Below are 56,037 nucleotides of genomic sequence, written 5' to 3' on the forward strand. Positions count from 1 at the left end.
GCCAGACCTGGACCCGCATCTGCGCGCGCAAGCGCGGCTTTCCGCAGGTGATCCATTCAGCCAAGCGTTTTGCCGGCCCGACCGGGCTCGAGGAATATGTCGGCTTCGGCGTCTCGATGGCGCTCCGCATCGCGGTCGAAGGCCAGGCACTGACCTTCCGCAGCGCCGGCTATGGGTTGCAGCTCGGCCGGCTCTGGATTCCGCTGCCGCAATGGCTCACGCCGGGCGACCTCACTGTGACGCATAGCGATCTCGGCGAGGGCGCCTTCCGCTTCACCCTCGATGTCATTCATCCGCGTTACGGCGCGCTGATCCACCAGTCCGCCGTGTTCAGGGAGGCCGTATCATGACGCCGCTGTTGTGGACGCTCATCGCTATCCAGATCGTGATGGGCGTGTTCGACACCTTCTATCACCACGAATTCACCGAGCGCCTGGCCTGGCGTCCGTCGCAGCGTTTCGAGCTGAAGCTGCACGGCATTCGCAACATGCTCTATGCGCTCCTGTTCCTGCTGCTCGGCTGGTTAGAGGTCTACGGCGTGCTGGCGCTTTTGATCGTCGCGGTGCTGGTTGCCGAGATCGTCATCACGCTGATGGATTTCGTCGAGGAGGATCTAAGCCGGAAGCTGCCGCCGAGCGAGCGGATCAATCACACCCTGTTGGCGATCAATTACGGTGCCGTCCTGGTGTTACTGCTGCCGGTGCTGATCGATTGGGCGACGCAGCCGTTCGGCGTGACCGTGGTGTATCAGGGCCTGCTCAGCATCGCCGCGACCGCCTGCGCAGTCGGCGCGTCGCTCTGCGGCATCAGGGATTTTGCGGCAATGCGCCGGCTCGGCCGCATGAAGAGTGTTCCCGCGAAAGGGCTCGTCGAGAAGATCTCCGGCCGCAAGACCGTGCTGATCACCGGCGCCACCGGCTTCATCGGCAGTCGCCTCGCAGCAAGTCTAAGCGGGGCAGGGCATCACGTCATCGCGCTGATCCGCAACCCCGCCAAGGCCGAGATGCTGCCGCTGCCCGTGACGCTGATCACCAGCCTCGATCAACTCGCCTCGGACACCCATATTGACGCCATCGTCAATCTCGCCGGCGAGCCGATCGGCAACGGCCTTTGGACCGAGGCGAAGCGCGCGAAGATCATTGGCTCGCGCATCGACATGACCGGTGAGGTCGTGAAGCTGATCTCACGGCTCGAGCGCAAGCCGGAGGTGCTCGTCAGCGGCTCCGCGATCGGCTGGTACGGCTTGTGGGCCGACCAGGTGCTGACGGAGTCGGCGAAGTCGCATGCCTGCTTCAGCCACGAGTTGTGCGCGGCCTGGGAGCAGGCGGCGCGACCGGCGGAGGAGTTTGGCGTCCGCGTGGTCTGTTTGCGCATCGGCCTCGTGCTCGGCACGGAAGGCGGCTTCATCACGCGCATGTTGACGCCGTTCGAGTTCGGCCTCGGGGGGCCCCTCGGCACGGGCCGGCAGTGGATGTCCTGGATCGAGCGCGACGACCTCATCCGGCTGATCGCCTATGTGATGGCGACGCCCGATCTTGCGGGCCCCGTCAACGCCACCGCGCCGATCCCGGTCACCAACGCAAAATTCACAGAAGAACTCGGCCGCCGCCTGCATCGGCCGGCGGTGTTCCGCATTCCCGGCGGCTTCTTGCGCCGGATCGGCGGTGGCTTTGCCGACGAGCTTCTGCTCGGCGGCCAGCGCGTGCTGCCCAACAAGGCACTGAGCCGCGGCTTTGTGTTTCGGCACGAGACGCTGCGCAGCGCGTTCGAGGCGATCCTGTGATCGCGGGCGGCGTCAGGTCGCCGCCACGCTCCGGAACGTCGCCGCAACCGCGCGCAGCGCCGCCAGCTTTGCGGGATCGCTGACCTTCGAATGCAGCATCACCTTCGAGCTGCCGAGTTTCGGCAGCTTGTGCGCTGGGCCAATGTCGACCAATCCGGGAGGTGCGATCCGCCGCGCCAGCGGTGCGATCGCAAGCCCGGCCAGCGCGGCAGCGACCACCGCCGTGACGCCGCCACCGACAAAGCGCTCGCGCCAGGCGATGCCGGCCTTGTCGAGCACGCGGACGGCGACAGCGCGGACGCCGCAGGGTGGGGCGAGTGTTGCGAGCGGCAGCGGCTCTCCCTTCGGCAGGGCGAAGCGTCGCGATGCGAACCAACCGAACTCGTCCTCGGCCAGCCTCTCGCCGCCGCGGCGGCTGCCCTCCTGGCGGACGATCACGGCGTCGAGCCCGCCCGCGTCATAGGCATCCTGCATCTCGCGCGAGAAGCCGATGGTGACGGCGAGGGTGAGATTCGCTGACATCGCGTGCAGCCGCTCGAGCAGCGGCACCAGTTCGGGGCCCGCGGCGTGGTCGGAGATGCCGAGGGAGAGCGACTGCACGACGGATGCCTCGCCCGACAGCGCGCGGTCGTGTGCCGCGATCAGCGCGCGGGCGCGGTCGAGGAATGCGGCGCCGTCGGACGTGAGCCGCACCGCGCGCGGCGAGCGTTCGACGAGGCGCTTGCCGAGCAGCGTCTCCAGCCGCTGAAGCTTGAGACTGACTGCCGCCTGCGTCGTGCCGAGTGCCTCGGCAGCACGCGGAAAACTCTGGAGGTCGGCGACCAGCAGGAAGGCCTGGACGGTGGCGATGTCGAGCGTTGCTGTCATTATGAATGATTATCACTGGTATCAGTAGAGATAAGATACCAAAATGAGGAGGGAAGGTCTAGCTTCTCACCAACGCCGCGCGAAGTGCGCGACATCTGAGGAGAACGACCATGCCCCTGATCACCGTGTCCTATACCAGCTCCCGCCAGTCGCCGTCGCTGAAGGCCGACATCGCCAGCGCCGTGTCCGAGCTGACCGCAAAGATCCTGCACAAGGACCCCAAGGTCACCGCCATCATCGTGAGATCGGTCGAGGCGGGTGACTGGTTCGCCGGCGGCAGGTCGCTCGCCGAGCAGAAGCTTGCCAGCTACTGGATCGACATCCACGTCAGCGAGGGCACCAACACCAAGGACGAGAAGGCCGCCTATCTCGCCGCCATGTTCAAGCGCATGGCCGAGATTTTGGGTCCGCTGCATCCGGAGACTTATCTGCACGTCGACGAGGTCAAGGGCGACGCCTACGGTTTCGGCGGCCTGACCCAGGAGCGTCGCTACATCGCCGGCAAGCTCGAGGTTTCGCCCGAGAAGGCGTGATGCCTTGAGGCCGCGGGTGAGCGATCACCCGCGGCCTGGACGGTTAAGGCAGGAATCGTCAGCTTGCCGCCCGGAATTGAACTTCTGAATTGTTCAGGAAGCACGTCTTGTCGAACAGCTTCAGGTCAAGCGGGTTCGGCAGACGGACATCGTTGAGGTCGGGGCAGGGTTTGACTGAGGGATCATAGGACCGATCGATCTGCGAGATGAAGACGACGATCAGCCCCTTGTCGCGTGCGAACGATTTCAGCGCGCGCACCTGAACGGCGAGGTCAGGGTTTTCCCGCCTCTGGTCGAGCAGTTGCAGATAGTCGATCACCACGACTGCGCCGCGGGGAGCGGTGGCCATTTGCTTGACGACGTAATCGGCGCTGATGGCGTCGGAGCAATCGACCTCGAAGATGTCGGCGAATTGCGCGGGATCGACGCCGATTGCCCGCAAGCGGTCCAGAACGTCCTTCTCGGTGTATTCGAGCGAGAAGAACGCCGCGCGACGTCCCGACCGCATCGCCTCCACGGCAAGCTCGAGACTCATCAGCGTCTTGCCCTGACCGGGGCGCGCCCCGACCAGCACCAGGTCACCCGGCCGGAATTGCGGAAACAGTCGATTGGCCGGCGTCAGCGCGGCGGCCTTTGCTGCGAGCATGCTCCAGGCGGAAAAGCCTTCCGTCGTGGCGATGCGGTCAAGCGCGTCGTGGAGCGGAATGCCTTCCTCGCGGGACAGGCGCTTCGCCCTGCGCTTCAGATGATAGACAGGCGCAGACAATTTCATCGTGAGAACCTCCCATTGCGAGCAAAAGCGCAATCCCTCCTTATGCCTGACGCTCGAACAGTCGGTCCGATGATCTCATCGCCCGGCATGATCTGTACTTTCCCGGCGGAGGGGGGGAGGCGTGGGCGGCACCGGAATCGAGCATAGCTGATTCCGCGCGTGCGCAGAACGCAGAAGCGTTACGTGGCGACTTCCGGCAGCAGCGCGCAGGTCGGGCCGAACAGTTCTTCAAATGCCTGCCGCAGCGCGACGTCGACATCGGCCATGGTCGCGAGCTGGCCGAGGTCGACCAGCGAGGTGACGCCGTAGCGCGGGTCGGCGACACCGCAGGGCACGATGCCGGCGAAATGCGACAGCTCCGGCTCGACATTGATGGCGATGCCGTGGAACGAGACCCAGCGTTTCAGCCGCACGCCGATCGCGGCGATCTTGTCCTCGTGCTCGGGCCCCTTGTCGGGCCGCCTCACCCAGACGCCGACCCGGTCCTCGCGCCGCTCGCCCCGGACGTTGAAGGCGGCGAGCGTGTGCAGGATCAGCTCCTCCAGGCTCGCGACATAGGCCCGAACGTCAGGTCGGCGGCGCTTGAGGTCGAGCATGATGTAGGCCACGCGTTGGCCGGGCCCGTGATAGGTGAGCTGCCCGCCGCGCCCCGTGGCAAAGGTCGGGAAGCGGGAATCGAGCAGGTCGGAGTCCTTGCCCGAGGTGCCGGAGGTGTAGAGCGGGGGGTGTTCGAGCAGCCAGACCAGTTCGGGGGCCTCGCCCGCCGCGATCGCGGCGACTCGTGCCTCCATCGCGGCCACGGCCTCCGGATAGGGTACCGGCGCGTCCGAGATTCGCCACTCGACGGGCACGCCGCCCGAGGCGGAAAACGACGTCAAATCGAGGTCCTGGCGGGGGTTTTGGGGTGAATTAACCATTGGCTAACCATAACGTGGTGATGATCGCAGGCGCAAATGCCAAGTCCTTTGGCAAGTCCCAGGTTGCGGCGGTCCTGACAGTGCCCACTCTCGATAAAGTCACCGTGGATCTCATGGTCGTCCTCGGGACGACCACGATGCCGATCCATCAGGTATTACGTCTTTCCCGCGGCGCCATCATCGAGCTGGACGCAACCGAGGCCGACGAGGTCAAGGTTCTGGCCAACAATCTTCCGGTCGCTTCCGGCGTCGTGCTGGTCGACCGCAACCGGATCGCGGTCGAGGTCAAGCAGATGCTGCCGCGGAGCCCGGGCACGCGGTAGCGGCCTGGAGACGCGGTAGCGATCGGGGTCTGGGCGCCCCGATAGGGCCGATCCGGGGTGAGTGGGATTTCTGCCAAGCCTGTGGAATTCGGGGCCTTTGCAGGCTTGTATCCCCCTGATGGATTTGTTAGATCGGCGCCGCTGATCCGGCCAGCCTCAAGACCTCAGGCCGGCATCTCCTAGCGCTCGTGGCGGAACTGGTAGACGCGCTGCCTTGAGGTGGCAGTGGGTAACACCGTGGGGGTTCGAGTCCCTCCGAGCGCACCAAGCCCATATTTGGCATTGAAATCGCTAGGATTTTAGCGAACTTTGCTGCGCAATGCATGTTCTCGTCTGACGCTCGGGGCGTTCATCGGGCAGCGGCATGAACTCGTGCGCAGACTCGCTCTGATCGAGCACCACGATCTTTCCATGCCGTTCGGACGCCGCGCTCGCTTCACGCGGCCCGCGTATCGATCTTCTACGACTCGTCGCGCAACTGCCGGCGCAAGATCTTGCCGATATTGGTCTTCGGCAGCTCGGTCCTGAACTCCACCAGCCGTGGGACCTTGTAAGGCGTGAGCTGCTTCTGGCAGTGGGCAATCAGGTCCGCTTCGGTGAGGTTTGGATCTTTCTTGACGACGAACAGCTTCACCATCTCGCCGGAGCGCGGATCGGGGATGCCGACTACCCCGCATTCGTGCACTCCGGGGTGGCTCGACACCACCGCCTCGACCTCACTCGGATAGACCTTGAATCCGGACACGGTGATCATGTCCTTCTTGCGATCAACGATCCGGGCCCGGCCGGTCTCGTCCATAATGCCGATATCGCCGGTCAGGAAGAAGCCGTCGGGTGTCATGACGTTGGCCGTCTCATCCGGACGTCTCCAGTAACTCGGCATGACCTGCGGGCCGCGCGCACAGATCTCGCCCGCCTCCCCAAGAGGCACCTCGTTGTTGCCGTCGTCGCGAATCGAGATGTCAGTTGACGGCAACGGCAGTCCGATGGTGCCGTCCCAGTCGGGGTCGTTCGGCGAATTGCAAGTCAGGACCGGCGACGTCTCCGACAGGCCATAACCTTCCCACAGCGGCGAGCCCGTCGCCCTGAACCAACGGTCCGCCACCGATTTCTGCACCGCCATGCCGCCGCCGACGGCGCACTTGAGCATGCTCCAGTCGATCTTGCTGAAATCCGGATGATTGAGCAGCGCGTTGTAAAGCGTGTTCACCGCCGGGAAATGGTTCACCTTGTACTTGGCAAGCTCCTTAATGAGGCCGGGAATATCACGCGGGTTGGGGATGAGAATGCTTTGGCCGCCGGTACGGACGCCGAGCAGGAAACATGCTGTCAACGCGAAGATGTGATAGAGCGGCAGCGCCGCCATGACGGTCAGACGATCGACTTTCGGCTCCTTCTCCAGCACCGGCTTCAGCCACTCGTCGACCTGCAGCATGTTGGCGACCACGTTGCGATGCAACAGCATCGCGCCTTTGGCAATGCCCGTGGTCCCGCCAGTGTATTGCAGGAATGCGAGATCGTCGGATCCAAGCTGCGGCCTGGTCAAGGTCATGCTCCTGCCGGCCGCGAGCGCCGCATTGAACGGCGTTGCGCCCGGCAGCGAGTAGGCCGGCACCATCTTCTTCACCCGCCGTACCACCAGATTGACGATCGTGCCCTTGATTATGCCCAGAAGGTCGCCCATGGAGGCAACGACGACGTGCTTAATGCGGGTCTTGCCGATCGCCCGCTGCAGGACATGTGCGAAGTTCTCAAGCACGATGATGGCTTCCGCGCCAGCATCCTCGAGCTGAGTCTCGAGCTCGTACGTCGTGTACAAGGGGTTGGTGTTCACCACCGTGAAGCCGGCACGCAGGATGGCGCAGGTCGCCACCGGATACTGCAGCACGTTGGGCATCATGATGGCGACGCGCGCACCCTTCGCCAGGCCTCTGCTCTGCAGCCAAGCCCCGAAAGCGCGTGACATCTCGTCGGTCTCGCCGTAGGTCAGCCCCTTATCCATGCAGATGAAGGCGGTGCGCTCGCGATATTTGGCAAAACTTTCCTCGAGCATTGCAACGAGCGATGGGTATCGCGACGGGTCGATCTCCGCCGAAACCCCCGGCGGGTAGTGCTTGAGCCAGATGCGCTCCATGGCACTTCTCCTGACGGCTGGCGGGTACCGCGAGCTGTCGGACGTCTGCAAAAGAGTCGGCTTTCCGTTGGCTGCTGGCAAGCGGCCAGTGCCTCACTTTCGAAGTTCGTGAATGTGACAAGGAACTTCTGAGGCGAAGCTGGGAAGCAAGGGGGCAGCATACGATTCTAGAGCCTCTAGCGACGTTCTTGATTTGAAATTCCTGAACGAGCTTGCCCCAAATGCTGCAGGCAACTTCAAACCGGCGGCGCTGGCCTGCAATCAGCAGTCCTTGCCGCCGAACTGACCGTGGCGCCTTCTATTGGCCATTCTAGCTCACCGCACCGTGGCTTGCAACGTGAGGTCGAGTATGCACCCCAGGGAGCAAACGTCGAGGGAACTCTGGACCGCGCGAGTTTGCAGCCCGGTTCGATAGAACCCAGATCGCGGACGATGCTCGCGAGCGCACACTCGCTGACTTGTTTATATTGAGTTGGTCCAGGCTGAACGGCACGTTGGAGAATGATCATGGCGGTTTGGTCCCGTGCTGCCGAGCTTGCTGACCGGACGCCTCCGTCCCGAAACCGCTACGTCGACTTCCTACGAGCTATATCGATGCTGGTGGTGACTGTCGGGCACTGGCTGGCCGCCGCGCCCTATTTCGACGCAACTGACACGTTGACGACATCCCACATCCTGACGGTCGTTCCTTGGACCGCTTGGCTCACATGGATCGTGCAGGTCATGCCGATCTTCTTCATGGTCGGCGGATACGCGAACGGCATCAGCTGGCGTGCCGCGCGGCGGGACGGCAGATCATATGCAGCCTGGCTTGAAGGCCGGTTGCGCCGTCTCGTATGGCCAATCCTCCCGCTGCTCGTGGTTTGGGTGACGATTGTTGCAGTTGAATACGCCCGCGGCGTGCGGCCGGAGCTGATCAGCTATGGCTCGCAGGCGGCCTTCATACCAGTCTGGTTCCTCGCGGTGTACATCGGGATTGTTCTGCTCGTGCCAGCCACGGAGGCTGCGTGGACCCGATTTGGTATGAGATCGTTCTGGGCTTTGACAGCTGCCGCGGTCGTTGTCGATGTCATGTACTTTGCCGTTGGCTTGCGCTGGCTTGGTTTCGCCAACTATCTGTTCGTCTGGGGTGCAATCTCCGTGCTCGGGTATGCGTGGCTCGACGAGCGGTTTTCCGAGCGCAGGACGCTGCTTGTCGGCGCCGCTCTGGGCTTTGCCGCGCTGCTTTTGCTGGTACACATCGGGCCTTATCCTGTCGCAATGATCGGGGTCCCCGGCGATCCGATCAGCACCACGACACCGCCGAAGGTCACGCTGATCGCGCTCGCAACGATGCAGGGCGGGTTGCTGCTCGCTGCGCAAGCACCCGCGCGCCGCTGGCTGGCTGGCCGCGTAGCGTGGACGGCAGCCGTGGCGATGAATGGCAACATCATGACGCTGTTCATCTGGCACCTAACTGCCACCACCCTTGTGGTCCTTGCAGCCTATCTCGCCGGAGGCTTCGGTCTGCGGCTTGAGCCGGGAAGCTCTGAGTGGTGGTGGTCGCGGTTCCCCTGGATCGCAGCCAATGCAATAGCACTCATTCCTCTTGTTGTGGCTTTCGGACGCTTCGAGCGGCCGCGCGCGACCGGAGGCGCACCGGCGCCCGCGTGGCGCTACGTGCTCGGCGCACTCATGACCGGCATTGGCCTTGCGCTGCTTGCGGCGCAGGGAGTTGGTGGATATGGGAGTTTTGGGTTGAACGTGTGGGGTCTCGCGCTCGCTCTCATGGGCATCGGCGTAGTCGCCAGCAGGATCGGTGCGTCGCGCGGTGTGATCTAGCTTTACGATCATCAGCCCTGATGGGTCCCCGTGTTGATGGGGCCGATGTTCGAACGGAGAGAACACCACATCAGGTTTTGAGATTCTGCGCCGGTTGCCTCCACGCAGCGAAGCTAGCCCGGGGAGAAGGAGCGTGTGGATGGTGCGGGGGTGAAAAGCACCTATCGGCCGGAATTCACCCAAACTCGTTACCCATCTCCGCAAGTTATTGAAATCGCGCCAAATGCGACCGCCCTCCGAGCGCACCAATGGCGTAAGTCGTTTGATGCAAACAGCGATTTCGCGAGCTGTTATTCCCACATTGTTACCCACACTGAACGTTGGTACTTCGTTCCGCTGGGTGCTCCTTGCTCGAGTTTCGCGTGCTGATTCGGCACCTCTCCTTTCGTTCGACGCAACTTGATTTGAACCCACCGCATGCGGTGCAAAACCACTATTTGGTCGCGAGAGGGCACTGGCGTAGCTCAGCGCAGAAATCGGCGAGTTCGCGTTTTCGGCAGGCATCACCCAATTAGACTGCGCGAAAGGACAACGCCGTCGTCGCAATCATCGAGAAGGGGGCGAGAGCGCCTCCATTAGCGTTGATTATTCTGTCTCATTGCCCGTTATAGGCCGCCAACTCGTTAGGCGTCCCCCATGGGAAAGGCTTCCTTCAAATAGTCGAGGAAGGCCGATACGCGAGCGCAGAGTAGCCGCCGCGACGGATAAGCATCCACAGCGCGATGTCTGGTCCGTCTACGTCACCCCAGTGTACAAACGTGCCTGCAGCCAAGTCGTGTTGATCACATGGTGAAAGCAATTCTGCGCATCGTTCTGATTCTTCCACCATGCGAGCGCGCGGCAGGGCACAGCGCCCTTGTGGACCCCTTGCCCGATGGATGTGGTGTCCGCGATAGGTCAAACTGCGACCTAACTAGGACGCCGGGTAAATGGAAATCATAGTCCCCACGGGGTTGGGCGGCTGGTTTCCGTTCGACGAGACAGCGAAGCTGGTGCCCGCTGCGAGCCCTGGAAGGGCGATAGCGGCGACCTGTGTGCCGTTGTCCAGCACCGCGAGAACACCTGCGTTGAAGCCGACTTTCGCGGTGTTCGGGTCGAGGTCGGTGAAATTGAAAACGTCACCGGCATGAAAATCCGTGACTGTGATCGCCGCCAGCTGGGTCTTCGTGCCCTGAATCTCGTTTTTGCCCGGCCCCGCAGTGATGATGTCCGCGCCGCCTCCCGGAATGATGAGATTGTTAAAGATACTGCCCTGGATAATCTCACCGAGAGGCGAGCCGTAGATCAGATACTGCCCCTTCGGGTCAAGCCTGTAGATGGTGATGCTGGCAGGGTTCGATGCCAGCCAATAGGCATCCGTGTGTATGCCAATGACGCTGTCGCCCGACACCGGGCCCTCGGCAGCATTGTCGTAGACCAGCATCTTCAGACCGAACGGTATCGGCGGTATGGGTGGTATGGGCGGTAGCAGGATGGTCGTCGTATGGCCCACCACGGGCCCGGACGACCCATACTTCTGGTTCTGCCACTCCAAGCGGACGATGTCGCCCGCCAGGAGTTCGACGCCCCAATCTGCATAGGGCGTCTTGCCGTCGCCGCGATAGGCGATGCGCCAGAAGCCCCCGTCGACATTGTTGCGCGGCGTGTACAGGGTGTTGGGTAACGGCATGGGCACGCCGGCGGCGGCTGCGACGCAGTCGGCGATCCAGTTGCACAGGTTCGTGTTGGGAACACCTGGGTAGGTGGCATTCATGGCCTGGGCGGCGAGAACGACGTCTCCGGGCTGTGGTGTGCCTGGCGTGCCCTGCACCACCGACGGATCGGCGGCCCAGATGCTGTAGGTCACCGTCGCTGCGGCCGGGCTGCCGGGGGGCGTGATCTGCGCCATGAACTGGGCCGGAAACAGGATGTTGTTTCCCGTGCGAAGCGAATAGGCGCTGATGTCGCTGACATCGATCGTCTTCTTCGTGATTGCCATGCCGTCGATGTCGAGCCAGACGGGGGCTACATTCGGGGAACACCAGTATTTCTGGTCGGTCGGCGTGTTAGGCGGCATTGTCCGCGTCTGAAGAGTGATGCTGTAGAAGCCCGGCTCCTGTGTGCCGAAGGCATTCTGGAAGATCGTCGACAGTGGCACCGGCGTGCCTGCCGGGGCAACGAGCGCTATCGGCAGGGATTGTTGCAGCGACAGCGTTCCCTGCGGCACGTAGGTCACGATGGTGCCGGAGCCAGGGGTGTTTATCACCGCGAAATCATCGGCAGTCCAACCCGGATTCTGCATCGCAGTGAGTTCTTGTTCGTCCAGGAGATTCACGTGGAGCGTGGTGGCTCCGCCGGTTCCAAAAATAGTCATGACAAAAACCGTTTCGGAGCCGGCCTGGGGCGTCAGCGTGATGGATTGGGCTGAAAGGCCCGGCAGGGAGATGAGGCCGCCCACAACGTCGGTAACGGCCGCAAATCCGATTGTCCCCTGGAAGGCGGCGGGATTGTTGAGCGTGATGCAGCCCGTGCCATCGGCGAAGGCGATCTGTTGTCCCTGCTGGACAATCCCCGAAATGGCGAGCTGTCCGCCATTCTCAATCGCGAGGAGGCCGTTTCCTTGCACCGTGACGTCACTGGCGATGGAGACGGCGCCGGCGATCTCGAAGAGGCCGGCGGTGTTAAAGCAACCGGCGGCCAGATCGAGAGTGCTTCCCGGAGCGACAAGCACGAAGGCCTCCTCGGCAAAGGTGAAGGCGGTGTCGGGGGCCGCGGTCATCGTGACGGTACTGCCGGGTGCGGTGATCCTGATCTGGCCGGAGAAGGTGCAAACCTGCTGGATCGACAGGGTCACATCCAGCGCCGAAGTGCCGCCTTTCCCGCAGATCATCATCGGCGTGGCGCCGAATGCCGCCGCGACATTCAATGTGACAGATCCGCTTTCGGCCTTGCCCAGTATCATGGCGCAACTGACGCCCAACGCGGAAATAGTGGGAGCTCTCGATGTTCCCGGCGGTATCAGCGCGGTATCAGAGCTCTGCGGGACTGTGGGTGGCGACCAATTGGCGGCAGTGGTCCAGTCGTTGCTGGTCGCGCCTGCCCACGTAATGATCGCCATGCTGGCCTCCTGATTATCGGATTTGGAGACGGAATTGGTGCACGCCGATTGTCCCAATTCTTCCTTTCAATGCAAGATATTAAATAATCTAAAATTGCAATAAATCGACATACTACTTCCGATTTTCCGCGCGGAGCAGAACAGGATCACCTGGCACTTCGCACGATCCCGCTAACTGCGCCACGCGCGAGCGGTGGCGGCGATGATAGCCAGCGTCGCCTTTGCGCCATCTGCCTCGCCCTTCTCGAAATCTCCCTCCGTCTGCGCCATGGAGTTGGTCACATGCGCGAAGCAAACGATGGAACGTCCGCTAGTCGCGCTGAACGCATACAGGGCCGCAGCTTCCATCTCGACGGCGAGCAGGCCCATCTGGCGCGCCAGCGAGATCGCCGACTCGGTTTCGCGATAGGGCGCGTCCGTCGTCCATGTCGCGCCCCGATGCAGTGCGATGCCGGCGAGGGCGCGCCCCGCCTGTTCGACGCGAGCGAGCAGTTTCGCATCAGGGGCCTCGGCGAACGTCGAGCCCGGCAGATAGTGATAGCTCGTCCCCTCATCGCGCAGCGCGCGATCGATGAGGACGAAGTACGGGGGTGGTCCAATCGGAGTGATCTGTCCGGCGGACGTCACGCTGACCAGCAGACGACAACCAGATGCGAAAAGCTGTTCGGCGACCAACACCGCGAACGGAGCGCCGACGGCGCAGCCGACAATGCCGACCTTGCCGACACCGTCGAGATCGAAGGCGAGAAGCTCGGTGTGATAGCATGCCCACCCCTCATGGATGCGGCCTGTGCCGATCCGTTTGAGGTGGCGGACGACATCGCCGTCCGGATCGAGCACGCAGATTTCCGGGACAGCGACAAGCGGCAACTCCCTCTGCCTGCGCGCCTCCCTCAAAAGGGCTTCCGGTCGGAACACTGAGGACGACTTATGGTCCTTCCCGTCAACGATCGGCCAGGCGCTGTCCGCGCTGTCAATTTTCTTGTCCATGATGCACAGGATCCGTTTGTCTCAGGCGACGGACTCGACCGGCAAGCCGGCGGCCTTCCACTCGGGGAAGCCGTCTTCAAGACGGCGGACGCGATAGCCGCGGACTCTGAGCTCTGCCACGGCTTCGAACGAAAGGACGCAATAGGGGCCACGGCAGTATGCGACCACCTCGCGGCCCTTCGGAAGTTCACCCAAGCGTCGTTCCAGTTCGGCGAGAGGAATGTTGAGAGCGCCCGGAAGATGGCCCAGCGCGAACTCGTCTTCGGGCCTCACATCGAGCACTGTGACCAGATCGTCGCGCAACCTTGCGACGAGATCGTCACGGGATACTGGTTCGAGTGCGTCGCGCGCCTGAAAGTAGTCGGTCACGACACGGCCGATCTCGGCGACATTCCGTTCGCCGACGCGACCAAGCGCCTTGAGCAGGGCGACCACTTCGGATTCGCCCGCCAGGCGATAGAGAACGTTCTTGCCACGCCGCTCCGTCTCGACGAGGCGCGCCCGCCTGAGGATCTGCAGGTGGCGCGAGGTATTGGCGAACGTCAAATGCGCCCGGACAGATAGTTCTTCGACGGTCCGTACGCCCTGGGCGAGGTGCTCCAAGAGCTCAAGCCGGTGAGCGTGACCCAGCGCCTGCGCTACTTCGGCGAGGTTCTCGTAGATCGCCTGTTTCGGTCCGGTGCTTGACACGGTTGTGCCTAAATATATCATTCAGCAGATCGATTGAATGTTGTTTAGCTGCTCTCTGAGAGGAGTGCAAGCCCATGATCCTGCGTCAGTTCTTGCATCATGATCCGGTCGGCATCTCCTACCTCTTCGGCTGCGGTGGCAAGGCGACGGGGGCGGTGGTCGATCCCGTTGGCGATATCCAACCCTACCTTCAAGCCGCAGAAAATGCCGGCATGAAGATCAACCTCGTGATCGACACGCACGTTCACGCCGACCACGTCTCCGCCGGGCGGGCACTCGCGGAGGCGACCGGCGCGCCGTATGTGCTCTCGGCCGAGGCGCGCGTCGCGTTTCCGTTCAAGGGCGTACGGGACGGCGAGGTGCTTCCACTCGGCAACGTCACAGCCAAAGTGCTGCACACGCCCGGTCATACGCCCGAGCACGTTTGCATTCTCGTGACCGATCACACCCGCGGTGAGGAGCCCTGGTTCGTCCTCAGCGGCCACACGCTGATGGTCGGCGATCTCGGGCGTACCGAGCTGGCCACGAGCGCCGAAGAAGGCGCGAAGCAATTGTTTCACAGCGCACGCCGCTTGAAGGAGCTTCCAGACGACGTCGAGGTGTTGGCCGGCGCCTATGCCGGTTCAGTCTGCGGCCGGCGGCTCAGTGGCAAGCCCTGGTCGACCATCGGCTTCGAGAAGCGGCATAATCAGGCGTTCATGATCGCGGATGAAGCCGAGTTCATTCGCTTCATGGTGTCGGAGATTCCCCCGGCGCCGCCGGAGGCTGCGAAGATCAGGGCCGTCAATTCGGGCGGCGCAGCTGCCGCCGCGTGATCGAATGAGCGAAGCGGTATCCAGTCCCCAAGCTACCCAATCAGTCAGGCTCGGCCTGAAGGAGAACTGGCCGCAATTCGCCCTGCTTGTCCTGATCAATGCCTTCGTCGGTGGCATGGTCGGGATCGAGCGCACCGTTGTGCCGCTGATCGGCGCCGAGGAGTTTCGGATCAGTTCGACCACGCTGGTCGTCTCTTTCATCGTGAGCTTTGGCGTGGTCAAGGCGTGTGCCAACCTCGTCTCCGGCCAGCTCGCCGACGCCTGGGGACGCAAGCGCGTGCTGATTCTGGGCTGGCTGGCCGGGCTACCAGTGCCGTTCATGATCATCTGGGCACCAAGCTGGAAGTGGGTCATCGCGGCCAACGCGCTGCTCGGCATCAACCAGGGCTTTGCTTGGTCGATGACGGTCATCATGAAGATCGATCTGGTCGGCCCGAAATCGCGTGGCCTTGCCGTTGGCCTGAACGAGTTCGCCGGCTATCTCGCGGTCGGCGTGACCGCTTTTCTCACCGGCTATATTGCATCGGAATACGGACTGAGGCCGGCGCCGATCTATCTCGGTGTTGCCTATGCGATCCTGGGCTTCGCACTTTCGATCCTTTTGGTGCGTGACACACGCGATCACGTGCGGCTCGAGACCGCGGTCCATGCTCGGCAGGCGGCTCCGATCAGTTTTCGGGAGATATTCCTCCTGACCTCTTTTAGGGATCGCAACCTGTTCGCCGCTTCGCAGGCCGGACTCGTCAACAACCTCAATGATGGCATGAGCTGGGGAATCTTCCCGCTGTTCTTCGTGTCGTTCGGCCTGTCGGTCGAACGCATCGGTATCCTGAAGGCGGTCTATCCGGCGGTCTGGGGCATCCTGCAGATCGCAACCGGTCCGTTGTCGGATCGCTGGGGCCGCAAGGGCTTGATCGCCGCCGGGATGTGGGTGCAGGCCGCCGGCCTGTTCCTGACCGCGGCCACCAATCACTTTGAATGGTGGCTCGTCGCGAGCGTCCTGCTCGGTGTCGGCACGGCGATGGTTTACCCAAGCCTGATCGCGGCGGTCTCCGATGCGTCGCATCCTAGCTGGCGCGCCCGTTCGCTGAGCGTCTATCGGTTCTGGCGCGATCTCGGCTACGCGATCGGCGCGCTGTCGGCTGGCGTGATCGCCGACTTGTATGGAATGGCTTGGTCGATCAGCCTGATCGGTGCGCTCACCTTTATTTCGGGGGTGGTCGTCGCCGTCGCCATGGAGGCCAAGCCCGGAGCGCGACAATGAACGAAACGATGCGGCCGATCTATCTCGACTACAACGCGAGCACACCCATCGATCCGGCGGTGGCGGCAGCCATGCGGCCGTTCCTGGACGAAGCGTTCGGCAATCCGTCCAGCGGCCACTGGGCCAGCATCCCGGCGAAAGTCGCTCTGGAGCAGGCCCGCGGTCAGGTCGCCGCTCTGCTCGGCGCCGCGCCTGACGAGATCGTTTTCACCAGCGGCGGCAGCGAAGCAAACAACCTGGCGATCAAGGGCACATTCTTCGCGCTGGACCGCGAGGGGGCGCACATTGTCACCTCGGCGGTCGAGCATCCCGCCGTTCTCGCTCCCTGTCGGTTTCTCGAACGGCTCGGCGCTGTGGTCACTTATCTTCCAGTCGATCGCACCGGCCGCGTCGATCCCGAGGACGTGCGCCGCGCCATTACCCCGCAGACAGTCCTGATCAGCATCATGCACGCCAACAACGAGGTCGGCACGATCCAGCCGATAGAGGAAATAAGCGCGCTCGCACGCAAGCACGGGATTCGCCTTCACACGGACGCGGCGCAATCGGTCGGAAAGATGACGACCAAGGTCGACGCGCTCGGTGTCGATCTGCTGTCGATTGCCGGCCACAAGCTCTACGCCCCGAAAGGCGTGGGCGCGCTTTACGTCCGCGGCGGTCTTGAGCTCGAGCCCTTGATCCACGGTGCCGGCCATGAGCGCGGCCGGCGCGCCGGCACCGAGAGCGCGCTGCTTGCGGTCGGGCTCGGGGCGGCCTGCGAAATCGCCGCAGACCTCGCGCCGATGGCGCGCATCGAGGTTCTGCGGGATCGTTTCTGGGCAGCGCTTCAAGATCGCTTCGGCGATCACGTCGCGCTCAATGGCCACGCCACGGAGCGGTTGCCCAACACGCTCAACGTGTCGTTCGTCGGCAGGATCGGCACGGACATACTGGAGCAACTGAACGGCGTTGCGGCGTCCACAGGGTCGGCGTGCCATTCGGGTCGGATCGAGCTCTCGCCGGTTCTCGCCGCGATGGGCGTCCCCGAAAGAATCGGAATGGGTGCGCTTCGCTTCAGCCTGGGACGAGGCACCACAGCGGACGAGATCGATCAGGTGATCGCGCGTCTGACCGCGATCGTCTCGGCCTGATCGGTTGATTGTGGTCCTTCTGCCGTTTGAGCTCGTCGCTTTTCCGCGATGAGCAGGACGGGTTCGTTCGAGCGATCGCTGGCCGCATGGACGTCCAGACCGGCTTGCTCGAGAGCTTCCGTCACTTCGGCGAGTTCCGGAAAGCGGTAGATTTCGGCCGGAAATGATGCGATGGCTGCCGGATCGGCCTTGGTTCGGAACAACAATCCCGATCGGCCGCCGGGCTTCAACACGCGGGCGACTTCGCGCAGGGATGCGTCGAGATCCTTCCAGAAGTAGAGCACGTGGACACAGAGCACCTTGTCGAAGGACTCATCGGCAAAGGGCAGCGACTCCACGGTCGCAAGGACGACCTTGACGCGCGCCGCATCAATGAGCGGCCGATTGCGCTGCGACGCGATTTCGACCATCAGGTCGGATGGGTCTGCGCCAACGACATGCCCCATCGAGGCGCGGGTGGCTAGTTCGGACAGGCTCCGCCCGTGCCCACAGCCGACGTCGATAATGTGGTCGCTGCGACCGATACGGAGCGCATCCATCACCCGCAGATTCTGGCTCCAGGTTTCGTGAGCCATGATGAAGGCAATGACCCGGCCCAAGAGGCCTTGAGCATTCCGGGCGTGCTTGGCGATGAAGTTGGGGCGGCGCATATCTGACAATGACCCAAGGCGGGGGAGGTTGGCTTGCCGAAAACGGAACGGGGCTAGCCGAATCTTGCAACGACTTGGCATTTTCGAGAATGTGTGGGCGGATTGGGCGCTCGGAGTGGCGTCACTGCGTCGCCGCTAATACGTCTCTGGGCTGCGACCGTTGAAGACGAGAGCGCCCACTGAACAGCGCCGCGCCCCCAACTTGGAACAGCTTGGGCATTCCGCCCGAAAGGCATCTATGGGCTGGAAATGCGCCTGGTAAGGCGACCGAGGCCGATATCTGGCCATGCTTCAGATCTGCGGAATTGCGGTGGTCGAGAGCGCGTCGCTCACCTACGCGGCAGCGCCGCTCTGGCAAACTCCTTAGCCTTGGCCTGTTCGCTCGTGAGCTGCTCGGGCCGCTGCCGGAGGCTCGGCACGTCCTCGTAATAGAAGAACTTGCTCTCCCGTTAGTAGCGCCGCTCGCGCGGTTCGGAGGTCTTGTGGCCGGAAGTGGTGGACGCGGTCGCACCAATTCCAGTGCTGGCTGCCGGCGGCGTCACAAAGGGCGAGGCGTTCGTGCGTTCCCGAAAGACCGTTTCCCGGTGTCTGTTGCATCACATCTCGCAGTCGTCGTCAGAACGAAAGGAATGCTGATGTCGCGGACAGTGGCACAGATGATTGTCGAGGTGTTGGAACAGGTCGGCGTAAAGCAGATTTTTGGGTTGATCGGAGATTCACTCAATCCGTTGGGGGATGCGGTTCGGCGCAGCAACATCGAATGGATCGGGGTCCGGCATGAGGAAGGCGCGGCGCTTGCGGCGGCCGGCCAAGCACAGCTGACCGGCCGGCTCGCGGTTTGCGCCGGCACCACGGGTCCGGGCAGCAATCACCTTGTTGCAGGACTCTATGAAGCAAACCGCAGTCATGCACCGGTGCTGGCGCTTTCCGGCGACATGTCGCGACGGCTGAAAGGAATCGAGTTTGTTCAGAATACCGAGCCTGATCTGCTGTTCCGCGATGTGTCGCTTTACACCCAGACCGTTTCGTCAGCTGCGCAGGCGGCCAGCGTGGTACAGCAGGCAATCGCGACGGCCTATGCAGGGCCCGGTGTCGCGCACTTGACCCTTCCGCAGGATGTCTTGTCGGAGGCTGCGCATGGCGAGCCGACGAGCCTTGCGACTTTGCGGCCGCGAAATGAAGTGTCGCCTTTAGAAGCCGAGGCTGATGAGTTGGCCCGCCGTATCAACGAGGCACGCAGCGTCGTTGCAATGTGTGGCTTCGGCTGCCACGGTGCCGCTGACCTGGTGCGACAATTGTCGGATCGGCTGAAAGCTCCGCTGGTCCATACGATGCGTGGCAAAGATATTCTGCCCTACGACGATCCGCGATGGATGGGTGGGCTTGGCATGATCGGCACCCGACCAGTCTACAGCGCTGTGCAGCACGCCGATCTGCTTCTGATGCTGGGTACGGATTATCCCTTTTCAAACTTCCTGCCCGCTCACGGTAATGTTGTCCAGGTCGATGAGCGGGCGGCTGCGTTAGGTCGAAGAACACGAACCTCGTATGCAATTGTCGGCTCCGTCAGGCCTACGCTCGAACTGCTGCTGACGAAGCTGAAACCGAAGAATGATGCGACGTTCTTCGATCGAGTGAAGAACGAGCGGGCCAAGTGGGATGGCATGCTGGACCAGCAGGCCAATCTGAGTAGGAGCCAGCACAAAATTCATCCTCAGGCTGTAGCAAGAACCGTCAGCGATCTCGCAAAGCAAGATGCGGTGTTTGTCCTGGACGTGGGACTGAACACGCTTTGGTCCGGCAATTGGATCCGGCAGAGTGGCGGCCAACGAATTGTGGGCTCGTTCAACAATGCGGCCTGCGGCACTGCACTCGGCCAAGCCAATGGAATTCAGGCGCTTGATCGTGGCCGACAGGTCATAGTGCTCACCGGTGATGGTGGCTTCAACATGCTGATGGGCGAATTTATGACGGCGGTTCACCACAAGCTGCCTGTCAAGGTCGTGATCTTCAACAATGCAGCACTCGGCCTTATCACGCTGGAAGCGGAAAGCGTTGGGATCGTTCCCTTCAGGGAGGCGATCGAGTTTCCCAATCCTGATTTTGTCGCGCTCGCGCGAGCCTGCGGAGCGAAAGGCTTTTCAGCCAAAACGCCCGAGAACCTGCTTCCGGCGATCGCCGAGGCACTGAGCTGCGAGGGCCCGGCGATCGTGGATTGTCAGGTTGCATCGGACGAGATGCCCAATATTCCGCATCTCGAACTCGAACAGGTCAGAGGCTATGCGATGGCCAAAATAAGGGAAGCCATCGCCGCCGTGGTGGGCGGATGATCATGTCCCGCGTCGTGGATGAAAACCACTGGCGCGGGCAGTGACGCAGCTCGGAGTAGAAATCGACTATAGCTCACACTCTCATCAATGAGCGCCAACGGAGGGACAAGACCGAGTTACATTTGCGGTGTTGCTGATGGCAACGAACTGAACATCACGCAGGTTGCTCATCGCTGCGACAAGGATACGAGCAGCCAGGCGCCCGCGGCCACACATGCAACGCCGGCGCCGCGCGCGATCCATCGTCCGACCGGCGTAAGTTTCTCCAAAAGGACAAGCAGCGCCAAAAGCGCAATCCAAAGCACATTCATCGCCCCGCCTACGAACAAGAGCGCCATCAAAACCCAGCAGCAGCCGACGCAATAGCCTCCGTGCCGAAGCCCCAGCGACAGGCAGCCTCGCACGTCGTGGCGAAAGCCGCCGTGACGTATCAGGAATAGAAGCGGCGACTGGCATTGGGCGAGACAGACGTCCTTGAGCGGTGTCCATTGATAAACGCCCGCCGCAATCAGGACGATTGCGCCGAGCAGGTTGCTGGCGATCGCCATCCGGGAATCCATCAGGGCTGCCCGCTCGATCAGCCATTGGAGAAGAGTGGCTGCCAGCGAAAAGCCGCTCCAGGCGAGGAGGTAACCAGCCGCAAACCAGCCGGTCGCGGCGAACGGCTTGCCCTGCGCTTTCTGCTGTCGACCCACGCGGGCGTACATAAGGATCATGGGCGCTGCGGAGGGGGCCATCATTCCGACCATCATCACCGCCCACATCAAGAACACATATGCGAACTCGATCGCTCGCCATGGCTCGTTGGCCGGCAGCATGATTCCGATCCCGGCCGGGATCATGCGGAACCCGGTCATGTCCATGCCGCCCATGTCCATGTCGTTGGCGAGCCAGAGCACATAGCTCCATGCCAGCGCGGCAATGATGCCGATCGCGCCGCCGATGATCCAGCGATCGCGCCGCAGCGCGGTTTCCAGGGGACTGTCGGTCATTTGCGGTTGACGTTGCCGGCCTTGTCGCAGGCCGGCATCAGGAGTTGCATCACGCCTGGTTCGACCAGCGGATCGGCGCATAGAGGCCGTTCTTGCCGGAATTATCCCAGAGCATGCCATGATCGCTAAACGTATTGCCGGGGGCGCCGACTGCCATCACCATGTTGTCGGGGCTCACCGGATGGCCGATGTTCGCCCACATTTCGCCGCTCGGATGCATGGTCGGCAACGGATCGACGGACATGTGCAGAATACCCGGGATTTCCGCGGACCGCGTCTTGCCGTCGATTCGGAACGTGATCGGGACCTTGCGCACTCCCAGATTCTTGCTGATCAGCGGTGTGAACGCGGCCATCGGACCTCCGGCTGCGCCGGTGAAGATCGCAGCTAGGGCCTCGGTTTGCTGATCGTCGGCGCGCTGATCGATATAGGCGGCTACCGACCAATCTCCGTCTGCCATGACCCCAGGCGCGTGGAGGACAACCAGAACGTTGAGCCCATCGAGCACGATGTCGCCATAGCAGCCACTTTCGACGTGGAAGATCAGCGGGACGTTACAAAAGCCCTCGGTCGGTCGCGAGGTCAGCGGGGCGGCCGCTGACACGAGGCACGGACACACGATGCTGCAACTGCAATTCTCGAAGTAGTCACCGGAAAGGTGCCATTGGATGTCCGCCATCGCTCTCTCCCGCTAGGCCGAACCCGATAGATTGTCTTCGAATGAGCTACATGTGGTTGAAAGTTACGCTGCGCGGCGAAGTCCCGCAAGCCATTGCTGATGACCCTGAAGCGGAAGTCGCGCCACGTTAAAGGCTTCTCATTCCCCATCCAAGCCGAAATCAAAGGTTTGCGCTGCTGCCCCTTTACGCACGGTGGCAAATTGATCGAGCGACAGTGTCAACGCAACCGATGAAGAATTTAGATCGGTGAGTTCGAGCTTCAACGACTTGCCGGATTCCAATTCCGCTATCAGGCTCGGCTTCACGGCGTCAGCCGCGATGCAGATGTTGGTGAGGCACCAATTGAAGGGGATTTGGGTTGGTTGCCCCTGATCTATCGATACCTGTACCCCACTCTGTAAGTTTACTCCTTGGGGCACGAACAGTTGCAAGCGAGCCGGACCATCAGCACGCTGAATCAGATCGACCCGCGTCACTACTTGCCCGATATCATCAGTTCCGGTGGATGTCGTCCGGCAGATGGTCGTCTTATCGGACGAGTTGAAGCAAAGCTTGCGCCAATCCGAATAGTGAATCTTCGGAGGAAGACTTACCCGCGGGGGCTTAAGTTGAAGTTCCTCAGGAGGGCTCTTGCCCACAAGCTGCTCGGCGTTGCTGGTGGTTGAATGCTTCCCAAGAAACTCGCTCACCAGCGGAGCCCAGAGCGGCACTGCGTCGGGAGAATCGATCATGAAATGGCCGTCGCTTCCGAATGACGGCAACATGCGATACTCCGCATTCCCACCTGCCGCCACGAAAGTGTCGTGCATCCGCTTGGTCAGTGCCGGCCCAAAGTAGGTGTCGTTCTCCGCGTATATCCACAGCATCGGTATTCGCGCAGTCCGTCCAAACTCGCCAGTAGCGGCGACGAGCTTGTCGGGAGCACAATTGTTGTTTGGCTTGCCGTCAACCCTGCCGCCGCGTCCCGCTGCGAAAGTGACGACAGCCTGAACTGATGATGGGTTGAGGCTCGCAAGGGCAATCGATCCCCATCCACCGCCCGACTGCCCCACGATGACGACCCTGCCGGGCCGGACGATCTTCCTCTCGCTCATGTAGTCGATAACCCACTCATTCATATTGGCGATGGCAAGGCCGGGTCCCCGAAAGTTCGGGTTGTCGCAACTGCCGACATGAGCGAATACCGATCCGTAGAGCCCTCGATCCTTGTCATCAAGGCTGCTAGCTCCATACCTCATGGGGGAGACGACGACATAGCCCCGGTTCGCGAACCACTGCGCTGCGGCCCGGTATTCGATTGCCGGAAACATTGACCGCTCTTGGGCTCCCAGCGCAATTCCATGGTTCATGATCACGAGGGGAAATGGTCCATTCCCCACCGGCCTTACTACGAAGGCAAGCATCGGCAACGGAAAGGGCAGCGCCCAGATTTCCTCTAGTATCTTTGGCGACGCGGCAACGTCTTCAGCAGCAGCCGGGGAAGGGACGGCCGGTAGACACGCCAGCAGGATCAGGGGAATTAGAAGGCGCTTTAGCATATTCCTGCTCCGTTATCGGAGAGATTGCCCAAGCTGGCATGGCAAGCCTAATGGTCATTTGGGAGGCTAAGGGCCTGCCCCCTGCTAGCCCTTTGACCTAGATCAAGCCTGAAGATCACCAATGGGACGACGCACACAGCCCGTTGATGGCCACTTGTGGCCCTTCGCGTCAGCTTGCCGTTCGCGTAGTCGCGTCTGGAACTGGAAGTAAACCGGCCTCGTCGAGACCGGCTCAAAACCGACGGGAATGACGCGCCGCGGACCTCGTTGATCTAGATCAACGTCCAGGACACGGCACATTCGCAACTATTAGCCAATATGAAACCCAGTGCGTGCGCTTGGTCGTGGATCCCTGTTCGGCGGAGATGTGCTGGGCCTGCTCGGTCGCAGAGGCTGCCGAGGAAATGCCCAAGGACACACGCTCCTAGGGAATCGCGACGAGACCGACCGGCAGCATCCTTGCCATGGAGGGCGCGCGGCGGATGTTGACATTTCGCACTTCAATCACCGTAGCGGTAATGGCGTTTGTCGTCGCTCTAGCCGCGCTACTGATCGCTATTCAGGACCGCGCTCTTCGCTGGGCCACGCACGTCGCCGCGTCAGCCTACATGGACGCGACCAGCACGAAGGCCTTCGGGCGGCTTCAGACGGAGCTGACCGCTTTGACTTCGTTGGTGCATGTGCTGGCGACCAGCTCGAGTTTTGCTGATTCAAACGAGAGGACCGAGACAGGTCCTGCGATCCCACTGTTCAAGGCCGTACTGCAAGAGCTGCCTCAACTGGACAGCGTCTATGCCGGTTTCGAAAATGGCGCTTGGTTGCAGGTGCGGCGCATCAGCGAACTCAACGATGAACAGCACGAGAGGTTACGTACGGCCGCCGCCGCCAGCACCGCGATCAACTTGGTTCGTCCGACCCCCGATGGCGAGCTCCCCATGCGGCGCATCTTTGAAGATCGGCAGGGCAACGAAATCGGACAAATTGATCTATGGAAATACGGATACGACGCGCGCAAGCGGGTTTGGTATCGCGAGACGATAAAAGCCGATCGATTGCAGATCTCAAAGCCCTACCTGGCGTTTAGCACTGGCGCACCGGTGATCACAGTCAGCGCACCCTTGCGAGGCAAAGTGCCAGGCGTCCTTGCCGCCGATCTCAAGCTCGACACCTTCAGCGATTTCGTCCAGGCGCAGCGCCCCGGAGAGCATGGGATCGTCGTGATGTTCGATTCCACTGGCTCGCTCATAGCCCACCCCGATTTTGCAGAGCTCATCGTCAATGCGCTGACACATCCATCCCAACCGCAGTTGCCAAACATCAAGGAGCTCAAGTCCGGTATCGTGGCGGCGGTCTTGCGGAGGTCGCAGGGGCGCGACCAGTACGAAGGAAGTATCCGTGACGACCAAGGGCGCGACTATCTGTTCAGGGTGGCGAAGTTCACTTTGGGCGAGCAGTACAGCGCCGGCATCATGTTGCTCGCGGCCCAGGAAGACTTTGCCAAAGATGTGAGGAGGCTTCACTTCACCGGACTAATCCTGGCAACTGTTGCCAGCGCTGCCTTTCTTCCCGTCGTTTGGCTCTTTGGTAACGGAATGGCCCGGTCGTTGAAGAGGATAACGGCCGAGGCAGTCAAACTCCAGACGCTCGCCGAGCCCGACCCCGCGTCGGTCGCGTCACGGCGGGATATATACTTATTGCCCTCGGCGGGAGACGTGAACTCACAAAACGAGTCGAGGTGCACGATGACATCGATCTCGCGGACGCCAGTGCCTGCGGATGCTCAGGCGCCCCAAAAAGCAAAGGTGCGCAACGCTGCGCTCGATCGCACCCGCACCTTCCTCACGCTGGCGGTACTGCTGCATCACGCTGTCATTCCATATACCTATTTCGGTCATACCGATCCGAAGTCGTGGATCGGCTTTGACATCATCGTGCTCGCCACGGACAGCTTCTTCATGGCGATGTTTTTCTTTCTCTCGGGCCTGTTTGTGTGGCCTGGACTCGCTCGCAAGGGACCGCTGGACTATCTGCGCGATCGCCTGATCCGGCTCGGCTTGCCCTTCGTGATTGGTGCCTTCACGATCATCCCGTTGGCCTACTACGCGATTGAACTGCGTCAGCATCCAGACGTCGGCTTCGCCGACTTCTGGTGGGAAACCATCACCGAAGGACCTTGGCCGAGCGGTCCGATCTGGTTCCTCTGGGTGTTGCTTGCCTTCGACGTCATCGCAAGCCTGCTTTACAACCTCTCGCCGACATTTCTCGACCCGATCAATCGCCTGTCGCTGCGCGGCCATGACCATCCGGCGCAGTTTTTCGCAGTCATGCTTGCCGTCACCGCCGTGCTCTACATCCCGGGTCGAGTTCACTTTGGAACATTCACTTGGTTCGAGTTCGGTCCATTCTCGGTCCAGCACGGACGTGTACTGCTGTATGCGACCTACTTCTTTTTTGGCGCGGGCATCGGCGCCAGGTACCTGGACCGCGGATTGCTGGCTTCCGATGGCCAGCTCGGAAAGCGCAGCCTGGCCTGGACGATTCCGGCGCTCGTTCCCTATTGCCTCATGTGGGTGCTGATCTACATCAAGCGCGAAATTCTGGGAAATCCGACCCCGCTGCCCCACTGGTATGAAGCCATCTATGGACTGTTCTTCGCGGCCTTCAGCGTGGCTATCATGTTTACGATCCTGGCCTATTTCCTGAGATTCAAGCAATCAGGCTGGAGCAGCCTCGATCCCTTGCAGCCGGCCGCTTTCGGCATGTTTTTGGTGCACTACCCGATTGTGCTTTGGCTCGTATATTGGATGTTCGACTTCGACGTCCCGGCGATTGCCAAGGGCCTGACCGCATTCGTGCTCACTGTCTTCCTGAGCTGGGGTGCGACTGAAGCGTTGCGAAGGATACCGGGCGCAGGCCACGTGCTCTAGGGTTGTATCAGATCAACTGCGTGGGGATGGATTCAAGTAGCCATGACGAAGAATATCGTAGCCGGACTCGTCCTGCTGGGTTTTATGACCATTGGCGTGCTCGCCTTCGCCCAGAAGCATGATGTGTGTTTGCACGGACGCCTGGTCAAGAACTTCAAACCCTGCGGATCAGTCAGCGCTTCAACATAGCACCTTCGATAGTTGGGCGAACGTAGCGCCAGACAGGTTGCTTCCGGCCCGTAACGGCGCTTTAGCGGCCAATTCAGCAGCCGGTGCCGGGACCGTCGTCGCTTGCCGTGACGCAAAAACGAAGCGCCAAGCGGTCAAGGCACTCCCGTGTCGATGGAGCAGCCGTCCACTGCATCAAAATGGACATCGATCTTGCTGGCTGCCCGTCAATCCTTGCGCAGGCCCTTTCCCATCGCTTCGTAGATCATCGTTTTCAAGTTCAGCTGGATCCGTCCGCCCTGTGTGGGCGACATCACCATGAAGACTCCAAGCATGTCGTCCACGGGGTCGACGAAATAGAAGCTGCCGCCGGCGCCGTCCCAACGGTATTCGCCGAGTGGCCAGCTCGTACCAGGAGGTGACGAGGTGCGGACGGCAAAGCCAAGACCGAAGCCACTGGTGGGTCCGGGAAAATAGAAGAGATCATGAATGATACCGGTCTCCGGCCCAATCTGATCCGACGTCATCAGCGCGACGGTCTCACGCTTGAGGTATCGCTTGCCATCCAGTTCACCTCCATTGAGCAGCATTTGCAGGAAGCGGGCGTAGTCCCTTGTCGTGGAGGCCAAGCCCGCTCCGCCGGACTCCCAGCGCCGCGGCAATGTAGGATCCCTGATGCCGGCGACCCGGGATCGATCAACAGGAAATCCCTTCGCAATCAGCGGAAGTTTCGCTGTATCCGAAATGTAATACGCGGTATCGGACATGCCGAGCGGATCGAACAACCTCTGCTTTTCGAACTGGTACAGCGTTTGCGCCGAGACTACCTCGACGACCCGACCGAGCACGTCGGTTGAATGACTGTAGTTCCAGTGCGTTCCGGGCTGATCGTCAAGCGGCAGCGCTGCGATTCGATCGGCAAAGTCGGCATTATCGAAATCCCCGGCGTACAATCGAGGATTTGCATAGAGTTTCTGCACCTGGGTCCGACCGAGGAAGCCGTAGGTGATGCCCGACGTGTGCCGCAATAGGTCCCTGATCGTAATCGGGCGCTTCAACGGCTCGAGCTTGAGCGGATACTCTCCGGCCTCATCGGAAACATCGACACCGACTTTGGTCTCCGCAAAGGAATGAATGTATTTCGACACGGGATCATCGAGAGCGAGCTTGCCCTCGTCCACCAGCATCATCGCCGCAACCGACGTAACCGCCTTCGACATGGAATAGATCTGGAAAATTGCGTCGGGAGTCATCGGCAGCCCCGTGTCGGGGTCCCGCACGCCGAAACATTCGAAATGGACCGGCTGGCCGTGCTGTTGGATCAGCAGGATGGCTCCCGGAATCTTACCGGTCGCGATCTCATTGCGGATAGTGTCGTCAATTCGCTTCAGGGCCGCGGGTGAAAGAGTTCCTACCGCCGGCGTTCGGGCTTCGGCGCGTAGTTCAAACGCCCATCCGACGATCAAAGAAATTACCAACGCTGCTGCGGCAAGGCAGCGCAGTGCGGTTTTTTCAGTTCGAAAGTGCATAGTCGGGCGGCTTGAGGGTCCACAGAATGTTCGGGCGGTCCGCAGGCGTCCGACGGGCCTCCGGAGCGACGGCTTGCCTCGACCTTCTCACGACCGGAATGCTCGTGCAAGGCGCGCGCGTCGTGGCGATCCTCGCTGCGGCCCGGGACTACGTCGCAAGCAGCCTCGAGGCAGGACGGACGCATGATGCTTCCGGGCAGCTCACGATCGTGTCATTCTTGGCGAGGCCTGGAGGTTGATCTGGATCAACGAGCTTGCAACAATCTCGCGAAAATTGTGAGCCGATCCGGGAGCGCCGAACAAGCTCAATCTATTGATCCTCTTGCTTTCTCTGCAATCACAGGGGCGCTCTTGATGCGCGATGGGATGAGCCCGCCAGCGAGCGAGACAACACATGCTACGTGTGATCACGCGATCCATCATCGACAAACAAGAAAGGTCATCGACGAGCCGGACTCGCGCGTTAACGGGGCCCAGCATGCCACTTCTGCCGGCAGGACACCGGTTTCTCACCGCACACCGCTAACGCTTCTGCTGATATCCTTAGGCGCCATCGCCGCAGTCTGGTGGTGGCTGGGGATCCCGGTCGACCTGGTACGCGCACCGATCGATCCGAACGACAAAGTTCAGTGCATATCATACGCTCCCTTCCGCAACCATCAGACGTCACTTTCGTCGGCGACGCGGGTGTCGCGGGAACAGATTGCAGAAGATCTCGCCGAGCTTGCGAGGATATCCGACTGCATCCGTACCTATGCGAACGATCTTGGGCTTGATCAAATCCCCGAGCTTGCGGCCAAGGCGGGACTGAAGGTCATTCAGGGCATTTTTCTTGATAAGGACCGGCAGAAGAATTTGACGCAGATATCCACGGGGGTGCGTCTCGCCAAAGAATATCCGGGAACCATCATCGCGCTTGTGGTCGGCAGCGAGACCTTGTTGCGTCATGACATAACAGTTTCCGACCTCGCCGCTACGATCCGCTCGGTGAAGGCGCAGGTCTCTGTCCCCGTTACCTATGCCGATGTCTGGGAATTCTGGCTGAGCAATCGCGAACTTTACGGCGTTGTCGATTTCGTCACGATTCATATCCTGCCATATTGGGAAAATGTTCCGATCCCGGCGGAGCTTGCCGCCGCGCACGTTGACACGATCCGCCGGCAGATTGCATCGGCTTTTCCGGGTAAAGAAATTTTTATCGGAGAAATAGGTTGGCCAAGTGAGGGGCGGATGCGCGAATCGGCGTTGCCGTCGCGCGTCAATCAGGCCCGCGTGGTCTCGGAGATCCTCGACATCGCCCGACGCGAGAATTTCCGCGTCAACGTGTTCGAGGCCTATGATGAATCGTGGAAACGAGAAATCGAGGGCACGATCGGTGGATACTGGGGTCTGTTCGATTCCGTGCAGCGCACGCTGAAATATCCTCCCGGAGTCCCCATCAGCAATTTTCCGCTGTGGAAACTGCAGATGTGCAGCGGAATGGCACTGTCAGTCCTGGTGTTCGGCGTGGCATGGCTGACCCTGCGGCGCAAGGGCAGGGAGCCCGGAGCGGCCCCATGGTTTGCGGTAGCATTATCGGCGACCACGGCTGGAATCCTGTTTGGGGTTGCCGCCCAAAAGATGTTCCATGAAAGTTACGGAGCAGGTGGTTGGCTTCTGTGGGGCTCGTTTCTGGCGGCGGCCGTTGCCTCGCCGGTGTTTGGCGCGAACGCCCTGATGTCGGGCCGCGTATCACCCAGTTTCCTGGAATTGCTGGGTCCCTCGGAGCACCGGACCCAATCGATGCTGGCGACCGGGAACGGGTTAGTCCGGATCGCAACCGCGGTGATCGGCACGGCCACAGCACTCGGCTTGGTTTTTGATCCGCGCTTTATTGATTTTCCTTTCGCGCCTCTCACGATGGCGACGGTGCCTTTTGCGGCTGTGACGCTGCTCAATCCGGCTACGAAAGGTATCCGCCCTGTGGCGGAATCGATATTTGTCGGCGTGCTTATTGTGTCAGCGATCTACATAGGGTTCAACGAAGGACCGGCCAACTGGCAGTCGCTATGGACCTGCGCTGCCTATGCACTGCTTGCGGTTACTCTCTGGCGGACGCGTGCCTGAGAACGACGAGACGGTCAGCAGGAAAGCGGATCACCATTGCTTGCCTGACATACTCAACTCTAGCCGCTGCATTTGGGCATGAGGCTGTTTACGTCCCGCACCAGACTGGGCATCACCTCCTCAGCCGAATGTTTGCCCGTCACCAGGCTCTCGGTGTGGTTCTTGATCACCTCGATGATCTTCAGGGAATTCCCACCCGGAAATGAGGCCCAGTCCGTCAGTACCGGCAGTTGCTGAATGCTGGTCGTGTGATTGGGGTTCTTGGCATAGAACGAGCCGAGAAGATCTGGTGATTTTACGGCGATCTCGTTGCCGGGCATGTAGCCGGTATAGTTCACCATCAGCGTCTGGCCGCTCGGGCCGGTGACGAACTTCACGTACTCCCACGCAGCCTTCTGCCGCTCGGCATCCTTGGCGAAGACCATGGCGACATTGCCGCCCGCCGGCAGCTTGCCTTCCGGCGCTGACAGCGGAAACGCGACGGTCTTGAAATCGAAGCGGTTGCCGATCTGGCGGTCCGCCGCAGCGACGTAGGATGTGGAATCGACGAGGATGGCGATACTGCCCGCGACGAACGACTGACGCGCCTGGCTGATACCGAAGTTGGGCATTCCTGATTTGCCAAAAGACTCGAGGGTTTTGAGTGCCCATAGGCCGGCATTGTCATTGAACGCCACCGTGCAGCCGTCGGCTTTCAGCATATGCCCGCCGCGGCTGGTGACGAGGGACTGCAGCAGCCAGTTTCCGGTTTGGTCCCATTGGTAGTAGAATCCGGTCACGCCGGCTCCAGCGCTCGTCTGAATTTTCTGACCTGCGGCGATAAGCTCGGGCCAGCTTCTTGGCAGATCGGCAGGATCGAGGCCCGCCTTCTTCACGAGGTCGGCGTTCACGTAGAGCACCGGAGTCGAGACCGCGAAGGGGAGGCCATAGAGCTTGCCCTTCCATCGGCCGAGCGTCGCGAGCGTGGGGTAGTAGCCAAGCTTGTCGAGACCACCATCCGCCGCCACGAAGGCATCAACCGGCGCGCCGAGGCCGCGATCCACGAACAAGCTGATCTGGTTGATGCCATTGAAGGCAACATCCGGCAGGCGACCGGTGATTTGATCGCGCAGGATCTGCTGGGCCGCTTCTTCGTATCCGGCCACTGGATTGCGAAACTTCACCTTGATGTCGGGATGGGTCTCGGTGAAGCGCTTGGCCAGCTCTTGCTGAAGGGTATTGAAGGTCCCGGGCGTGGTATAAAGCACGTCGAGCGTTATCTCCTCGGCATGGGCGGGCGTAACCGCGAAAGCCGCCACGAATGCGGCGCCGACAACTCTCAACACGCGGCGCGGCAGCAGTTCGTCGAGCATGACAATCTCCCTTGGGTCACTTCATGGCAGTCGTTGCCAGCCCGTCGATGAAACGGCGCTGGGCGAGAAGGAAAGCGAGCAGCAGCGGGGCGACGATGATCGTGGCGCCAGCCATGAGCGGCCCGAGGAATTGGCCGGCCTCGTCATCGCGGAACAGGAGGATACCGAGCGCCGGCGTCGAGATGTCCTCGCTCCGCACCGCAATGAGTGGCCAGAATAGATCGTTCCAGTGGGCAACGACCGAGAAGATGCCGAAAGCGGCAAGCGCCGGTGTGCTCATGGGAATCATGATGCGCCAGATGATCTCGAACTCACCGAGCCCATCGAGCCGGGCGGCATGGATGATCTCATCCGGGATGGATCGGAAGAACTGGCGCAGCAGGAAGATGCCGAAGGCCGAGATGATCCAGGGAAGAATCAGGGCCGCATAAGTGTCGAGCAGCCCGAAGACGTGGAGCAGGACAAAATGGGGAATGGCCAGTGCCTGCGGCGGCACGAGAAGCCCCACCAGCACAGCGGAAAACAGCGTGTCACGGCCGCGGAAGCGCAGCTTGGCGAGCGCGTAGGCACATGGCACACAAACCATGAGCTGCAGCACGAAGATTATCGCGCAGACGAAGACGCCATTGAGCAGGAAACGGAGCATGGGCGCTGCGGTCAGCGCAACACGATAATTTTCAACGCCGTGGAAGGTCTTGGGCCAGAGATGGAAGTCGGGTTGGAAGATCTCGTCCGGCGGTTTCAGGGACAAGCTGATCATCCATACGAAAGGCAGCAGCGCGAAGGTTGCGGACACGACCAACAAGACATGGCGCGCGATGCGTCCTGCTAGCCGGTATCGGGGACGGTGTGCGCTCATGAATAGTGCACTCGGCGCTCGATGAACCGTGCCTGGGCGAGTGTGAGGGCGATCACGATGGCGAGGTAAACGACCGCGAGAGCCGCGCCGTAACCCGTGCGCAGATAGTCGAAGCTTTCGGAATAGAGCCGATTCAGCAGAACCTCCGAGGCGTAGTTCGGGCCGCCCTGGGTGAGCACGCGCACACTGTCGAACACCTCGAAGGCGCGGCTTGCGGTGAGGATGATGACGAACATGGTGACCGGCCCCAACATGGGGAGAGTTACGATGCGCAGCCGGTCAAGGAGGCCGTCTGCGCCATCGACTGCGGCGGCGTCGTAGAGCTGTTGAGGCACCGCCTTCAGGCCGGAGACGAAAAGCACCATGGCGAAGCCGAAACCTTGCCAAATGCCGATAAGGGCGAGGGCGAGGAGCGCGGTGTGCTCGTCCCGCAGCCAATTGATCCCGCTCACGCCGAACGCGGCGAGCGCCCGGTTGACCAGGCCGATGCTGGGATGGAGCATGGTGCCCCACACCACAGCCATGGCCGACATGGTGGACATGACAGGTAGGAAGTGCACCGCGCGATAGAAGCCGCGCAGGCCGGGGCTCGCCTCAATGAGCAGAGCCGTGGCAAGGCCAAGTCCCACCGTCCCGGGCACGACGATCGCCACGTAGAGGCACGTGTTGACCAGGGCCTTCCAAAACGGCGGGTCCGCCCACAACGCGGCAAAATTCTCGGTACCGACGAAATGGAACGTCGCGGCACCGAGTTGCCAGTCGGTGAACGAGAACAGGATCACGGCAACGGCCGGGCCAAAGAGCAGGCAGGTGAGCAGGATCACTGCTGGAGAGACGGCGAGCCAGCCGACGGTGGCCTCCTCGGTCCGATGCCGACGACGGACAATCGAGCGGATAGGGCCCTGGATCGATGCCGTCAGGCTCATGCTGCCGCCACCCGCTCGATATTGCCGCAACGCCTGCCAGCCTCGTCGAACTGCATCAGCCGCGCGGCATCGACCTTGAGCCCAACCGTAGAGCCGAGCGAAAAGCGCCGTTCGTCGGGCGTGGTGCGGATCACCACGGTTTCCGAGCCATCGCGGAGCGCGACATGCACGAAGATGTCCGAGCCGAGATTTTCAAGATCCGTCACCGTGCCATTGGTCACTCCATCGGCTGGGGTGATCAGGACCGCAGCTTCGGGACGAAATGCGAGATGCTTGGCCTGCGGTGCAAGCGCTGCCGACAGAACTGATCGATCATCCGCCCAGTGAGCGCGGGCGACGATGTTGATCTTCGGGCTGCCGATCATCTCGGCCACTCTGAGATCCTGCGGCTCGCGATAGAGCTCTTCCGGAGGGCCGACCTGGAGCAGTTCGCCGCCCATCATGACGGCGACGCGGTCCGCCATCGTCATGGCTTCCGACTGATCGTGCGTGACATAAACGAAGGTCACGCCGAGGCGTCGGTGCAGCGAGGTGATTTCCGTGCGCATCTGCACACGGAGCCTGGCGTCGAGATTGGACAGCGGCTCGTCCATCAGAAAGACGGTGGGGTGCCGCACCATCGCGCGCCCGAGGGCGACCCGCTGGCGTTGCCCGCCGGAGAGCTGGCCGGGCTTGCGGTGCAGCAAGTGGGCCACGTCGAGCATGGCGGCGGCCTGCTCCACCTCCTTGCGAATGCTCCGTTCGATGCCGGTGTGACCCGGCAGGAGCGGTCCGATGAGTGGCAGGCGCTGCGCGAAGGAGAGCTGCCGCGTGCGCAATGGCAGCGCGATGTTGTCGAATACGGTGAGATGGGGATAGAGGGCATAGGACTGAAACACCATCGCGACATCCCGGTCCTTTGGGCGAGCTCCGTCCACGGGCCGGCCGCCCACGCTCACCTCGCCCGCGTCTTGATCCTCGAGCCCCGCGATGATCCGAAGTAAGGTCGACTTGCCGCAGCCAGACGGTCCCACCAGGGTCAGGAATTCCCCGTCTTTGATTTTCAGGGAGACGTCCTTCAGAACCGGCGCCTCGCCATAGCGCTTCTCGATGCCGCGAAGCTCGATCTCAGCCACGGCTGCCTCGCTGGAGCGCGTTGCCGTCGGTGCCGGAGTCCGACAGACCAAGATGAGCAAGAATAGTCGGCGCGATGTCGATCACCGAGGCTGCTTCGGAGCGCACCGCTCCGGCCGAGAAGCCCGGACCTGAGATCATGAGGAAGGGAGACTGCTCCGCAGCGCCGAGCCCACCGTGCTGACCTGCGCCGATGACGTCTTCCTTGCCTTCGGAACGCTTCGCGGCAAAGCTTGTCCCGACAACGCCGAAATCATTGGGAGCCTCGGTCGCGCGCATGGCGACGGCGCAGGCGAGTCCGTTATCTGTGGATTGGCCAACACGGTGCAGATCGGCCTTGGACAGGACGGTGCCGGCCCAGTCCTGGCCGGTCAGAAAGCTGGTGATTGCCGTCTCGCGGCCAGCCGCGTTCGGGTGAAGATAGATCAGTGCCGAAGTGCCGTTGGAGGCGACCACCACGTCGCCGGAATCGAGGCTTTCCTTGAGGCCCGCGGCGACCAGCTCGGCTTCAATGTGGATGACGCCGCTCACCACCTGATGGCCGTGGTCGGATCCAAGCAGGAAGAGCACATCGTCGCCGTCGGGCAGCTGCGCCACCGCGTCCATGACGCGCTTCGCGTTCCGATCGGCTTCCTTCAGGACGGCCAGATGTTCGGGCGAGCCCAGCGGCAGTGCGTGCTGCGACGAGTCGGGCTCGCCCAGCCACATCAGAGCGAGGGCGGGAGGACTCGCGGCCAGCGCAGCCTCCGCAATGAAGCGCTCGGTCATGGCCCGATCGCCAGCCAGGTCCAGCGTCACGCGAAGCTGTTCGGCCTCGGGCAGGGGAACGCGGCCTCGCCCAAACGAGCCGGCGCGATGATAGATGCGCCCGTGGCCGTCGGGATCGTGAGCATAGGCCGCTCCTGGGGACACGTTGCTGAAGATCACTGCACCGCCGTGCTCACGCAGACGCTCGGCAAGTGTCGGAACGGCAAGGCTGCGTCCGGTGACACGCCTTTTGTGCTGCAGAAAATCCGGCCGACCAGCATCGTGACGCACGAGACGGTCATTCTCGACGAGGACCATGGTGTTGCCCTGGAGACCGTGGCGTGCGGGCAGGCAACCGGTGGCGAGACTTGCCGAAACCACCCGTGTGCATGAAGGAAAGACCGTGCTGAAGGCCGAGAATTGCTCGGCGCGTGCCGCGAAGGCGGCCAGATGCGGCGTGGTCTCGGGGCCGACGAAGTCCCGGCGCAGTCCGTCAAGAACAAGGAGGATGGCGCGCCGCATGTTCACGCTTCCACATTGAGCGGCACGAAGGCAACGCGGCGCACGCGCTGCCGCCATGTCGGCCTGCCGGTGCGACCAGCCCTCAATCGACGTTTGGCCGTCTCCGGCCGCCCAGGCCACCGGTCGAATTTTCGGTTGGTGCTTTGAGGAAGCCGGATCGGCGTCCGTTCACTGCGCTGCATGTCGTTCCATCGTGCCTGAGAGGAGGCGAGCCTCTTCTTGGGACTCTTAACGGCGGCCAGCGACGCTTTTGTGACGGTGCGGGTACATTTGTGCCGGGCGCGGAATTGCGATATGGATCGTGCAACAGGGAGCCTGGACGTGCTGGACCGAGCCAACAAACAGGAAAACGAGAACGCCGCGGATTCTGCGCTCATGGCGCGGATCTGCTGGCACTACTTCAAGGAGGGGCAAACCCAGGATGCGATCGCCCAACACCTCCAGGTTACCCGCAAGCGCGTGAATCGCCTCCTCGCCGAGGCGCGCGACACGGGATTCGTGCAGATCACCATCAACAGTCAGGTGAGCGCTTTCGGAGCGCTCGAAAGCGGCCTGGTGGAGAGATTTGGTCTGCGTCGCGCTATCGTCGTGCCATCGCCAATCGAGAACGGAGACGCTCGGCCGATCGTGGGCGCAGCCGCCGGCCACTATGTGTCCGAGCATTTGCCCGAACCGGGCACCCTCGGCATCAACTGGGGCGGCACCATCAACGCGGCAGCACAGAACCTGCGGCGGCGGGCTGGCGGCGGCAATCGCGTCGTACTCTTGTGCGGCGGTCTGGCAGAGAGCACTCGCATCAACCCCTACGATAACGCCGCAGTGGTGGCGCGGGCACTGGATGCGGTCTGCTATTACGTCACCGCGCCGATGTTCGCCGACACGGCAGCGCTCAGGGATGCGCTTGTTGCCAGTGAGCCGGTGCAGAGGGTGCTGGCGATGGTTCCCCACCTCGACATGGCGCTGCTCGCAGCCGTCGATTTGTCCGAGACCTCGAAAGCGCTTGAGTACGGCCTCATCGATCGAAATGTTTGGCGATCGCTTCTGGATGCGGGTGCAGTCGGCGACATTTGCGGACACTATCTCGATGCGGAGGGCCGATTGATTGGCCATGAGCTGGCAGTGCGCGTCGTCAATCCTCCGCTCCAGGAACTTCTCAAAATCCCTCAGATCGTGCTTGCGGCCGGTGGTCTGCAGAAGCTCGCCATCATCCGCGCCGGAATCCGTGCCAAGCTCTGTCACGTTCTGATCACCGACGAGCAAGTCGCGCGAGCGCTGCTCGAATAGTGCTGGCTTACAGGTGGTCGACGTCGGGTGACGTTCGAAAAACTTCAGCGATGGTCGCTTCGGAGCGGCTCCCAGATCTCGATGTCGCGATCGGAGACGAACAGGCCGGGAAGCGCTTCGTGCCAGGCGTTGCGATAGGAACGCTTCAGCTGAACGTTCAAGACCTCCTCATGGCTTTCCCAGGTCTCGTAGAGCATGAAGCGATATTCGGACGTGGGATCGCGATGCAGCACCGCCCGGTGAAAGGTCGGCTCATCGCTCATCGCATCCAGCACCGTCCCGAGCAGCCGCAGAAAATTCGCGCGCTGCTCGGGCACGACGTCAAACTTGATCACATAGGTGACAGGCATAGTGATGTCCTCGGCATCGATCCGTCGGCCTCAGGCCGGAAAGAACTGGTAGTCCGCCACGATTCTTCCGCTGCCGTCGACGACGAGAAATTCGAGGCCGCGGGCCAGGATGGTCTCGCCGCTGGCGGGCAGCATCTCCCAGTGAAAGACCACGACGTCGTGCACCCGGCGAGCATCGTCAGCGGCACGAAACCGGTTGGCGTTGTCCCTGACGTTCTTCTCATGTGCCTCGCGCACGCGTGTCTCCAGGGCGTCGTAACCTTCAAACTCGCGGTCGCCGACATAATGCCGGCCCTGGGGAATCCAGAGGTCTGCGATCTGGCTCTTGCGCCGCTCTGCATCGCTCTCGTTCCAGACGGCGACGTAGCGGTTGGCCAGGCTGCTTGGGCTTTCCATCGTCTTCTCCTCATGCTTGCGCGCCTCAGGGACCGTGGAAGATGCTTCACGCGACCGCGCCTGGTCGATAACCTCGCAGGTCAAAAGACGCTGACGTGCGGTGCGAATTTGACCTCGGAGGTTATGGTGTGGCGGATGTGGCAGGTCATAAGGTGACGCATGGCCGTTCGCGCTGTTGAATTTGGCGTGTTGCTGCGACGGTGGCGCGCCAGCCGGGGTATGTCGCAGACGACGCTGGCGCTTGCCGCAGACAGTTCGACGCGGCATCTGTCCTACCTTGAGACCGGTCGTTCCCGCCCGAGCAGGGACATGGTCCTGCGGCTCGGCGAGCAGTTGAACTTGTCGCTGCGCGACCAAAACCTGCTTCTGCTCGCCGCAGGGTTTGCGCCCGCCTTTGCCGAGCGATCGCTCGAAGAGATGTCATCCGCCCGGTCCGCGATGGAGCAGATCCTTCAGGTCCATCTTCCTTACCCGGCCTATGTGCTGGATCGACACTGGAACGTCGTTCTGTCGAATGCGGCGCTGCCGCAGCTCTACGAGGGATGTTCCCCGGAGCTGCTTCGCAGTCCGGTCAACGCCGTGCGCCTCACCTTGCATCCGGACGGCATGGGCCCGCGCGTCGAGAATTTCGTCGAGTGGCGCGCGCACACCGTCACGGTGCTGAAGCAGCAGCTTCAGGCGAGGGCAGATCCCGTCATTCAGGCTCTTTTGACCGAGGTGCTGTCCTACCCGGCACCCAGGGGTGCCATGGCCCTCGCATCGAGCGAAGGCCCTCAGCGATACGCCTCGCCGCTTCGTCTGCAGACCAGGTTCGGCAGCGTCTCGTTCCTGAACACCACGACCGTCTTCGGCGCACCCGCAGACGTGACGCTCTCGGAGCTTGCGCTCGAAATGTTGTTTCCGGCCGACGCGGCCACCATCGCCATCGTGAAAGATATGGTCGACGAGACTGAACTGTCGGCCGGCGGCAATCCGCTCGCGTCGAGGGCAGGTTGATCTGCTCGCTCTCGCCAAGCATTTTGACGTCCGGGGTCATCGACTCTCTCCAATCCACGGCGCACCGTGACGCCGAAGTGAGTGACCCGCGGCGAGCGGTGCAGAACAGGCTCAAGGGGAGAAGAGAATGAACAGGCGGAGTGTTCTGATGGCATCGGCGTTGGCGGTGCTCGGCGCGCGACTTTCGTCGGGCGCGCATGCAGCCGAACGCACAAGTGAAGGGAGAACCAGAATGGTCGGCGTCAACGACATCGTCGTGCGATATCTGGCAGCGTGGAACGAGCAGGACGCGAAGCGGCGCCGCGATCTCATCGCCGCGACATGGACCGAAGACGGCACCTATGTCGACAGAGTGCGTGATGGACGCGGGCATGATGCCATCGATGGCATGATCGCCAAGGCCCAGGGACAGTTCCCGGGCTACCGGCTCAATCTCGCGAGCGGTATTGAAGCGCATCATGACTACGTGCGCTTCTCCTGGGTCGCCGGCGCCACTGCGGATGCGCCGCTCTATATCAAGGGCACCGACTTTGCCGTCATCGCCGACGATGGTCGCATCAAGTCCGTCGTTGGCTTTGTCGACGCGGCCCCGGCGCCCGCCGCGCGATAGGCTTGCGGGCGCGATCGGGCCCGGCGGCCGAGTTGTGGCGGCACGTTGGGTCGCCACATTTTTCTTCGAACTACGCGCCCGCACCTGAAACTGCTGTTTGCTCCGGAGAGAGGAGGGACGATTCGGAAGGAACCTCACTGGTACTTCTTCGGGGCGAAGCTGGCAGTTGTTGCCTGAAGTATCGCCTTGGCAGCTTGCAGATCCGGTGTCCCGAAGCCCTCAGTGAACTGACCATAGATCGGGGTGAGCAGGTCGTGAGCCTCGCAACGCCGCCCCTGTTCTCCCCACAATCGTGCAAGCCGTGTCGTCGCGCGCAACTCCCACAGCTTAGCGCCTTGCCGGCGCGCCGTTTCGGCCGCATGCCAGAATCGTGCTTCCGCCGCGGTCGGATCGGAGATCGGCAGGCGCAGCATCAACTCGCCCATCTTCCGGTGGAGTTCCGCCTCGAACCATTCTTCGCCGGTTTCTGCCACTCGGTCCAGCGCTTCGGCAATGAGGTCCAAGCCCGCGTTCATTGCGCCGGATCGACCGTGGACCTCAGCAAGCAGACTTTGGAAATAGGGCACCAGGAAGCCCGCTCCGGTGGCCTGCCACATCGCAAGTCCGTCTTGGATCTGCGCGATACCAGCCCCAAAATCTCCAGCCGCGCCTAGCGTCCAGCCGCGAATGACGATGCCGGCCCCGAGGAAGTGTGGGGAGTCCTGCTCGGCTGCAAGTGCGATCAGCGCATTCGCCAGATCTCGGGCCTGGTCTTGGTCCTTCCGGAGCTGCGACAGAATGCAGCCGTAAAGCAGTGCATAGCCGAGGGTGTTGCGGTGGGACAACTCCTTCGCGTCTGTCAAAGCCTTCTCGCTCCTCGCCCGGGCCTGCTCCGGATAGCCGAGGGCGAACAGTCCCCAGGATAGGACGGACAGTCCCGCCACGCTCGGATCCTGCGCGAACAGGAAGGCAAGCGACCGATGAGCGATCGGATCGTAGAGAGCGAGCGTTCGCTCCAGATGGGCGCGAGCAACCCCTAACTCTCCGCGAAGCAATTCAGCGGTTCCGACGATGCGGTTGCCAATGGTTTCGGCGGCGGCATCGTTCTGTTCCTGGGCGCGGCGGAGTAATTCTTCGCCTGCGGTTCGACCGGCCTCGAGCTCCGCCCGCACGACATGAAAAACCCACTCCCCATAGAGAACAGGGAAGAGTCGCGACGTGTCGCCGAGGCGTTCGCACAAATCCCGAGCCCGTGCATTGGCCCGTCCGACCTCCGGAGCGGCCCAGCCCTTCGCGGCCATCAGGGCGACACCGAGGGCGACTTGTAATTCGAGTTCCCGCCGCCACCGTGGGGCGTCGTCGGGGAGAACAGGGATCAGCTCGAGCCCTTTGGTCAGTTGCGCGATCGCCTCCGCAGTAGCAGAGCGCGCGATCTCTGCTTGTCCCGCCCTAAGCCAATAATCGATCGCCGGTTCAGCCAGCCCGGCCTCCATGTAGTGGTGAGCCAAAAGTTCGGGCTGCGCCTGCACTATCCCCTGAAAGTGCTCTTCGAGCGCGGCGGCGATGCGCGCGTGCAAGCGCTGCCGCTTCACGCGCACGAGGGTCGCGTAGGCGGCGTCCTGCACGAGCGCATGCTTGAAGCTATAGGTCGCCTGCGGCGGCGTCCCGCGCCGGAACACCAGGCCCGAGCCGACGAGGTCGTCCAACGCCGCCTGGAGATCGCTCTCCCGCAGCGCGGCCGCGATCGCGAGCAGTTCGTGAGAGAATTCCCGGCCAATGGCGGCCGCGACTTGGGCCACCTCCCGGGCAGGCGCCAGCCGGTCGAGCCGCGCCAACAGTGACTCCTGGAGCGTGGTTGGGATCGCCATCGGCGGCAGCGGCCCGGCGAGCGCGTAATGGTCGCCTGCATCGCGCAGCAGATTGGTCTCCAGCACGGTCCGCGTCAGCTCCTCGACAAACAGGGGCACGCCGTCCGTCTTGGCGACGATCTGCTCGAGTACCGCAGGAGGCAGCGCCTTGCCGTGGCTCAGCCGCGCGACCATGGCCGCGCCCTGCCGACGGCTCAAGCGGCTGAGGGTCAGAGCGGTGACATGGGTATAGCGCATCCAGGGCGGCTCGAACTCGGGCCGGAAGGTGATGAGGACGAGCACGCGGGCGCCTTGCACCCGGTCGGCCAGGAGATCGAGCAGCTCGAGCGAGGTCGGATCTGCCCAGTGCACGTCCTCGTATATGGCCAGCACTGGCCGCCTTGCTGCGAGCCCCAATACCTGAGCGACCAACTCCTCGAGCGTCCGCTCCTTCTGCCGATGCGGGCTCATCTCGAGGGGCGGGTATCGCGCACCTGTGTCGAGCGATAATAATGCCGCGAGCAGCGAAGCCACTGCCGAGACATCATCGGTCGACAGCGCAAGCAGCGCCTCGAGCTTGTCGATCTTCGTTGCGGCCGAATCGTCCGCGGCGAAGCCCGCCGCCCGCTCCAGCAGGCCAATCACCGGAAAAAGCGGGCTGGTCTGATGGTGCGGTGAGCAGTAGTGCCCCAGGGCCGTATGCGGCTCATTCTCAAGTCGCCCTCGCAACGCCCGCGCAAGGCGCGACTTGCCGATGCCAGGCTCGCCCGCCAGCAGCACCAGCTGGCCCTCACCCTCCTTGGCGCGCTCCCAGTGCTCGAGCAGCAGGCCGATCTCATTCTCGCGGCCGACAAGCGGCGTCAGGCCTGCGCCGTGCAGCGCCTCGAACCGGCTCTCGGCGGTGCTTTCCCCGACCACGCGCCACGGCCGTACCGGTACTGGAAATCCCTTCAAGGTTTGCATGCCGAGCTCGGAGAGCTCGAACAGCCCGCCAACGAGCTCCCGAGTGCGGGCGGAGATCACAACCGTGCCTGGGGCAGCCATGGTTTGCAGCCGCGCCGCGAGGTTCGGCGTGTCGCCGACCACCGTCTCCTCGCGCGCTGCGCCTTCGCCGATCAACTCGCCGACAACCACCGGGCCGGTCGCGATGCCGATACGGGCCGCCAGCGTCTCGCCATGCGCCGATTCCAGCTTGGGTACCGCCGCGGCCGCGGCGAGGCCGGCCCGCACCGCGCGTTCGGCATCATTCTCATGGGCGCGCGGATAGCCGAAATAGGCCAGCACACCATCCCCCATGTACTTCGCCACGTGCCCTTCGAACCGCGTGATCGCGCCTGCCACTGCGTTCTGATAGGTCCGCAGGACTTCGGCCATTTCTTCCGGATCGAGCCGCGCCGCGAGCGCGGTTGAGCCGACCAGGTCGACAAACATCACGGTGAGCTGGCGGCGCTCAGCCTCGGGACGAACGACAATAGCTGCGGCCGTGGCTGGGGGCGTCGCCGAAATTGAGTCGGCACGCAGGGCGGCGATGGCGGCGAGCAGTCTGCGGCGATGGCCGATCGAGGCGACGCCGAGCCCGATCAGATCCTCGGCCGTCAGGTCCTTGAGGACGTCGGCGTCGATGTCGTTCTCGCGGAACGCCCGTTCGTACTGTCCCAGTCCCAGAGCACGCAGCCACGCCGCGACATCCATGGGCTCCTCCCGGCTGCTTCGTCCTCAGCCGCTGGCGCTCCAGTCTATCTCAAAATGCCGTGTGGTGGACACCGTGAAACGTCACGAGTTGACTGCTGATGAAGAGACCTCGCAGGTAATAACGGCGACATCGCCGCGGAACCAAAGCCTTGGCGTTCGCATTTCCGTCGCTGAGCTCGCCGCTGAGATGCTGCTGACGGCGTGCGGCCAGGCGCCTGACGGTGGAGGACGATGAGGGACAATGCGTCGAAAGTTGCCGACATCAGGGACGCCGTTCACCTCTGCATCGACATGCAGAACATTTTCGCCCCCGGCGGTCTCTGGGCGACACCCTGGATGGAACGCGTCCTGCCGATGATCGCATCGATTGCTTCACGCCACCCGGCCAGGACGATCTTCACGCGCTTCATCACGCCGCAGGATCCGGAAGACCGTCCCGGACAGTGGCAGAGCTATTTCCATCGCTGGCGCGAGGCGACCCGCAGGCATCTTCCGCCATCCGGTCTCGAACTCGTGCCGGCCCTGGGCCGGTTCGCGCCTCCAGCCACCGTCATCGACAAACCGGCCTATTCCGCCTTCAGCAACTCCGCTCTGGCTGGCCTGCTGGTCCAAAAGAACATCGGCACGATCGTGATCACCGGGGCTGAGACGGATGTCTGCGTCCTGTCGACGGTCCTGGGCGCCGTCGATCTCGGCTTCAGGGTCGTCCTTGTCGAGGACGCGCTGTGCAGCTCGTCCGACGTCGGGCACGATGCGCTCATGACGATGTATCGCACCCGCTTTCACGGCCAGGTGGACCTCGTGACCGCGGAGGAGCTCGCGGAGTTCTGGCGGGAGTAGGTGCACCGCAGCGCCGCTATCATGCATCCCGACAAAGCGTGGCGGCCGATTCACATAGCCTAATGCGCGAGCCGCGCCGGCCGGCCAGACTGCTCGGACCGAAAGAGGCTGCGAGGGCGATGGACCGGGTCGAAAAGGCCTTTGTCGCAACCGCGATCACGGGTTTCCTCGTGATGACGGCGGCAATCGTCTGGATGATGCTCACCTGACATGGCAGGAGGCAATTTTGCGCATCGCCTTGCCCTATGCTGCCGTCATCCTTTGCTTGGCAGTGACTGCCTGGCTCGCTTTCGCCCACCTGTTCTGATCGTGGAATGGCCGCGCGCTTGAATTCTTCGGGCTTGTATCAGGATGTCTGGCTGTCCCGGCGCGGCGGCTTGCGGCGTTCCTCCTCCAGCTCATCTCGCAGGCGCTGCGCGCTTACGAGGTGATCGCTTCTGCGCAGCAGCGCCATCGCCTCGCGAACGAGTTCGCGTGAATGGGTCAGCAGTTGCGCATCCGCGGCCGAATTCGGTGTGTGGATCATCGAATGTTCCTTGCATGTCGATGGGCGAGGGGACACGCCTCGCTGCGTGTCAGTTCCGCGGTTCGGCGATGAGCGCGGCCAGTCGCCGTGCCATGGCTGCAAGATCGATCGGTTTCTCCAGCAGCGGCACGTCCTGAAACTCCGGACCGAGAGTGATCCTGTCATATCCCGTCGTGAACACGAAAGGCACGTTGCGCGCCTTCAGTTCGCGGGCAACCGGAAAGATCATCTCGCTGCGGATGTTCACGTCGAGCACGGCGGCGTCCAGAACGCCGCCGTCGTGGAGGAGCTTGAGCGCATCATCGAGATGGCCGACGGGACCTGCGATCTCCGCGCCGAGCGCGCGAAATGTCCTGCCGATGTCGTCGGCGAGAAAATATTCGTCCTCGACGATGAAGATGCGACGCCCGCTCAGCGGCGCGTGCTGACGTGACGGGGACAATGCCGCCATGGTGCCTCCAGCATTCGCTTCAAGCCTCTAGAGCATGATCCGAAAACGTGCGAAGCGCTTTTCCGAAAAACATCATGCTCAAACAATAACCTAAAGCGCGATCGCGCTTTAGGAACATAAGACCGAGACCCGCCTTGGTGCAAACGATGCAATCGAAGGTGAGTTCCATGAGCAACCGCGACATCATCGTCATCGGTGGCTCGGCGGGAGCCACCGCACCGCTGAAGCAGATTCTGGGTCGCCTTCCGGCGGATCTGCCGGCTGCCGTCTTCATCGTGCTGCATATTCCCGCGCAGGGCATCGGCATCCTCTCGGCGGTGGCTAGCAACGCTGGCCCGCTTCCGGTCCGGCAGGCCGAAAGCGGCATGAAGATCGAGCCCGGCCAGATCTACCTGGCCGCACCGGACCATCATCTGCTGCTGTCCGGAAATCAGGTCTTCCTCGGACGGGGGCCGCGCGAGAACATGGTCCGGCCGGCGATCGATGCCCTGTTCCGCTCGGCTGCCCTTTCTCACGGCCCGCGCGTGATCGGCGTGCTCCTGAGCGGCCTGTTGTCCGACGGCGCGGCCGGCCTCAATGCCATCAAGCGCTGCGGCGGGATGACCGTGGTCCAGGACCCCATGGACGCCATTTCCGACGAGATGCCGCGGCGCGCGATGGAGGCGACCACGGTCGATCTCTGTGTTCCCGGTGCGACCATGGGCGACGTCCTGTCCGAACTCGTGAGGGAGCAGGCCGGAGCCGTCCTCCCGATCCCGCCCGAGATCAGGCTCGAGGTCGAAATCGCGGCCGGGGACCGCATCGGCAGCGACAAGCTGCTCACGGTGGCCGATCCCGTCGCGTTGACCTGCCCTGGCTGCGGCGGAGTTCTGTCCGAAGTCAAGGAATCGCGCCCGATGCGCTTCCGCTGCCAGGTCGGTCATGGCTACACTGTCGATGCGCTTGCCAAGGAGCAGGAGGGGCGCGTCGACGAAGCCTTGCGGGTTGCGCTGCGCATCATCGAGGAGCGGGCTGAGCTGGTGCACCGCATGGCCGCCGACGGCCGGCGCAGCGGCCGGCTCGCAGTTGCCGAGATGTACGAGGCGAGGGCGGCCGAATATCGTGAATATGCCGACATGATCCGGCGCGTCGTGCTACAATCGCTCGATCCTGCGGTGCACAAGCGGGAGGCTTGAGGACTGCGCCATGGCCGTTTCCCTTGCCGAACGCGCCCAGCAGCTCGATGCCGAGCAGCGTCTTCTGGTGAAGGCCGACCGGGATATCGCGGAGGGCTCGCAGCGCGTCCGCGACCAGGAAGATCGCGTGCGCGAACTTGAGGCCGGCGGCCACGACACACGCCAGGCGCAGCGGCTGGTCGACCTGCTCAAGCAGACCCTGATCGAGTGGGAGCGCCACCGCGTCCTGATCGCGGAGCGCGTCACTTATCTCGAGCGTCAGGTTGCGGCGGGATAGCCGGAAGCCGGCTGATGGCCGGCTTCCTGAATTCCGCGCTGAGTTCGAACAGATAGTCGAGCTGCCACTCGGCGGTGCGGCGCCAACGGTCGTTCTCGTCGAGCAGCCGGCGGGCGGTCGCGGTGGCGATATCGGCTCGGTCGATCAGAGCCGCGAGCTCCTCGGAGATCTGCATCGCGGGTTCCTGCGTTATAGGCCGAGTATGGACTTCCCGGCGGGGGCTGACAACGTTCATGCGCGAAATCAAAGGACGCTCCGTGACATTTTTCTCTTTGATCTGTTGGGGTAATATCGATTTCTGCTATCTGCGGGGACCGGGTGCCCTCGCGCCTGGCCAGTGAACGAGAGCCACCAGAGCCATGAATGAAGTCGGCGACCATGCAGCCGAAGGAGAGCGCCAGAGCAAGACCCCGCTGGTCATCGGCGTGGGAGCTTCGCCCGCCGCTCTGGACAGTATCGAACGCTTCTTTGCCAAGCTGACCGTAGACGCCGACCAGGCCATCGTGCTGGCGCTTCAACATCACGAGGCCTTCGACGAGCCGCGGCTGCGCCGGATCGTGCAAAATGCCCACGGCGGCAAGCTCTCCGACCCCGGCAACGGCGAGGCGATCGAGGGCGGCATGATCTATCTGTGCCCGGCGGCGATGATCACCACGATCCAGGGCGGCCGTTTCGCGATCCGCAAGGCCGAGCAGGGGCCCGGCGAGCGCGCCACGATCGACAGCTTCCTGGTGTCGCTGGCGGAGGAACGCGCCGAGCAGTCGATCGGCGTGATCCTGTCCGGCACCGGCGGCGACGGCACGCTGGGCACCGCAACGCTGAAGGATCACGGTGGTCTCGCCATCGCCGAAAAGGTCATCACCGACGAGGCCGGTCATCTCAAGGAGGCCAACACGCCGGCGGCGATCGCCGACTACGTGCTGGCGCCGGAAGACATTCCCGAGCACATCCAGGTCTATGCCCGTCATCTCAGGCGGCTGGATGAGAAGCAGGGCTTCGACGAGGTGCTGGCCGCGGCCGCGACCTCGCTGTCGCGCATCGCCGACATCCTGCGCAACAAGACCGGCAATGATTTCCACGGCTACAAGCAGAACACCTTCCTGCGCCGCGTGCAGCGGCGTATGCAGGTAGTCCAGATCGACGATATCCCCGCCTATGTCGACTTCCTCAGGAACGACAAGGACGAGGCACAACGCCTCTTCAACGATCTCCTGATCGGCGTCACCGAGTTCTTCCGCGACAAGCGCGAATTCGAGGTGCTGGAGAGCCAGATCATCCCGAAGATATTCGAGGGCAGGGGCGCGGGCCAGCAGGTCCGCGTCTGGGTGCTCGGCTGCGCGACGGGCGAAGAGGCCTATTCGATCGGCATACTCCTGCGCGAATACATGGGCCGGCTGGATTCCGCGCCGCAGGTGCAGATCTTCGCCACCGACATCGACGGCCGCGCGCTTGCGGCCGCGCGCGTCGGCCGTTACCGCACCACCATCGAGGCCGACATGACCAGCGAGCGCCTGGCGCGCTGGTTCGTGCGCGAAGGCGACACTTATTGCGTGGTGAAGGAGCTGCGCGAAATGTGCATCTTCTCGCAGCACAACGTCATCAAGGACGCGCCGTTCTCCAAGCTCGATCTCGTCTCCTGCCGCAACCTGCTGATCTACCTCAACGCCGAATTGCAGAACCGGGTGATTCCGCTGTTCCACTTCGCGCTGCTGCCGGAGCGTTTCCTCTTCCTCGGCAATTCCGAGAACGTGACGCGGCACCCGAAGCTGTTCGCGCCGATCGATCGCCGCGCCCGCATCTTCAAGAAGCTCGACACGGGAACGCGGCTGCCGCCGGAATTTCCGATCACCACCGCGGCGGGCAGGGCGCCGGTCGAAGTGCCGCCAGTGCGTTCGTTCGGCCCCGACGTCGGGCTGGAGCGCCGCGCGCAGCGCATCGCGGAGCGCTATGCCCCCGCCTATGTCATCACCGACGACCATTTCCAGATCCTGCACTTCTCCGGGCGCACCGGCCGCTATATCGAGCCGACGGCGGGCGCCGCCACGCTCGACCTGCTCCAGCTTGTGCACCGCGATCTGCGTCTGGAATTGCGGACGGCGCTCGGCCGCGCCGCCGAGACCAACGAGCCCGCTCATGCCGATCAGGTGCAGCTCGGGGTGAATGGTCACCGCGTTCTCGTCGACGTCACGGTCGAGCCGATCCAGGATGGCGCCGGCGGCCATCGCAATTTCGTCGTCCTGTTCAAAGACGGCCCGGCCCGCGTGATCGAGGCCAACCCGGGCAATCCGAACGCGCTGGTGCGCACCGAGCACGTCGAGCGCCTTGAAGGCGAGCTGCGCGCGACGCGGGAGCGCCTTCAGGCCACGATCGAGGAGCTCGAAAGCACCAACGAGGAACTGAAGTCCTCGAACGAGGAATATCAGTCGCTCAATGAAGAGCTGCAGTCCGCCAACGAGGAGCTCGAGACCTCGCGCGAGGAGTTGCAGTCTGTCAACGAGGAATTGACCACGGTCAACGGCGAGCTGGCGCACCGCGTCCAGGAGCTGACGCGCGCCACCAGCGACCTCAAGAACTTCCTCGAGAGCACGCAGATCGCGACCGTGTTCCTCGACAACGATCTGCGCGTGATGAACTTTACGCCGGCGATCACCCAGGTCCTGCATCTCGTTGAAACCGACGCGGGCCGCCCGATCGCGCACATCAAGGCGCGCATCCCGATCGAGGAGCTCTATGATGATGTGCGCCGCGTGCTGCGCACGCTGGCGAGCGCCGAGCGCGAGCTGAGCGCGCCCGACAGCGGCACGCGCTACATCGTGCGCATCCTTCCCTATCGCAGCATCGACAATTTCATCGCCGGCGTCGTCGTCACCTTCATCGACGTCACCGCCATCACCCGCGCCGAGGAGCGTCAGCGTCTGCTGCTGGCCGAGCTCCAGCATCGTGTCCGTAACACGCTCGGCGTGGTGCGCTCGATCGCCCGCCGTTCGGCAGAAACGAGCACCACCGTCGAGGAATACGCCTCCCATCTCGACGGCCGGCTGAACGCCTTTGCCCGGACCCAGGCGCTGGTGACCCGCGATCCCGAAGGTGGCGTCGATTTCGAATATCTCGTGGTCGAAGAACTCTTGGCCTATAATGCCCGCGAGGGCGAGCAGATGCGGGTGTCCGGTCCCAAGGTGCGCCTGCAGCCCAAAGCCGCGGAAACCTTCGCACTGGCCATCCACGAACTGGCCACCAACGCTCTGAAATACGGCGCCTTGAGCCAGCCGACCGGGCGGATCGAAATCACCTGGCGCAAGGACGAAAGCACCGAGCCGGCCGAGCTGGTGTTCGAATGGCGCGAGCGGGGCGGCCCGCAAGTGGCGCCACCAGCGCGAAAGGGCTTTGGCACCGAGCTTCTGGAGCGTACGCTGGCTTTCGAGTTCAGGGGGCAGACCACGATGGCATTCGACCCGGTTGGGCTGCAATGCACGATCGCCATTCCTCTGAGCAGGCGCACGTTCCACACACCGGCAATGGCTGACTGATGTCCTTGTCGACCTCCGATCGCAGCTTGCTGGAGCCGGCCATTCGCCGGCTGAATGCGCTGAGGCCGTTGTCGACCGAAGCCCGCACGGCACTCGAATACGCACTGCTCGAGGGACTTCAGCGCGCCGGATCGGCCGAGGACCTGATCTCCGAGGGCGATCCGGTCGACAGCGTCCGCCTCGTGCTGTCGGGCTGGCTCTGCCGCTACAAGACGCTCGAAGACGGGCGGCGCCAGATCGTCAATTTCATCTTTCCCGGCGAGAGCTGCGATGCGCACGCCTTCCTGCTCTCGGTGATGGATCATTCCATCGCGGCGATGACGCAGGTCGTCTACAGCGAGATCAAGCGTGCGCGCTTCGAGGCACTGGTGGCGGGTGATCGCTCGCTCGCCGAAGCATTCTGGTGCGAGACCCTCGTCAACAATGCCATCCAGCGCGAATGGGCCATCAATCTCGGCCGCCGCGTCGCCCTCGAGCGGGTGGCGCATTTGTTCTGCGAGATCTTCGAGCGGCTGCGTCCGGTCGGGATGGTCGAGGGCAATTCCTGCATCATGCCTGTGACGCAGATGGATCTCGCAGATGCCACCGGTCTGTCGGTGGTCCATCTCAATCGAACAGTGCAGGAGCTGCGCTCCTCCGGTCTGATCGTGCTGCGCGAGCGGACGCTCACCATCAACGATCTCGACGCACTCAAGGACGCGGCCCTGTTCTCGCCGAGCTATCTGCAATTGTATCGGCGCGGCTGATCGCGCTTTCGATTCAGCTTGGAGTTCCCGATGATTTTGAGCGGTTGGCGCGTTTTGAGTAACTTACGTGAAAGCGCGTCCGTCGCGGGGCCTCTATAGTCGATTGATGGATGACGCCCTGTTTGCCCGCGCTGCCCGCGCGATCGAAGCGAGCCGCACCCTCCGGGCGCAGCACAGAGCGGTCGCGGATCGGCTTGACGATGTCAAGCGCGAGACGCGCCGCGTGATGATGGAAAGCGCGATGTTGCGCTCCGAGATCCAAGCCCTTCGGGACAACCGGGAAGAGTAGGGACTTTAGAAACCCTTCGCGATCCGGAACGTTGAACTTCCGTCATGTCGGACTGGCTATGGCAGCCACCGAGAAGAACGCAACGGCGCGCTCTGTCCATGAACAGGGAGGATTCCTCATGTTGACGCGGCATCGTGTCAAGCAAAGGGATGCGCTGGAAACGCGCCTGGCCGCAGAAGCCGAGCGGCTGCGCGAGCAGGCCAAGTCGCTTCCGCCGGGGGCCGCACGCGACGAAATCCTGCGCAAGGCGCGTCAGGCGGAAACCGGTTCTCAGATGAGCGAGTGGCTGCGCTCGCCCGGGCTGCAGCCACCGCAATGACGAGGTGCGGCATGTGCAGCACGTCAGGCTGCATCTGCGACCGGGCACTGGCTTGACGCTCACGACGCCGGCAAAATCACGCAGCGTTAACTTATTGAAATGCCGGAACTTGGCGTTGCGACCCAAGCTGCAAAAAAATGTCGGGCTGGGCCGCATTTCCGAAGTCCCTGATGAAGATAAGATGACCGCCAAACGCAACCGAAGGAAACAGACCCAATCGCTCCAGGAGCGGTTGATGGCATTTGCCGAAACCACCCGCGAGCGCGCGCGCAGCATGCCGCCCGGCAAGGAGCGCGAGATGCTGCTGCGACGCGCTGAACAGAACGAGATGACCTCGAACCTGACGGACTGGCTGAGTGCGCCTGTGTTCCCACGACGAGGAGAGTGACGATGCGGAGCATCAAGCACTATCGGGCTTTCCAGATCGAACCGAACGGTCATGTGTTCGGATGCGTCAATCTCGTCTGCGACAATGACGAGCAGGCCAGGCGCGAGGCCGCCTCGCTCGTGCTGCTCCACCGCATCGAGCTCTGGCGGCTGGACCGGAGGATCGCCCAATTCGATCTGCCTCCGGAGACCGTCCGTCAGCAGGCCGCCGGCTCATAAGCGGAAGGAGGGACGCGCGCCTTCGTCGCAACGCCCTGGAACCGCGAGCCGCACCTCGGGTTGGTCGAGTTGCACCGATCTGGCGAGGAGGCGGCATGACGGAAGTCGACGTTCGCAAGGGAATGCCGTCCGTCAGACTGTCGCGCGAAGAATTCGAGCGCCGTTACAGGAGCCAGTTCGTCGATCCCGCCTTCGTCCCGCTCCAGCGCGAGCTCGATGCCATCGTCGGCGCTGCCTGGGACGCCTATAGCCATTCGCGCAAGGCGCCGGTGACGCGGAAAGCGGGGCCCGGATTTGCCGATCCCGACTACGACATCGCCGTCGACTGGCTGGACGCGCGCGCCGCTGTGCTCACCGCGCAGCGACGGCATGACGATGCCGGCGAGACGCCGCGCATCCTGATCATCAACGGCTCGGCCCGCAGCGAGCACACCTGTCCCGGCGAGATGTCCAAGACCTGGCGTCTGGTCAAGCTGGCCGAGCCGGTCTTCATCGAGATGGGGTTTGCCGTCGACATCCTCGATCTGTCGCGCCTCGCCTCGGAGTTCGGCAAGAACATCCATCCCTGCAAGTCCTGCGTCGCCACCGCGATGCCGCTCTGTCACTGGCCGTGCAGCTGCTATCCGAACCATTCGCTGGGGCAGACCGGCGACTGGATGAACGAGATCTACCCGCTGTGGGTCGCCGCGCACGGCATCCTGATCGTGACCCCGGTGAACTGGTACCACGTGCCGGCCGGTCTCAAGGCGATGATGGACCGCCTGGTCTGCGCCGACGGCGGCAACCCGGATCCGACCTCGACCCACGGCAAGAGGGCCGACGAGGCCAAGGCGATGGAGCTGAAGGGCTGGCCCTATCCGCGCCATCTCGCCGGCCGTCATTTCGGCCTCGTCGTTCACGGTGACGCCGCCGGCGCCGAGAACGTGCGCCGGTCCTTGTCCGACTGGCTGACCGACATGCGCCTGATCTCGGCGGGCCGCTTCGCCGAGCTCGACGGCTATATCGGCTACATGGAGCCGTACGCCATCTCGCACCGCGAGCTCGATGAGGATCGAACGTTCCAGCAGAAGGTGCAGAATGTGGCGCGTGCGCTGGGCGACGCGGTCCGGCTCGCGCGCGCCGGGCAGCTCCGGGAGCCCGGTGCGGGTCTTGCGGATCCAAACCCCAAATGACCAGCGCGGCTTGATGGCCTGATCGTCGGCAGCAAGATCGACCTTGGCGCACTGGTCATAATGATCGCAGGATCAGTCGCAGGTGGTCCCTGGCTGCCCTTCAGCCATATTCGTCGCCGATCCCGTACTCCCGGTAGATCTCGAGCGGATCCGACTCCGGAAACAGGCGGCATTTGGCCTGGGCGAGGTGCAGGCTCACCGCCGCCGGCTCCTTGCCGTCGGAGAGCAATTTGCGGATATCCTCCATGTGCGCGCTCGGCTGGTGCTTCGGCTCGAGCTGCTCCAGCGCGACCAGCGCGGTCGCGAGGGCCTCGGTCAGAACCCAGTCGTCGTGGCCCGTGATTCCCTTCCTCGGCATCGGCAGACCCCACATGTGGCGGCGGTCCCAGTCTATCGCGACTTCCGCCAAATCTCCATTGAGCCGTTGCGGGCTACCGGCGTGCGGAACGGCCGGCGCTCGTGCTCCGGCTTGCAATATGGCCGCGCGTGGCTAAAAGGCGGCGAGTTGCGGGCGGCGGTATCTTTGCTGAAACAAACTTGGCGTAGACGAAGCCTGTACGGCCGGCTGTTCCGGTCTGGACTCCCCCCTGATCCCGAATTTGCAACGCCGATCCGGTTGCGCACCTCCTCAAGGCTTGAGCCAGCATGGTTTTCCTTAGCTTCGTCTACCGCTTCGTCACCAACTTCGCGTTCCTGGCGGTGGTCTATTTCAGCCTGAACTTCATGGAGAAGTATCCGAACCGGGCGATCCTGGCGATCCTGGTGCTGGTCTATGCCGGCATGCGCGCGGCCTCGACGCTGCGCGCGTTCTACTTCTTCCAGAAGATCGAGAAGCTGGAGGCCGAGACGAAGCGCCTTCAGGCCCCGATCAATGACGGTTCGGGCGGAACCGCGGCGCGCAAGCAGGTCGTCGCCGACGTCGCCCGGCTGCGGCGCGACGGCGAGATCAAGTCCTATATGGACCTGTTCTTCCTGGCACTGATCGTGCTGCTCTGCGTCGCCAACATCATGCGGCAGTAGGGGCCAGAGCGTTTTCGAGCGAAGTGGATTACCGGGTCGCGTGAAGAAAATGCGTCAAAACAAGAATCCAGAGCTTCGGTTCTGACCCAATCAGAACCGATCAAGCTCTAGGCGCGCTTCTTCAGGCCGGCCACATGAGTCGGACGCGGCGCGGCGCTCTTGGCCTGCCTACTTCCGGCCTGCCCAATCCTGGTCTGCTTCGGTGCGGCCGGCGCCGCATGCGCCGTTCGCCGTCCCTGCGGCTTGGCCGGCTTGCCCTTGGGCCCACGAGGCGTCTCGGCCGCGATGGCCAGCCGCGTCGCGGCGCGCCGCGACAGCGTCGTCGACAGCAGGACGTCGATCGAGCCCTCGGGGATCGCAAAGAGATCGCGGCCGGGCACGGGCAGGGTGGTCGCGACATCCGTCAGCGCCTTGGTCCGGCGCGGCAGCAGCGGCTGATGCCTGGTCTGCGCGTTGAGATCGGCAAGAGCGGGCGCCGGAAGCGTGCCGGTCTGCGTGAACACGAAATTCGGCACGGACGGCCAGCGCGCGATCGGCGTCGTCTCCGTGGGCGGATGCAGCAGCCACTCCACCGGCGTGGTCGGCGTCGCCGGCTGGTCTGCGCTTGCCGGCACCACATGCACGATGCGATAGCCGCGCGCCTTCAAGTCACGGATGATCTTCGGCAGCGCCGCCACCGTGCGGGCCTGGATGTCGTGCAGCAGCAGGATGCCCTTGCCCTTGGCCTCCAGCCGCTGGATCGCGAGCTGATAGACGCGGTCGGACGACACATGGCGCCAGTCGTCGGCCGGAAAATCGGCGCTCCAGACCTGGATGCCGCGCGAGATCAGAAGGTTCTCGACGCCCTCGGCGCGCATCAGGCCGGGGATGCGGAAGAACGGCGCGAGCTTGGACGGATCGGTCATCGCGGCCGAGGTCCACGCGATGCCGCCATTGATCTCGGCCTCGGCCTTCTCGATCGGCATCCGGTCGAAGGTCAGCGGATGGTCCATGCTGTGGGTGCCGACGGTGTGCCCCGCCGCCACCAGCTTGCGCACGCCTTCGGGGTTGGCCTTGGCCTGCTGACCGATGATGAAGAAGGTCGCCTTGATGCACTCGTCGGCGAGGATCTGGAGCACCTGGTTGGAATATTTCGGCAAGGGACCATCGTCGAAGGTCAGGACGACCTCATGGTCCTTCAGGGGCAGCGTCTCGCGGTACTGCATGGTGCCGATGCGCGGATGCTCGCGCGGATCGACCACGAGGGTGCGGGAGGTGCCGAGCGCGTCCGGATGGCCGGGGCAGTTGGCCGCGAACGCTGCCGGCGAGGCGGTGGTCAGCAACCCAAGGAATCCGCCAAGACATAGGACGATCCACGATCGCGTCCGCAAAACAACGCTACTTCCGATCATGAACCCCGTCTGCCCTCATATGCGATTGTCGCCATAGTAGGTCGGAGACACCGGGAAACGGTTCAGGCGCAAGAACCCTTCCCACTGCAAGTCCCCTCAATACTTGCACGGCGTATCATGAACAGACTGTTAATAGGGCCCAAATCACCCCATTTTGCGCCGGCGTGACATTCCGGCATCAATGCGCGTCGGCACTCTTCTGTGGCGTGCCCGCCGGCACGATGTGAACCACCCGATAGCCGTTCTCCTTCAGGTACCGCAGGAAGGCCGGCATGATCGCGGCCGTGCGCGCCTTGGGGTCGTGGAAGAGGATTATGCCCTTGCCGCTCGCCGCGAGGCGCTCGGTGACGAGCTTCAATTCCTGCTCCGGCGTGATCTCCTCCCAGTCGCTGGCCCAGAGGTCAGCCCCGAACACGACGATGCCGCGGGCCTGGAGCAGATCGAGCTGCGCAGGGGTCGATTCGAAATAGGGGAAGCGGAAGAACGGCGTCGAGGGCGTCGTCGTCGACACGCCTTTCAGCGCCATCTCGTCGGCCGCGATCCCGCGGTCGATCTCGCTCTTCGCCTTGTCGAACAGGATCCGCGCCATGAACGGGTGCGAGAAGGTGTGGTGGCCGATGGTGTGGCCCTCGCGCGCGATGCGCTTGACCATGTCGGGATGTTCGGCGGCGTGCAGGCCGATCAGGAAGAAGGTCGCGCGCACGCATTCCTGCGCCAGCGCCGCCAGCACCTTCGATGTGGTCGGCGGATACGGGCCGTCGTCGAAGGTCAGCACGACCTCGCGATCGGCGAGTGGCAGCGTCTGCGGAAAACTCTTCAGACCGACTCGCGGTGTGGTCTTCACGTCGACGCTCAGCACCCGCGAGGTGCCGAGCGTATCCTTGCGCGGGCACTCGGCGGCTTCGGTCGAGGGGAGGCCGGTGAGGGCCATGAGGACCGTGCCCACGGACATCGATGTCCACCTCCGTC

52 protein-coding genes, 1 tRNA gene and 2 pseudogenes (1 of these 55 cut by a window edge) are annotated in these 56,037 nt (G+C 62.8%); 28 read left to right on the top strand and 27 right to left on the bottom strand.

Annotated elements, in window-relative coordinates:
- Together GPL20_RS09455 and GPL20_RS09460 are read left to right on the top strand one after the other, a co-directional pair.
- Positions 1-350, top strand: the 3' portion of a protein-coding gene (locus GPL20_RS09455; RefSeq protein WP_157329302.1) for a DUF4166 domain-containing protein. The gene continues 316 nt to the left of window position 1, outside the view; only the last 350 of its 666 coding nucleotides appear in the window; its start codon lies beyond the left edge, outside the window; it ends in the stop codon at positions 348-350.
- The gene (locus tag GPL20_RS09460; RefSeq protein WP_157329303.1) at positions 347-1,783 is read left to right on the top strand and encodes a TIGR01777 family oxidoreductase; all 1,437 of its coding nucleotides are present in this window, start codon (positions 347-349) and stop codon (positions 1,781-1,783) included. Before GPL20_RS09455 ends, GPL20_RS09460 begins: the two co-directional genes overlap by 4 nt.
- Positions 1,784-1,795: 12 nt before the next feature.
- Here GPL20_RS09460 and GPL20_RS09465 read toward each other — a convergent pair whose 3' ends face one another.
- Complete coding sequence (locus GPL20_RS09465; RefSeq protein WP_157329304.1) at positions 1,796-2,650, bottom strand: LysR family transcriptional regulator; 855 nt, start codon at positions 2,648-2,650, stop codon at positions 1,796-1,798.
- A 110-nt stretch (positions 2,651-2,760) separates the two neighbouring features.
- On the opposite strand from GPL20_RS09465, the gene GPL20_RS09470 reads away from it, so the two are divergent.
- The gene (locus tag GPL20_RS09470; protein WP_157329305.1) at positions 2,761-3,183 is read left to right on the top strand and encodes a tautomerase family protein; all 423 of its coding nucleotides are present in this window, start codon (positions 2,761-2,763) and stop codon (positions 3,181-3,183) included.
- A gap of 58 nt (positions 3,184-3,241) precedes the next feature.
- On the opposite strand, the gene GPL20_RS09475 is transcribed toward GPL20_RS09470, so the two are convergent.
- Together GPL20_RS09475 and lipB are read right to left on the bottom strand one after the other, a co-directional pair.
- Complete coding sequence (locus GPL20_RS09475; RefSeq protein WP_157329306.1) at positions 3,242-3,955, bottom strand: DNA helicase; 714 nt, start codon at positions 3,953-3,955, stop codon at positions 3,242-3,244.
- 179 nt (positions 3,956-4,134) lie between these two features.
- Entirely contained in the window at positions 4,135-4,872 is a 738-nt protein-coding gene (gene lipB / locus GPL20_RS09480; protein WP_157329307.1) for a lipoyl(octanoyl) transferase LipB, read from the bottom strand.
- Positions 4,873-4,952: 80 nt separating this feature from the next.
- On the opposite strand from lipB, the gene GPL20_RS09485 reads away from it, so the two are divergent.
- A complete protein-coding gene (locus GPL20_RS09485) occupies positions 4,953-5,195 on the top strand; it encodes a FliM/FliN family flagellar motor switch protein (RefSeq protein ID WP_018647371.1) in 243 nt (80 codons plus the stop codon).
- A gap of 182 nt (positions 5,196-5,377) precedes the next feature.
- A tRNA-Leu gene (locus GPL20_RS09490) sits at positions 5,378-5,462 on the top strand.
- 193 nt (positions 5,463-5,655) lie between these two features.
- On the opposite strand, the gene GPL20_RS09495 is transcribed toward GPL20_RS09490, so the two are convergent.
- The gene (locus tag GPL20_RS09495) at positions 5,656-7,329 is read right to left on the bottom strand and encodes a long-chain-fatty-acid--CoA ligase (RefSeq protein WP_157329308.1); all 1,674 of its coding nucleotides are present in this window, start codon (positions 7,327-7,329) and stop codon (positions 5,656-5,658) included.
- A 507-nt stretch (positions 7,330-7,836) separates the two neighbouring features.
- Here GPL20_RS09495 and GPL20_RS09500 point away from each other — a divergent pair.
- A complete protein-coding gene (locus GPL20_RS09500) occupies positions 7,837-9,150 on the top strand; it encodes an acyltransferase family protein (RefSeq protein ID WP_256557507.1) in 1,314 nt (437 codons plus the stop codon).
- 595 nt (positions 9,151-9,745) lie between these two features.
- On the opposite strand, the pseudogene GPL20_RS39325 reads toward GPL20_RS09500, so the two are convergent.
- From GPL20_RS39325 to GPL20_RS09520, 4 genes and pseudogenes are all read right to left on the bottom strand, one after another.
- Positions 9,746-9,928: pseudogene (locus GPL20_RS39325) on the bottom strand (LysR family transcriptional regulator); the annotation flags it as partial.
- A gap of 135 nt (positions 9,929-10,063) precedes the next feature.
- On the bottom strand, positions 10,064-12,247 hold the full coding sequence (locus GPL20_RS09510) for a hypothetical protein (protein WP_157329310.1): 2,184 nt from the start codon (positions 12,245-12,247) through the stop codon (positions 10,064-10,066).
- Between the two features lie 171 nt (positions 12,248-12,418).
- Complete coding sequence (locus tag GPL20_RS09515) at positions 12,419-13,237, bottom strand: nucleoside phosphorylase (RefSeq protein ID WP_157329311.1); 819 nt, start codon at positions 13,235-13,237, stop codon at positions 12,419-12,421.
- Positions 13,238-13,258: 21 nt separating this feature from the next.
- Positions 13,259-13,927, bottom strand: coding sequence for an ArsR/SmtB family transcription factor (locus GPL20_RS09520; RefSeq protein WP_254126510.1), 669 nt, complete (start codon positions 13,925-13,927; stop codon positions 13,259-13,261).
- 74 nt (positions 13,928-14,001) lie between these two features.
- Here GPL20_RS09520 and GPL20_RS09525 point away from each other — a divergent pair, with 74 nt between their 5' ends.
- The 3 genes from GPL20_RS09525 to GPL20_RS09535 are packed head-to-tail and all read left to right on the top strand — an operon-like array spanning position 14,002 to position 17,136.
- A complete protein-coding gene (locus GPL20_RS09525) occupies positions 14,002-14,742 on the top strand; it encodes an MBL fold metallo-hydrolase (RefSeq protein ID WP_157329313.1) in 741 nt (246 codons plus the stop codon).
- Between the two features lie 4 nt (positions 14,743-14,746).
- Entirely contained in the window at positions 14,747-16,006 is a 1,260-nt protein-coding gene (locus GPL20_RS09530) for an MFS transporter (RefSeq protein WP_157329314.1), read from the top strand.
- Positions 16,003-17,136: a cysteine desulfurase family protein gene (locus GPL20_RS09535; protein WP_246250189.1), complete on the top strand. Its 1,134-nt coding sequence runs from the start codon at positions 16,003-16,005 to the stop codon at positions 17,134-17,136. The genes GPL20_RS09530 and GPL20_RS09535 overlap by 4 nt, the downstream gene beginning before the upstream one ends.
- Here GPL20_RS09535 and GPL20_RS09540 read toward each other — a convergent pair.
- Positions 17,097-17,786, bottom strand: a complete 690-nt coding sequence (locus GPL20_RS09540) for a class I SAM-dependent methyltransferase (RefSeq protein ID WP_157329315.1) — start codon at positions 17,784-17,786, stop codon at positions 17,097-17,099. The two genes, GPL20_RS09535 and GPL20_RS09540, sit on opposite strands and share 40 nt — an antisense overlap.
- Before the next feature lie 635 nt (positions 17,787-18,421).
- Here GPL20_RS09540 and GPL20_RS09545 point away from each other — a divergent pair.
- Positions 18,422-20,116: a thiamine pyrophosphate-dependent enzyme gene (locus tag GPL20_RS09545; RefSeq protein ID WP_157329316.1), complete on the top strand. Its 1,695-nt coding sequence runs from the start codon at positions 18,422-18,424 to the stop codon at positions 20,114-20,116.
- A 167-nt stretch (positions 20,117-20,283) separates the two neighbouring features.
- Here the strand turns inward: GPL20_RS09545 and GPL20_RS09550 are convergent, their stop codons facing one another.
- The 3 genes from GPL20_RS09550 to GPL20_RS40100 all read right to left on the bottom strand — a co-directional run bounded on the left by GPL20_RS09550 (position 20,284) and on the right by GPL20_RS40100 (position 23,326).
- Positions 20,284-21,108 (bottom strand): DUF2182 domain-containing protein, encoded by an 825-nt coding sequence (locus tag GPL20_RS09550; protein WP_157329317.1) that lies wholly within the window; start codon positions 21,106-21,108, stop codon positions 20,284-20,286.
- A 49-nt stretch (positions 21,109-21,157) separates the two neighbouring features.
- Complete coding sequence (locus GPL20_RS09555) at positions 21,158-21,787, bottom strand: DUF1326 domain-containing protein (RefSeq protein ID WP_157329318.1); 630 nt, start codon at positions 21,785-21,787, stop codon at positions 21,158-21,160.
- A 138-nt stretch (positions 21,788-21,925) separates the two neighbouring features.
- Positions 21,926-23,326, bottom strand: a complete 1,401-nt coding sequence (locus GPL20_RS40100) for an invasion associated locus B family protein (RefSeq protein WP_157329319.1) — start codon at positions 23,324-23,326, stop codon at positions 21,926-21,928.
- 608 nt (positions 23,327-23,934) lie between these two features.
- On the opposite strand from GPL20_RS40100, the pseudogene GPL20_RS40230 reads away from it, so the two are divergent.
- From GPL20_RS40230 to GPL20_RS09575, 3 genes and pseudogenes are all read left to right on the top strand, one after another.
- Positions 23,935-24,489, top strand: a pseudogene (locus GPL20_RS40230) (cache domain-containing protein); the annotation flags it as partial.
- Between the two features lie 579 nt (positions 24,490-25,068).
- Positions 25,069-26,253, top strand: coding sequence for an acyltransferase family protein (locus GPL20_RS39345; protein WP_157329395.1), 1,185 nt, complete (start codon positions 25,069-25,071; stop codon positions 26,251-26,253).
- 42 nt (positions 26,254-26,295) lie between these two features.
- Positions 26,296-26,442: a hypothetical protein gene (locus tag GPL20_RS09575; RefSeq protein ID WP_157329320.1), complete on the top strand. Its 147-nt coding sequence runs from the start codon at positions 26,296-26,298 to the stop codon at positions 26,440-26,442.
- A gap of 206 nt (positions 26,443-26,648) precedes the next feature.
- Here GPL20_RS09575 and GPL20_RS09580 read toward each other — a convergent pair whose 3' ends face one another.
- Positions 26,649-27,950, bottom strand: coding sequence for a serine hydrolase domain-containing protein (locus tag GPL20_RS09580; protein ID WP_157329321.1), 1,302 nt, complete (start codon positions 27,948-27,950; stop codon positions 26,649-26,651).
- Positions 27,951-28,133: 183 nt separating this feature from the next.
- Between GPL20_RS09580 and GPL20_RS09585 the strand changes: the two genes are divergently transcribed.
- Positions 28,134-30,056, top strand: a complete 1,923-nt coding sequence (locus GPL20_RS09585; protein WP_246250191.1) for a glycoside hydrolase family 17 protein — start codon at positions 28,134-28,136, stop codon at positions 30,054-30,056.
- Between the two features lie 59 nt (positions 30,057-30,115).
- Here GPL20_RS09585 and GPL20_RS09590 read toward each other — a convergent pair whose 3' ends face one another.
- Genes GPL20_RS09590 through GPL20_RS09610 form a run of 5 tightly spaced genes read right to left on the bottom strand, consistent with a single transcriptional unit; the run spans position 30,116 to position 35,575 of the window.
- Positions 30,116-31,408: an ABC transporter substrate-binding protein gene (locus GPL20_RS09590; RefSeq protein WP_157329322.1), complete on the bottom strand. Its 1,293-nt coding sequence runs from the start codon at positions 31,406-31,408 to the stop codon at positions 30,116-30,118.
- A gap of 16 nt (positions 31,409-31,424) precedes the next feature.
- Entirely contained in the window at positions 31,425-32,267 is an 843-nt protein-coding gene (locus GPL20_RS09595) for a carbohydrate ABC transporter permease (protein WP_157329323.1), read from the bottom strand.
- On the bottom strand, positions 32,264-33,193 hold the full coding sequence (locus GPL20_RS09600) for a carbohydrate ABC transporter permease (RefSeq protein WP_157329324.1): 930 nt from the start codon (positions 33,191-33,193) through the stop codon (positions 32,264-32,266). Before GPL20_RS09600 ends, GPL20_RS09595 begins: the two co-directional genes overlap by 4 nt.
- Entirely contained in the window at positions 33,190-34,308 is a 1,119-nt protein-coding gene (locus tag GPL20_RS09605; protein ID WP_309143244.1) for an ABC transporter ATP-binding protein, read from the bottom strand. The genes GPL20_RS09600 and GPL20_RS09605 overlap by 4 nt, the downstream gene beginning before the upstream one ends.
- Positions 34,301-35,575, bottom strand: coding sequence for an alkaline phosphatase family protein (locus tag GPL20_RS09610; RefSeq protein WP_157329325.1), 1,275 nt, complete (start codon positions 35,573-35,575; stop codon positions 34,301-34,303). The genes GPL20_RS09605 and GPL20_RS09610 overlap by 8 nt, the downstream gene beginning before the upstream one ends.
- Positions 35,576-35,869: 294 nt before the next feature.
- On the opposite strand from GPL20_RS09610, the gene GPL20_RS09615 reads away from it, so the two are divergent.
- Positions 35,870-36,859 carry a sugar-binding transcriptional regulator gene (locus tag GPL20_RS09615; RefSeq protein WP_157329326.1) on the top strand — a complete coding sequence of 330 codons (990 nt, stop codon included), beginning with the start codon at positions 35,870-35,872 and terminating at the stop codon, positions 36,857-36,859.
- 44 nt (positions 36,860-36,903) lie between these two features.
- On the opposite strand, the gene GPL20_RS09620 is transcribed toward GPL20_RS09615, so the two are convergent.
- Positions 36,904-37,209, bottom strand: coding sequence for a putative quinol monooxygenase (locus GPL20_RS09620; protein WP_157329327.1), 306 nt, complete (start codon positions 37,207-37,209; stop codon positions 36,904-36,906).
- A gap of 30 nt (positions 37,210-37,239) precedes the next feature.
- Complete coding sequence (locus GPL20_RS09625) at positions 37,240-37,605, bottom strand: hypothetical protein (RefSeq protein ID WP_157329328.1); 366 nt, start codon at positions 37,603-37,605, stop codon at positions 37,240-37,242.
- 159 nt (positions 37,606-37,764) lie between these two features.
- On the opposite strand from GPL20_RS09625, the gene GPL20_RS09630 reads away from it, so the two are divergent.
- Together GPL20_RS09630 and GPL20_RS09635 are read left to right on the top strand one after the other, a co-directional pair.
- Positions 37,765-38,601: a helix-turn-helix domain-containing protein gene (locus GPL20_RS09630; protein ID WP_157329329.1), complete on the top strand. Its 837-nt coding sequence runs from the start codon at positions 37,765-37,767 to the stop codon at positions 38,599-38,601.
- Between the two features lie 148 nt (positions 38,602-38,749).
- Entirely contained in the window at positions 38,750-39,211 is a 462-nt protein-coding gene (locus GPL20_RS09635) for a nuclear transport factor 2 family protein (protein ID WP_246250195.1), read from the top strand.
- A 134-nt stretch (positions 39,212-39,345) separates the two neighbouring features.
- On the opposite strand, the gene GPL20_RS09640 is transcribed toward GPL20_RS09635, so the two are convergent.
- On the bottom strand, positions 39,346-42,729 hold the full coding sequence (locus GPL20_RS09640) for an AAA family ATPase (protein WP_157329330.1): 3,384 nt from the start codon (positions 42,727-42,729) through the stop codon (positions 39,346-39,348).
- Between the two features lie 231 nt (positions 42,730-42,960).
- Between GPL20_RS09640 and GPL20_RS09645 the strand changes: the two genes are divergently transcribed.
- The gene (locus tag GPL20_RS09645) at positions 42,961-43,569 is read left to right on the top strand and encodes a cysteine hydrolase family protein (RefSeq protein ID WP_157329331.1); all 609 of its coding nucleotides are present in this window, start codon (positions 42,961-42,963) and stop codon (positions 43,567-43,569) included.
- A 346-nt stretch (positions 43,570-43,915) separates the two neighbouring features.
- Here the strand turns inward: GPL20_RS09645 and GPL20_RS09650 are convergent, their stop codons facing one another.
- Positions 43,916-44,095, bottom strand: coding sequence for a hypothetical protein (locus GPL20_RS09650; RefSeq protein WP_157329332.1), 180 nt, complete (start codon positions 44,093-44,095; stop codon positions 43,916-43,918).
- Between the two features lie 49 nt (positions 44,096-44,144).
- A complete protein-coding gene (locus tag GPL20_RS09655; RefSeq protein ID WP_157329333.1) occupies positions 44,145-44,546 on the bottom strand; it encodes a response regulator in 402 nt (133 codons plus the stop codon).
- A gap of 167 nt (positions 44,547-44,713) precedes the next feature.
- Here GPL20_RS09655 and GPL20_RS09660 point away from each other — a divergent pair, with 167 nt between their 5' ends.
- Together GPL20_RS09660 and GPL20_RS09665 are read left to right on the top strand one after the other, a co-directional pair.
- Positions 44,714-45,721 carry a chemotaxis protein CheB gene (locus GPL20_RS09660; RefSeq protein WP_157329334.1) on the top strand — a complete coding sequence of 336 codons (1,008 nt, stop codon included), beginning with the start codon at positions 44,714-44,716 and terminating at the stop codon, positions 45,719-45,721.
- 10 nt (positions 45,722-45,731) lie between these two features.
- Positions 45,732-45,998, top strand: coding sequence for a hypothetical protein (locus GPL20_RS09665; protein WP_157329335.1), 267 nt, complete (start codon positions 45,732-45,734; stop codon positions 45,996-45,998).
- Here the strand turns inward: GPL20_RS09665 and GPL20_RS09670 are convergent.
- On the bottom strand, positions 45,964-46,173 hold the full coding sequence (locus tag GPL20_RS09670; protein ID WP_157329336.1) for a hypothetical protein: 210 nt from the start codon (positions 46,171-46,173) through the stop codon (positions 45,964-45,966). The two genes, GPL20_RS09665 and GPL20_RS09670, sit on opposite strands and share 35 nt — an antisense overlap.
- A gap of 184 nt (positions 46,174-46,357) precedes the next feature.
- Here GPL20_RS09670 and GPL20_RS09675 point away from each other — a divergent pair, with 184 nt between their 5' ends.
- The 7 genes from GPL20_RS09675 to GPL20_RS09705 all read left to right on the top strand — a co-directional run bounded on the left by GPL20_RS09675 (position 46,358) and on the right by GPL20_RS09705 (position 52,657).
- Positions 46,358-49,525, top strand: coding sequence for a CheR family methyltransferase (locus tag GPL20_RS09675; RefSeq protein ID WP_157329337.1), 3,168 nt, complete (start codon positions 46,358-46,360; stop codon positions 49,523-49,525).
- Complete coding sequence (locus tag GPL20_RS09680; RefSeq protein ID WP_157329338.1) at positions 49,525-50,271, top strand: Crp/Fnr family transcriptional regulator; 747 nt, start codon at positions 49,525-49,527, stop codon at positions 50,269-50,271. The genes GPL20_RS09675 and GPL20_RS09680 overlap by 1 nt, the downstream gene beginning before the upstream one ends.
- Before the next feature lie 106 nt (positions 50,272-50,377).
- Entirely contained in the window at positions 50,378-50,560 is a 183-nt protein-coding gene (locus GPL20_RS09685) for a hypothetical protein (RefSeq protein ID WP_157329339.1), read from the top strand.
- Positions 50,561-50,678: 118 nt separating this feature from the next.
- The gene (locus GPL20_RS09690; RefSeq protein WP_157329399.1) at positions 50,679-50,879 is read left to right on the top strand and encodes a hypothetical protein; all 201 of its coding nucleotides are present in this window, start codon (positions 50,679-50,681) and stop codon (positions 50,877-50,879) included.
- 52 nt (positions 50,880-50,931) lie between these two features.
- On the top strand, positions 50,932-51,267 hold the full coding sequence (locus GPL20_RS40235; protein ID WP_373568288.1) for a hypothetical protein: 336 nt from the start codon (positions 50,932-50,934) through the stop codon (positions 51,265-51,267).
- Between the two features lie 2 nt (positions 51,268-51,269).
- Positions 51,270-51,485, top strand: coding sequence for a hypothetical protein (locus GPL20_RS09700; RefSeq protein WP_157329340.1), 216 nt, complete (start codon positions 51,270-51,272; stop codon positions 51,483-51,485).
- Between the two features lie 95 nt (positions 51,486-51,580).
- A complete protein-coding gene (locus tag GPL20_RS09705; protein ID WP_157329341.1) occupies positions 51,581-52,657 on the top strand; it encodes a flavodoxin family protein in 1,077 nt (358 codons plus the stop codon).
- 100 nt (positions 52,658-52,757) lie between these two features.
- Here GPL20_RS09705 and GPL20_RS38740 read toward each other — a convergent pair whose 3' ends face one another.
- Positions 52,758-53,015, bottom strand: a complete 258-nt coding sequence (locus tag GPL20_RS38740; protein ID WP_246250197.1) for a hypothetical protein — start codon at positions 53,013-53,015, stop codon at positions 52,758-52,760.
- Positions 53,016-53,302: 287 nt separating this feature from the next.
- Here GPL20_RS38740 and GPL20_RS09715 point away from each other — a divergent pair, with 287 nt between their 5' ends.
- The gene (locus GPL20_RS09715; RefSeq protein WP_157329342.1) at positions 53,303-53,677 is read left to right on the top strand and encodes a hypothetical protein; all 375 of its coding nucleotides are present in this window, start codon (positions 53,303-53,305) and stop codon (positions 53,675-53,677) included.
- Between the two features lie 107 nt (positions 53,678-53,784).
- On the opposite strand, the gene GPL20_RS09720 is transcribed toward GPL20_RS09715, so the two are convergent.
- The gene (locus GPL20_RS09720; RefSeq protein ID WP_157329343.1) at positions 53,785-55,068 is read right to left on the bottom strand and encodes a polysaccharide deacetylase family protein; all 1,284 of its coding nucleotides are present in this window, start codon (positions 55,066-55,068) and stop codon (positions 53,785-53,787) included.
- A 178-nt stretch (positions 55,069-55,246) separates the two neighbouring features.
- On the bottom strand, positions 55,247-56,020 hold the full coding sequence (locus tag GPL20_RS09725) for a polysaccharide deacetylase family protein (RefSeq protein WP_167532960.1): 774 nt from the start codon (positions 56,018-56,020) through the stop codon (positions 55,247-55,249).
- Between the last annotated feature and the right edge of the window lie 17 nt (positions 56,021-56,037).

The organism is Bradyrhizobium cajani (assembly GCF_009759665.1).
GTDB classification, from domain to species: domain Bacteria; phylum Pseudomonadota; class Alphaproteobacteria; order Rhizobiales; family Xanthobacteraceae; genus Bradyrhizobium; species Bradyrhizobium cajani.

Excerpts from the sequence above, each read along its gene's own strand:
- GPL20_RS09460 (WP_157329303.1), top strand. The coding sequence starts at position 347 with ATGACGCCGCTGTTGTGGACGCTCATCGCTATCCAGATCGTGATGGGC.
- GPL20_RS09465 (WP_157329304.1), bottom strand. The coding sequence starts at position 2,650 with ATGACAGCAACGCTCGACATCGCCACCGTCCAGGCCTTCCTGCTGGTC.
- GPL20_RS09470 (WP_157329305.1), top strand. The coding sequence starts at position 2,761 with ATGCCCCTGATCACCGTGTCCTATACCAGCTCCCGCCAGTCGCCGTCG.
- GPL20_RS09475 (WP_157329306.1), bottom strand. The coding sequence starts at position 3,955 with ATGAAATTGTCTGCGCCTGTCTATCATCTGAAGCGCAGGGCGAAGCGC.
- lipB (WP_157329307.1), bottom strand. The coding sequence starts at position 4,872 with ATGGTTAATTCACCCCAAAACCCCCGCCAGGACCTCGATTTGACGTCG.
- GPL20_RS09495 (WP_157329308.1), bottom strand. The coding sequence starts at position 7,329 with ATGGAGCGCATCTGGCTCAAGCACTACCCGCCGGGGGTTTCGGCGGAG.
- GPL20_RS09500 (WP_256557507.1), top strand. The coding sequence starts at position 7,837 with ATGGCGGTTTGGTCCCGTGCTGCCGAGCTTGCTGACCGGACGCCTCCG.
- GPL20_RS09510 (WP_157329310.1), bottom strand. The coding sequence starts at position 12,247 with ATGGCGATCATTACGTGGGCAGGCGCGACCAGCAACGACTGGACCACT.
- GPL20_RS09515 (WP_157329311.1), bottom strand. The coding sequence starts at position 13,237 with ATGGACAAGAAAATTGACAGCGCGGACAGCGCCTGGCCGATCGTTGAC.
- GPL20_RS09525 (WP_157329313.1), top strand. The coding sequence starts at position 14,002 with ATGATCCTGCGTCAGTTCTTGCATCATGATCCGGTCGGCATCTCCTAC.
- GPL20_RS09530 (WP_157329314.1), top strand. The coding sequence starts at position 14,747 with ATGAGCGAAGCGGTATCCAGTCCCCAAGCTACCCAATCAGTCAGGCTC.
- GPL20_RS09535 (WP_246250189.1), top strand. The coding sequence starts at position 16,003 with ATGAACGAAACGATGCGGCCGATCTATCTCGACTACAACGCGAGCACA.
- GPL20_RS09540 (WP_157329315.1), bottom strand. The coding sequence starts at position 17,786 with ATGCGCCGCCCCAACTTCATCGCCAAGCACGCCCGGAATGCTCAAGGC.
- GPL20_RS09545 (WP_157329316.1), top strand. The coding sequence starts at position 18,422 with ATGTCGCGGACAGTGGCACAGATGATTGTCGAGGTGTTGGAACAGGTC.
- GPL20_RS09550 (WP_157329317.1), bottom strand. The coding sequence starts at position 21,108 with ATGACCGACAGTCCCCTGGAAACCGCGCTGCGGCGCGATCGCTGGATC.
- GPL20_RS09555 (WP_157329318.1), bottom strand. The coding sequence starts at position 21,787 with ATGGCGGACATCCAATGGCACCTTTCCGGTGACTACTTCGAGAATTGC.
- GPL20_RS40100 (WP_157329319.1), bottom strand. The coding sequence starts at position 23,326 with ATGCTAAAGCGCCTTCTAATTCCCCTGATCCTGCTGGCGTGTCTACCG.
- GPL20_RS39345 (WP_157329395.1), top strand. The coding sequence starts at position 25,069 with ATGACATCGATCTCGCGGACGCCAGTGCCTGCGGATGCTCAGGCGCCC.
- GPL20_RS09575 (WP_157329320.1), top strand. The coding sequence starts at position 26,296 with ATGACGAAGAATATCGTAGCCGGACTCGTCCTGCTGGGTTTTATGACC.
- GPL20_RS09580 (WP_157329321.1), bottom strand. The coding sequence starts at position 27,950 with ATGCACTTTCGAACTGAAAAAACCGCACTGCGCTGCCTTGCCGCAGCA.
- GPL20_RS09585 (WP_246250191.1), top strand. The coding sequence starts at position 28,134 with ATGATGCTTCCGGGCAGCTCACGATCGTGTCATTCTTGGCGAGGCCTG.
- GPL20_RS09590 (WP_157329322.1), bottom strand. The coding sequence starts at position 31,408 with ATGCTCGACGAACTGCTGCCGCGCCGCGTGTTGAGAGTTGTCGGCGCC.
- GPL20_RS09595 (WP_157329323.1), bottom strand. The coding sequence starts at position 32,267 with ATGAGCGCACACCGTCCCCGATACCGGCTAGCAGGACGCATCGCGCGC.
- GPL20_RS09600 (WP_157329324.1), bottom strand. The coding sequence starts at position 33,193 with ATGAGCCTGACGGCATCGATCCAGGGCCCTATCCGCTCGATTGTCCGT.
- GPL20_RS09610 (WP_157329325.1), bottom strand. The coding sequence starts at position 35,575 with ATGCGGCGCGCCATCCTCCTTGTTCTTGACGGACTGCGCCGGGACTTC.
- GPL20_RS09615 (WP_157329326.1), top strand. The coding sequence starts at position 35,870 with ATGGATCGTGCAACAGGGAGCCTGGACGTGCTGGACCGAGCCAACAAA.
- GPL20_RS09620 (WP_157329327.1), bottom strand. The coding sequence starts at position 37,209 with ATGCCTGTCACCTATGTGATCAAGTTTGACGTCGTGCCCGAGCAGCGC.
- GPL20_RS09625 (WP_157329328.1), bottom strand. The coding sequence starts at position 37,605 with ATGGAAAGCCCAAGCAGCCTGGCCAACCGCTACGTCGCCGTCTGGAAC.
- GPL20_RS09630 (WP_157329329.1), top strand. The coding sequence starts at position 37,765 with ATGGCCGTTCGCGCTGTTGAATTTGGCGTGTTGCTGCGACGGTGGCGC.
- GPL20_RS09635 (WP_246250195.1), top strand. The coding sequence starts at position 38,750 with ATGGCATCGGCGTTGGCGGTGCTCGGCGCGCGACTTTCGTCGGGCGCG.
- GPL20_RS09640 (WP_157329330.1), bottom strand. The coding sequence starts at position 42,729 with ATGGATGTCGCGGCGTGGCTGCGTGCTCTGGGACTGGGACAGTACGAA.
- GPL20_RS09645 (WP_157329331.1), top strand. The coding sequence starts at position 42,961 with ATGAGGGACAATGCGTCGAAAGTTGCCGACATCAGGGACGCCGTTCAC.
- GPL20_RS09650 (WP_157329332.1), bottom strand. The coding sequence starts at position 44,095 with ATGATCCACACACCGAATTCGGCCGCGGATGCGCAACTGCTGACCCAT.
- GPL20_RS09655 (WP_157329333.1), bottom strand. The coding sequence starts at position 44,546 with ATGGCGGCATTGTCCCCGTCACGTCAGCACGCGCCGCTGAGCGGGCGT.
- GPL20_RS09660 (WP_157329334.1), top strand. The coding sequence starts at position 44,714 with ATGAGCAACCGCGACATCATCGTCATCGGTGGCTCGGCGGGAGCCACC.
- GPL20_RS09665 (WP_157329335.1), top strand. The coding sequence starts at position 45,732 with ATGGCCGTTTCCCTTGCCGAACGCGCCCAGCAGCTCGATGCCGAGCAG.
- GPL20_RS09670 (WP_157329336.1), bottom strand. The coding sequence starts at position 46,173 with ATGCAGATCTCCGAGGAGCTCGCGGCTCTGATCGACCGAGCCGATATC.
- GPL20_RS09675 (WP_157329337.1), top strand. The coding sequence starts at position 46,358 with ATGAATGAAGTCGGCGACCATGCAGCCGAAGGAGAGCGCCAGAGCAAG.
- GPL20_RS09680 (WP_157329338.1), top strand. The coding sequence starts at position 49,525 with ATGTCCTTGTCGACCTCCGATCGCAGCTTGCTGGAGCCGGCCATTCGC.
- GPL20_RS09685 (WP_157329339.1), top strand. The coding sequence starts at position 50,378 with ATGGATGACGCCCTGTTTGCCCGCGCTGCCCGCGCGATCGAAGCGAGC.
- GPL20_RS09690 (WP_157329399.1), top strand. The coding sequence starts at position 50,679 with ATGTTGACGCGGCATCGTGTCAAGCAAAGGGATGCGCTGGAAACGCGC.
- GPL20_RS09700 (WP_157329340.1), top strand. The coding sequence starts at position 51,270 with ATGCGGAGCATCAAGCACTATCGGGCTTTCCAGATCGAACCGAACGGT.
- GPL20_RS09705 (WP_157329341.1), top strand. The coding sequence starts at position 51,581 with ATGACGGAAGTCGACGTTCGCAAGGGAATGCCGTCCGTCAGACTGTCG.
- GPL20_RS38740 (WP_246250197.1), bottom strand. The coding sequence starts at position 53,015 with ATGCCGAGGAAGGGAATCACGGGCCACGACGACTGGGTTCTGACCGAG.
- GPL20_RS09715 (WP_157329342.1), top strand. The coding sequence starts at position 53,303 with ATGGTTTTCCTTAGCTTCGTCTACCGCTTCGTCACCAACTTCGCGTTC.
- GPL20_RS09720 (WP_157329343.1), bottom strand. The coding sequence starts at position 55,068 with ATGATCGGAAGTAGCGTTGTTTTGCGGACGCGATCGTGGATCGTCCTA.
- GPL20_RS09725 (WP_167532960.1), bottom strand. The coding sequence starts at position 56,020 with ATGTCCGTGGGCACGGTCCTCATGGCCCTCACCGGCCTCCCCTCGACC.